A 57,671-nucleotide genomic window follows, 5' to 3' on the forward strand; every position below is an offset into this window, starting at 1 on the left:
GAAACAAATATATGAACTATCTGCAAGTGACTCTGACATTTATATTCGATTAGTAAGAGTGATGAATTTAATTCGTAGTCCATTTCACCTATTTCATCCGAAAGTGCTACTCGCTGTGTTACTGAAGCGAAAGAAATAGCAGGAAAATAGTTGATTAAAAAAGAATATATAACAGTTAGTAGATATAGAAGGGGTAAACGAAATGAAAATATACATAGAACAATTAAAGAAAAACGATGCGAAGGATTTATTTACGTTTGAACTTACGAATAAATCTTTTTTTGAAACAATGGTACCAAATCGCGGCTCGCAATATTTCGATTTTGAATATTTTCAAAAACTACTAGACGATTTATTAATAGAACAGGCGGATGGAGATTCTTATTTTTATTTAATTCGTAATGAAGAAAAAGAAATTGTAGGACGAATAAATTTAGTAGATATAGATACGGAAAACCGAAGCAGTTCGCTAGGGTATCGAGTCGGAGAAAAGTTTACTAAAAAAGGAGTTGCAACAGCAGCTGTAAAATTAGTTTTAGACGTGGCGAAAAATAACGAAATTAATGAGGTTCATGCTAAAACAACTACTAATAATCTCGCATCACAAGTTGTACTAGAAAAAAGCGGATTTTCTTCTTGTCAAAACGAAGTAGATACAAATTCTGTAGAATTAAACGGGGAGCATGTGAAGTTTGTACATTATATATGGAGAAATACTTCGCGCTTATAATAAGGGGGACTTATACATGAATGATTTACGTTATCCAATTGGCCAATTTACATACAAACGTCCTATAACGGAAGAAATGATTGATACATGGATTCAAGAAATTGAAGAATTACCTAATGAACTAACAAAGGCAATCAAAGATTTAGATCAGAAGCAGTTAGACACACCGTATCGAGTTGGTGGATGGACAGTTCGTCAAGTTGTACATCACGTTGTTGATAGCCATATGAATAGCTACATACGCTTTAAATTAGCACTAACAGAAAAGAACCCAACTATTAAACCATATAAAGAAGAGAAGTGGGCAGAACTACCCGATTCTAAATTACCAGTAGATGTTTCACTAGTAATGTTAGATTCATTACATAAAAGATGGGTTAACCTTTTATATTCTCTAGAACTTAAAGATTTAGAAAAAACATTTAACCATCCTGAAACCGGTGAAACAAAACTCGCTGTTGCAATTGGGTTATATGCATGGCACGGACGTCATCATACAGCTCATATCACTTCATTAAGAAAAAGACTAAATTGGTAACATGGAGATTATTTTAGAGAAGGCGATAGAAAATGATGCAGCAGTTTTATTTCAAATGCAAATAGACTCGTTTAACCCTTTATTAAATAAATATAAAGACTATGAAACAAATCCAGCAAATGAATCTATTGAAAAAACGATTTTAAGGATAAATAATCCCAGCAGTAACTATTATAAAATGATAATAGATTCTAACCTTGTTGGAGCGATATGCATTTCCAAAAAAGAAATACCATATAAATTTTGGATTAGTCCAATGTTCATTCATCCAAACTATCAAGGGAAAGGAATCGCTCAGAAGGTACTTAAATTAATTGAAGAGATGTTTTTAGAAGCACGGAGCTTTGAACTTGCTACAATTTTAGAAGAAGAAAGAAATTGTTTTCTATACGAAAAGATGGGGTATAAAAGAACAGAAGTAATAAAGAAATTAAATGAAAAAACTACACTTATTTATTACAAAAAAGAAAGGTAAAGCATTTGAAATACGCTTTACCTTTTTATGCTATTTGAGATTAAATATACAAAAAAGATGCATACTCTTCCAAAATACTCGGGTTTTTAATTTTTAAAATGAATAAACATACAAAAATACGTTATTTCGTCGTATATGTTACTAACGCTTTTTGAATGCTTAAAACACTATCGTCACCTTTAAATTCTTTCGTAATTGGCGTACTCAAACTAGATACCCAAATTTTAAGCTCAGCATCTAAATCAAAATGCCCAGCTGTTTCAACGCTAAATTGTGTAATGCTTTTGTAAGGAATAGAATGATACTCTGTTTTTTTACCTGATATCCCTTGTTTATCTACTAGAATAAGACGACGATTTGTAAATACGATTAAATCACGAATTAATTTATAAGCATGCTCAACTTTCTCGTCCTCTAACATAATCTTCTCTAAATCACGTTCTACACTTTCTGTACTCGCATTTGATGCATTTCCTAAAATACCGCTAAATAAACCCATAGGAAATTCCTCCTCCGTTATTTGTGGAATGTGTTACTTATATTGTACCATGCTATTTACTAAGAAATTATGACATTACTTTAGTAGTTTCTGGTTATTGTTGCAATTCATTTATATAACCTCATCTTAAAATCTTGTGCTAACATGTAAGTAAGAAAAAAGAAGCAGAGGGATATAGCATGAAAAATATCGGTTTAGTATTAGAAGGCGGAGGAATGAAAGGGTTATATACTGCAGGAGTACTCGAATATTTTATGGAAAAGAACTTATACTTTCCTTATGTAGTTGGCGTATCCGCTGGAGCATGTATGGGCGCAACTTATTTATCACGTCAAAAAGGAAGGAATAAAAAAGTAAATACAGAGCTCGTATCAGATCACCGTTATATATCTTATCGAAATTTGATTCGAAAACGTGAATTATTTGGAATGGATTTTCTATTTGATGAAGTCCCGAATAAAATTGTACCATTTGATTTTCAAACTTTTTTAAACTCAAATGAACAGTTTGTTATAGGCACGACGGATTGTAATTCAGGAAAAGCAGTTTATTACAATAAAATAGAACACGGTAATGATATTTTAAAAATCATTCGTGCATCAAGCTCGGTCCCCTTTATAGCACCTGTTGTAGAATATGATAATCGAAAATTGCTAGATGGAGGGATTATAGATCCTATACCGGTTTTAAAAGCGCAAACTGATGGTTATCAAAAGAACGTCGTAATTATGACAAAGCCAGTAGGATATGAGAAGCAGCCAAATAAGTTTTCTGGACTAGCTAAAATTTTATATAGAAAATATCCGAATATCGCAGAGTCTTTAGTAGAACATTATCGTTTTTATAATGAGACGATATCCTATATGAATCGAATAGAACAAAAAGACAAATTTTATGTAATTCAGCCTAGCGTACAGCTTCCTATAAGTGGAATAGAAAGAAATAAAGAGAAACTTGTTAATCTATATAATCTTGGTTATACAGATGCTCAATATCATTATGAAAAATTATTAAGGTGGATAGAAAAATAAAGGGGTGGAAAGTTGCTATTAGGAAAAAAGGTTATTTTTAATGAATTGCAGAAAATGCATAGTTCACTGCATAAACCGTTTCCGTATCGTGCTACAGCAAAATTGCAGCGAGATTTAAAAAGTATATTTACCGAAAAAGACTGTATAAACGCTGATTTTAATTATTATTGGATGCATACAGCAGGTACTTTAAGTTCTGTAATAAATGGAAATGAACAGAACATTACGTATCAGCAAATACAATGGCTAAGCAAATCGTTTTTTGAATGGTTTCCGCAATATCGTTTTCTAGAAACAAAAATTGTGAAGTATCCCGTTTTGTATAGAGATTTCATGAATTATGAGAAGATCCGAAAACTATTACTATATTATCTTACTGAATAAAAATAAAAACGTACAAGTTATGCTGCTTGTGCGTTTTTTGTTCATAAAAAAGACAATATTTATACCTTGTTTAAATAGGAATTTTAAAGTGCAGAAAGAAGTACTTATAGAATCATGCAAGGGAGGAGAGAGGGATTTAGCGATTGTTTTCCTTTAATGCATTGTCCAACTCAAATAAAGTTTGTTATTTATGTTAAAATATTTCGAGTAAAATTAAGTGCTTATTTTATCAATAACAAAACAAGAAGGGACAACAGTAAAATGGAAAACGTATCAAATCTAGATAAATCGGAATCAATAAAATCTTTACAATCAACAATTCGTAAACTTGAAAACGCCCTATTACAGATGACTCAAAAAGGTGTAAATACTACATTAGTGAAAAAACGACTTAAAGCTGTTAGCGTAGGATTAGCAGTGCTAGAAAACGTTTGGAATCAAGAAAGTCACCAGTATAACCAAGAAGAGTTAATAAAAGCTCGTAATGTCCTTGCTGGTTTACTTCCATCAATTGAGAAGGCTTATGATAAATCTAAAGCTGGAAGTCCGCAAAAAACGCTTTTAACAAGACGGATAAAAGCATTAGAACTTTCTATTCAGGCAATTGATAAACTTTCTAATAAATAACTCATTTAAATACATAACATCCTAATCCTAAATTTTATAAAAGCAATCTAGTGAAAAGAAATACAAAGGAGGAAGATGGGTGACTTCAATAATTAGTCCTAAGTTAAAGGAGCTTACTAATCAATTAAAGAATGGCAACGAGCAAGCTTTTAATACTTTTTTGCATGAAATAAAGTCGAATAGTACGCCACTAATTGAACAATGTCCTGTAGATAGTCAATATAGGCTTATAACGTATATTTGGTTAGGGGACCGAAAAACTGAAAACGTTTATGTATTCGGTAGTTTTCCAGGTTGGGATCTGTCTGTAAATCAACTACAACGGTTGTTACAGACAGATATTTGGTATGTAACGTTTCGGACAAATGAACATTTTATTTCAACTTACTATTTTTCAGTAAACGATTTTTTCGAAAACGATTGGATAAAGCGTAGTGAACAGTATCGATTAGACCAATTTAATGAAAATACATTTGGAGAAGGTACCAATAAAGCGTCTTTGTTAAATATAGAAATGGAAGTGCAGTATAGCAGTCGTTTTCCTTCAAAGTATTATCCATCCGGAAAAATTGAAACATATTCTTTTCATAGTTCAATTTTAAATAACACACGTAAAATTCATATTTATACGCCTCATGATTATTCTCACACTTCACATCTTCAAGAACTTCTCATTGTATTTGATGGGAATTCATTCATTAATGACCTTTCAATCGCAAAAACACTCAATTATTTAATTTACGAAAAAGAAATCCCATCTTGTATTGCTGTTGCTATAGAACCAGTTAATCGGCTAGAAGAGCTAACTTATAACGATAAAATGAATGCATTTTTAACAGAGGAATTACTTCCGTGGATTCAGGCGAAGTATCGTGTGCATCAAGAAGCGAACCATACAACAATTGCCGGTTTCAGTCTTGGTAGCCTAGCAGCTTGTTATGCAGCGCTTCAAAATCCACACATTTTCGGGAACGTGTTATCAATGTCTGGATCCGTACATTGGAAAAAAGATGCTTATGAAAATAAAATTCCTTGGATTGAAAATCAAATTTCAACTATAAATTCAAATGCAACTAAACCTCATTTTTATATAGCAGCAGGAGAACTTGAAAACAAACCTCTTTTAACGGCTAATAGACGCCTGTATAAAGCTTTAAAAGAAAAAGGGTACCAAATTACTTATGAAGAGTTTCAAGGCGGACATGACGGTGTTTGGTGGCGAGAAAAGTTATTTGACGGGTTGAAAGCTTTAAAACTTACAAAAAACACACTATAAAATAAAAAGGAGAGAGAATCTATGAATCAAGAAGAACTAGATAAAAAACTAAAAAAGCAAGAGATTTTAGTAAAAGATGAGAAAGTTTGGTCCTATACGTATGAGGATCATATTAGTTCTATCGTTAAAGAAGCAGAAAAGAAAGGGTCTTTTGATAATATGCCTGGTAAAGGGAAACCCCTAAATCTAGATAAAGACCTTTCATACAATCCTGAAAAGCAACTGTATAGAACGTTAAAAAATAATCATGTTTTACCAAGGTGGATTGAGCTTTCAAAAGAAATTGATGATTTAAAAGAAAGACTAAAAGAAAATACAAATACTGCAGAAGCAGCGGATTTAATTCGAACTATTAATAAAAAGGTTTTAGAACATAACTTACTTTGTCCACCAAGTGCGCAAAAAACAAGGGTGAAAACGGACTTTTAACAATTTTCAATGAAGCTATCTTTTGCTATATAATTAAGTAAGGCGTTTTTAATTCATTATTAAAGGGAGGCAAATGCAATGAAGAATACGTATCAACTTCAAATTCCGAAAGAACTAGAGCGGTATCGTAGTATTTTAGAAGAAAGTGTGAAACCGTATATTAAAGTGTCTGGAACATTAGCAGAGACAACGCTTTTTGAGAGTAAGTTTGGTGGCTATCCGTATTTACCTATAGATCAAGAGCACCCTAAAGATTCAAACGGACAACCTATGATGTTACTTGCGCAGCTAAACTTTGAAGAAATGCCGCATGTTGAATATATGCCTCAAAAGGGATTGTTACAGTTTTTCGTAAGTGCTGATGATGAACTGTACGGAGCAGATTTTGATCATCCAACAACCCAAAAAGACTTTCGAATTATTTATCATTCTACAATTATAGAAGATTTAAATAAGGTTATTACTGATTTTAGTTATTTAAACGCTTTAGAATTAGAGGACTTTATCATACCTGAAGCAGCAAAATTGAAGTTTGAATTAGGTTATCAACCAGTAACATCAAGGGATTATCGATTTGAAAAGATGTTTAGTGAGGAGATTGATTGGGAAGAAATTGTTGATGGAGAAAATAATACAGAATTAGGCGAACTGTATGATGATTTATGTAAAGATCAAGGGCATAAAATTGGTGGTTATCCATTTTTCACACAGACAGATCCAAGGGAATGGGAAGAAAAATACGAGCAACATGACATGTTATTGTTACAAATTGATACAGATGATTCATTAAATATTATGTGGGGAGATTCTGGAGTTGCTAATTTCTTTATAAAAAAAGACGATTTATTAAATCTAGATTTTTCCAATGTTATTTACAATTGGGATTGTTATTAAAATCTTATAAATGAAATACTAGCAAGCTAAAAAATCTTCCTGAAGGTGAGGGAGATTTTTTTATGTTAAAAACAAACGTTATGTTAACTAGAATAAAAAGCGATGAGTGTAATGAAAGTCAAGCGTAAATAACAGCAAATCATACAAAGTTATAAAACGCGTGCAAATAGCAATAAATTCATTAAGTAAAACATAAAATAAAATTACTAATTTATATTTTGTATAGAAATAATTTTTCTGTATAAAAATTTCTTGCCGATCAAAAATATTTTTGATTCGTTAAATCTTAAGCGATTATTGATTAGGATTTGCTGCGATGGATTTATAACAAAAAAACGATAAAAACTGTAGAAATTCGTTTACATACGATTTTATATAAATCTCATTAAAAATCTCCGTTTCGTCTCATTAAGTATAGTTTACTTGGTTTTTGATACCTGATATTGCTTTGTTTCTATAACTGCCTATAATATATATTATGTTAACTAATTAAAAATAATAAACTTATTATATATTAGCTATTAGTTGTTTCGCTCCCCTTTTCACAGGATTCATTCTGTGTGATCGATTGTGTGCTTATTTGTTGTTTTATGAGTTGATGATGATTATGTCTCCAGATATAAATTATATTTAAGACAATAAAAAATGCAGTTCGTTTTAAATCAATCACATTAAACGAATTGCATGGATATGATTAAATTAGTTTGCTACAGCAATTTCTTCGATTTCAATTAATAAGTTATCGTTAATTAACTTTCTAACTTCTACAGCCGAACTTGCTGGTGGATTTTTAGTATCAATGTATTGATCTCGAATCTCTCTGACAATGGCCATTTGAGAAATATCTGTTAAGAAAAATGTTAATTTTACTACATCATTAAATTCTAATTCCGAAGTATCTAATGTACTTTTAATATTTTCGAATACTTGTCGCGTTTGTGTAGCTAAATCACCAACGCCAATTATTTGACCATCAGTATTGATTGCTACTTGCCCAGATATGTAAATTGTTCGTTTTGCGTTACTAACTTCGACTACATGCGAGTATCCAAAAGTTGGTGGCATCGTTTCTGGATTGATAAATTTCTTTTGCAAGGTGTCTCTCTCCTTTTTAAGTAAATTAATTGTAAAATCTATGTATTTACTATGTTCTATAAATAAAAATAAGAATCCTTTAATAATTTCAACTAAAAAACCTTAGTATGGCTATGTTAATACCTATACTAAGGTCATCTAGAATTTTAAATTTAGTTATTGGTAGTTGGATTTATCAAAATTAATTCGTTCGTACTTTCTTTTAAATTGATTATCATTTTTTAGCCAACGTTTAAAAGTCGATTCGCTTATTTCTAAATTTGAACAAGCTGTAGCATTACATTTATTTTTCGCATATTCTTTAAGAAAATTTTGTTTTCTTTGTTTAACGGCAGTTTGAGTTTGTTTTAGTTTTCGATCTTGTAATTGGTCTAAACTTTGACTTTCTTTCTGAAATTCTTCATATTTTCTATACAAATAAATATCTTTGTCTGTATAAATCCAATTTGAAAATAATTGTATTGATTTTCTCCCGGTTAAAATGACGCGATAATGTTTATTTTGATTTAGTAAATCGGCTGATAAATTGTGATTTTGTAGTATTTGATGTAAAGAATTCATAAAAGTATATGATCCTCCTACAAAACTGACTGTATACGTTTCATACTTGACGTAACCATCCCCATCAAAATACCCACGCACAAAATGATGTAAATATTCTTCTGGTACAAATGGAATTTCAATGTTAAATGATTTACATGGCTTAATTCCGTGAATGTTCATTAAATCGTCTTTTATTGTTTTGCTATTTATGTTTAGCATATATACGCCTGTTTTTTTGTTTTGATATAGTGGCTGGTTGGTGTTTAGTTCTTGTTTTATATCTTCTAAAATGTAATTTTCTTTTTGAGATATACTGACACATTGATTTTCTTTCTGTATGACACCATCTGCTGCTATAAACCCTAAAATATAAGCCATATTGTTTGACCACGTTTTAAAATAATCTTCTGTTATGTCATACTTTCTCTTCCAACTCCCTATAGCGCGCCTTGGAACGTTATTGTCTGTTAAAACCATACGAATATACCTAGCAGACACATTGGCAAGCGTAGCTATTTCTGAGGTACTCTTTCCTTCTGCATATAGCTGCGTTATTTCAGATTTTGATAGTTTACATTTTGATTTCTTTTTTCTTTCTATTTGCACTTACATCCTCTCCTTCTTACACTTAAATAGAGACTTACTTTCTTCTATAACATACAACAAAACATATGTTCTTTGTTGCATATAAAAATGAATTTACTAAATTAAAACAATTTACATTTACTTCATATTAGTTTCATCTGCTGCTATATAATTTTCATTTTATATATAAAAATAATGAATTTGATAAATTTATGAAATGTAATGCGTTTAAGATGAAAGGTAAGATAATTTCGTTTACACTACAATTAGCTACAATAACAACATACGTATATTGTTAAACGTAAAAAGGAGAACGAATGAAAAAGAAATACATAAATCAAATTCATACTGATGTAAGTTTTAAACCGAAGGATATTATCGGTTTAATGACTGATTACTTTAAAATGAAATCAAAGCTGCGTCCTATAAAGAATTTACCTATTGTTTTATCGGATAAAAATAATGAGTTTTTAGAGAGGGTGACATGGTTTGGGCACTCTGCTTCACTATTGAAAATAGAAGGGAAAACATTGTTATTAGACCCGATGTTTGGAGATGCCTCTTCCCCATTTCCTCTGTTTACTAGTAAACGTTATAGTGGTGCTTTTTCTTTAAAACGTGAAGACCTTCAAGAAATTGATGCGATTATCATTTCTCATAATCACTATGACCATTTGAATTACAAGAGTATTATGCTGTTAAAAGATCGCGCAAAGCACTTTTACGTTCCAATTGGAGTTGCACAATATTTAATTAAATGGGGTGTTTCACCTAGCAAAATTAGTGAACATAATTGGTGGGACGAAATTACATTTGATAATATAAAGTTAGTTTGTGCACCTGCAAGGCATTTCTCTGGACGGAGTATGACAGATAGAGATTGTTCGTTATGGTGTTCATGGCTTATTCTTGGCCAAGAGACTAGAGTTTTCTTTAGTGGTGATAGCGGGTATGCTCCTCACTTTAAGGAAATTGGTGATAAGTACGGTCCATTCGATCTTACATTGATGGAATGCGGACAATATGATCCGAGGTGGTCTGCTATTCATATGTTACCTGAAGAGACGGTTCAAGCTCATATTGACGTGAAAGGAGATCTACTTCTTCCAATTCATTGGGGTGCTTTTACATTAGCATTACATGAATGGAGTGATCCAATTGAACGAGTTACGAAAGAGGCTAACCGTTTAGGAGTTAAAATTACAACGCCTCAAATTGGCGAATCTATTGCGTTAAAATCTAAAGACTATCCTTCATCAGCATGGTGGAGAGAAATTTAATTATAAATAAAAAAGAGCGAACCTTCTTATAAGTGATTCGCTCTTTTTCTGTATTTAAGTTTATTTCACTTAGTTTGCATTTACGCTATCTGAAACTCTACTTGTTCGAACAGAGGTGCATTCCTGCTTTTTACAATTGAATTATTTTATCTATTGAACTGTCCTGTTTAGCCAATTCATCATTTCTATAATCTATTAATTTCTGATTAGATAATACAAAGTTGTGCTCTAATATTAATTCATTGTGAAGTAATTCCGGTGAAAAATTAGGTATCATCTCTCCTGCGCCGTAATTATAGTCACTTAGAATCCAAGAAATTTCTTTCCAATCAAGAATTCCTTCTGAGACTTTTTTTGGAGTGTGATATGTAAATTCATTCAGTAGCTCTATTAGATAAACATACATGCCACCAGAATATGAAGAGTCCTCCCATTTAATAATACCTTTAAACCGAATTTGGTCCTGCGTAATTTCTATATTAGTCTCTTCTTTTATTTCACGAATTGCATTTTCTAAAGGTGTTTCTCCCTTTTCGATCTTTCCTCCTACCCCATTCCACAATCCTTTTACAGGATCATATTCTCTATTTAACATAAGTATCTCTTCATTTCTTTTTATAAAACATAAAGTATGCTTGTACATAATGTATGTAATTCCTTCCTATGTTTTTAATAAGCTCTTACTGGTGATATAAGATGTATTGCTGCAGATTGTGACCCTGCTTCAATTAATATTGGTCTCATAGAACCGCTGAAACTTAAAGTAACCGTTTCTTCTTTTATCGCCTTTAAAGCATCCAACATAAATCGTCCATCGAAAGATATATTTAATTGTTTTTCACCTTGAATCGTATCTACCTGTTGTGTCTCGGATATTTTTCCAATCTGAGAAGCGTTAGAAGAAATCTTAATTGCGGATTCGTTTATGATTTCTAAGTTGACATTGTTATTTGCCCAATCACTTGCTAATAAGTTTGATCGATCTACACCTTGTAAAATCTTTTTTCTATCTATGTTAATGACTGTCTGAAAATCATTTGGAATTAAACTAGAAATATTAGGATATTTTCCTTCAATTAGTCGTGAATATAATGTAGTTGTGCCGAATGTAAAAATAATGTGACTTTCTGAAAGATAGATATATACGAATTCGGAATTACTAGTCATTAATTTTAGAAGTTCACTAATAGTTGCACTTGGTACGATACAACTTGCTTTCACATCTGTAGATATCATTGTTTCGCGTATAGCAAGTCTATGTGAATCAGTTGCTACGCAAATTAATTTATTATGATCTAACTCGAAATGAACGCCAGTAAGAACCGGTCTTGATTCATTTTTAGCTACTGCAAAGACAGTTTGTTTAAATACTTCAATTAATCGTTCTGTTTCCACTTGTATTTTTGTATGACCGTCTATAAGTGGTACATTCGGAAACTCATATGCTGGAAGTCCGTTTAAGTTTAATGTAATTTCTTCTGATTGTATCGTAATGATTTGCTCATTCGTACTTTTTATTGATACATCACTTGGCATTTTCTTTATAATTTCAATGAAATATTTTGCAGGTACTACAATAGTTCCTGCTTTTACTATAGTTGGAATTTGGTCGTCTTCGTTGGAACTAGGGATGAATTTTTCAATGAAAATATTTGAATTACTTGCGATTAAAGTAATTCCAGATTGATCTGCAGTTATTTTTATACCAGATAATATAGGTATTATAGCTTTAGTAGATACAGCTTTACTTACTTCTGAAAGTGCTTGAGTGAAATGTTTATGATTAACGATAAACTCCATTTTTTCCCCGCCTTACATGAAATGATAATGTTATGAAGATTGATGAATGATTGTTCCGTTAAAAAAGTAAGGTGCTGTTTCTTTCCTTTGTAATATAATTAATAAGTGTTCTGGTATACGTAAATGTGGTGCTGCTCTATGTAATTCCATCCAAGTAATCTCTTCAATTTCTTTTGGCCTTGTTATATTTGTCTCCCCGTCAATTATTTCACCTAAAAAATTAAAGAAAATTGCATGATGTCCTCTCTCTTCGAAAAAAGCTTCGCTAATGTAACAAATACCGTTTACAGTTATATGTAGACCGGTTTCTTCTTTCACTTCCCGAATTACTGCCTCTTCTAACGTTTCTCCTAATTTAACTGCACCACCTGGTAATGTGTAATAAGAACCATTCTTCCCTTTGTTTTTTACCATTAAGATCTTTTCATTTGTTTTATCGTATAAAAGTGCATATGTGACATTTACTTTTTTCATACGTACCTCCTCTGTTTTTAATAAAAGGAATTTTCTGTCTGTTTATCATTCTATCATTAACTCGGTTTAATAGTAAGTTCCCTAAGTATTAGAATAAAAAATTGATTAAATTAATACTAAATAAAAATCCCAGAGTAGCTCCAAAATTAATAAAAACCCCGCTCTCATTTTGAGACGAGGTTAAACTTATATAACAAACGGATTCCAAATTAGCCTTTCTTTAGATCAATTTTAAAAGTATACATATGAGACCCGTATTTTTTGTTAATAGCCAAAGATTTTTTACTTCCCAATTTCACAAAGTAGTTTTATCTCTTTGATTTGTTCTATATGACGCTGTTCATGCAAATAGATCAGTTCTATCCACTGATCAAGAAGTAATTCTCCAAGAGCTGGATGCATCACTGATTTTTTCGTTAGTATAGATTCATCTTCTATTGTACTTAGGAAACGCATTAATTCTTTTCTCGATTCGTTTAACAAATTGACCATTTGCTGCACTTCAAATAGTTCTAAACTGGGTTCAATCATTTCTGGAGCTGCAAATTTTATCGCTCTATCTTGTAATATAGAGTGAATTTCTCGACGTTCTTTTAGGGTACTATCAATCTTTTTTAAGCCAGATGAAATAACCTTTATAACCACTTTATCCAATAAAACTAAGTGATGACATACTTGTGCTATACTCCATTTATTCTTATCTGGCTTATTGTTGAATTGCGCATCGTTCAACATCGTAATTTCCTCGAATAGATTTTTTCTTATTTCATAAAACTTGTCATTCACAAATGAATTCATAAGAATTTCCCCCTTTATTTGAATGTCCACTCTTAGATTCCTATTTTAAATATATTCGCTATAAAAAATAGTTTCCCATCACTACTATTCTAATCCTATCTTTTTTGCTTTAGAAGTGCCTCTAAATATGAATTGCCTCAAAATTTTCTTTTAAATGCATAATCCAAAAGGATAAATTTGTATTCCAAATACTAACGTTAATTCTATATACACTTTATAAACGTTTTTCTAAATAGTAATGATTATGTCCTTTCGGATGATCTTCACTTACTCCAATCACTTTATATCCATGCTTTTTATAGAAATCAGGTGCTTGAAAGCTAAAAGTATCTAAATTGATTAGCCTACTCTCATTTTCAATTGCAAATTCTTCAATTAGTTTTAATAACTTACTTCCGTATCCTTCGTTTCTATACTCTTCAGAAACCCAAAGGAAATCGACATGTACGTGGTGCCAAAATGTAATCGCAGTTATTCCACCTACAATTTCTTCCTTTTCATTTCTCACTATAAAACTAATTTTTTCTGAAAGCTTTTTCTCTTCATCCGAAATATGTTTTTGGTTATACTCAATTACTTTTTCTCTTATGTAATCACTATCTTCTTGGACCCATTGTTTTACTATTTTCATTTTAATTATCACGCTCCTTTTCAAGTATCTATTCAATTTAATAATCGTAATATCCTGTCTAACTTAATAGTCGTAGAGCACTGTTTCATTTCACCAAAATAAAGAAAAGCCGTACTACATTTTATCTGTCGTACGGTTTTATACAGCGTTTGATTCTTTTTAATTAAAACTTCTGTTAGTTTTAACATATTAGTACAATAATTCAATTGTATTACTGCGAAAAAGAATGAACATTCCTAAGCCAATTAGAACTATTGGAACGATAATATGACAATTTCTCTCAAGTACTTTAGCTAAACTAGGAGCTCTTAACAATGTGTAGCTAATAAAGCACCATATTGCTATCATGCAAAAAAAGATAACTAATGTAACAATATTTGTTTTAAGATTTTGACTAGCGAACATTGGTATATAAATTGAAATATTATCAGCTCCATTAGCTAATGTAATCGAAGCTACTTTAAATATTGAACCTGAAACGTTATCAATAAATTCATTTCTTTTATAAGAACGAAGTGACAATAGTCCTTTCATTCCCATATAAATTGGCACGAATCCTAATAACCCAATCCACGATATAGGAATGAAAAAAGAGCCTAAAGAACCAATGATGCTCAAAAAAATAATTACACTAAACCCCAAATATTGTCCAATAACAATATAAAGTTCTTTCATCTTAGTTTTTTCTCGGACAGCTCTAGCTTCCTTCTTAATTATTCCTGTCTTTACTTGTGAAAATAAAACAAGGAGTATAAAAATGTCATCAATATTTGTTGAAATGAATGCTATAAAAGAAGAAATTATGGTTGTAACCAATATAAGCCAACTACCTTCATTATAAATTTATAAGAAAATAATGGTCTATTAATGAATTGCATTTCTAATAACAAAATTGGTTAACTGTAGTTTTTAAGAACATTTTGGTTCCTTTATAAAACAATATGATTATTTAACTAATCTGCTACTTGGTTCGTTAAGAAATAAACTACTTTATTCCTTTCTAAATCATTTCACTTTGAATTATGTAACTCTTTTCTCCCTGCACAATTAGTAAAAAGGAAAATTAAATATTTTGTAATATAAAAAGAGCCCTTTTTGAGGACTCTTTTTATAATTAAGCTACTTTCCGATATAAATGTTGTGTTTCTTTTTTCTTTTCTGCTTTTGGTGGGCGAATTAAAATCGAAATAATGAAGGAAATAACGCTTAAAACACCGATTATAATAAAGGTCGGTTGAAACCCACCAAGTAATGCTCCGATGAACGCTCCTGCAAGTGCGCCAAATCCGAAACCTTGATATACAATCCCGTAATTTGTACTATGGTTTTTTAATCCGAAGAAATCTCCAACAATGGCTGGGAAGATTGTGATATTACCACCAAAGCAAAAAGCAACACTTGCTACACAAGCGAAATAAATTCCATAATTTAGAGGAATGAAACTTAAAGTAAAGACTGACAATCCAATTATTATAAATGTTGCAGAAACAATTTTCATTCGACCAATTTTATCTGATAACGTTCCAAGTACGATTCTACCTACCGTATTAAAAATCGCAATCATTGCGACGGCGTTAGCTGCAGTTGCTGCGCTAAGTCCAACGAGTTGTACACCGATATCTTTTACCATACCGATTAAATATAGACCGCCCATACACGATGTGAATAGCATAAAAAACAAGAGATATACTTGTTTCGTTCGCATCATTTCACGAGGTGTATAGTCATTGTGTAATGATTCAATTACAGTGTTACTTACGATTGCTTCACGTAAGAAGAACGATCCGGTTAAAACTAAAAGCAAGACGATGATACCCCAATATAAAAATGCTTTCGATACACCAAGACTATCGATAAGACTTCCGTTTATATATCTAAAGATTAAACTACCCATTCCATATGCCGAAACAGATATGCCAGAAATAAGTCCTTTCCGATTTGGAAACCATTTAATTAAATTAGATAGTGATGTAATATAAGCAGTTCCATCTGCATAACCAACAACAACACCAGCTAATAAATATAGTAATGGTAAGGAAGAAACTTGTGAACTAAGTATTAACCCAAGTCCCAGAACAATCCCTGCCGTAGCGATGAGTTTACGAAGGCCTAACTTTTGCTGCAATTTCCCTGCAAATAAGGTTGAAAATGATAAAGAAAAGCTTGTTATGGAGAAAGTTATCGCAACGGCATTGAGATTCCATCCAAACTTACTGACAAGGGGTTGATTAAATAAACTCCATGTATAAATTGTCCCAAGGCCAATTTGAACAATGATTGTACCTAGAACAATTAGTAACGGATTTATAGAAGTTTGTTTCATACTAACTGTCCCCTTCTTTAGTCATGACATGAATTTTCACAATTAGTATATCCATCATAAATTACAAAATACTGTACGGAAAATGGTAATTCAGCTCATGTACACAAAAAGACACTCCATAATGAAGTGTCTTTTTGCAGGTTATATTAGATTTACTTAAAGAAAGCTTTGTTAAGATAAGACATTTTCAAATGCTTATGTATATAGCATACCAAAAGATTTTTTTCATGTGATGGGACTTAAGATGTATTTTTCCATCATCATATAGTCGGATGGATAAAAATTAATATTCGATTTCATCAAAATCCTTCGGCTGCGGTACCGTCTGCATATTAGCTGCGTCTTTTGGATCGCTATAAATTGCATTTTGTTCTGTATTTACATCTTTAATGTTTTGCTTTTTGTTTTTATTCATTTTATCTTTCAATTTTCTCACTCCTTTTCATTATAGGAGTCATTATGCCCTATTACTGTTACGAAATGTATCAGCGACTAAATTGCTAAATTCACGTAAATAATATAAATAATTATCACCGCCGTAGTTATATCTTTTATTATACATTTTCGCAACAACTACATTATATTCAGGTATTACTAATATAGTCGGTCCGGTAATTCCTAATATTTGATACGATCCTTTTGGAACTCTTTCACCAAGTTCACTTAAAAGCGCAGGTTCATTTTGAACGAACCAAAACAACCCGTTTTGTGGTAGTTCTTTGTTTACAAATGTTGGGCTCTGCAAACTCGTAGCAATTTTTATAACTTCTTTTGGAACAATTTGTTTTCCGTTTATCACACCTTGATTTAAATGGAGATTGCCCCACTGCGCAAATTCTCTAGCTGAGACAAATAGATTTTTTTCAGTACCATCATCTACTGTACCAATTTCACTGATTGCGTCTTTATTTGGGTCATTAACAACTTCAACTAAATTTTCATCTTGCTTAATTCTCCAACCTGTTTCTTGAAAATTAGCAGGTGTCAACACACGCTCTTTTAATAATTCAGGAAAACTTTTACTATATAGCTGATAAATAAGACGTGTTATCATTCTTACATTAACATCTCTATACGCCCATGATTGTCCAGGTTCAAATTCACGAAAAATCGTCCCGTCATTCGTTTCTCCTAAACCATGCGAATGAGTTACTAAATGTCTTATCGTTGTTTTACCAAGTAATTCAGGATCAAAATCTTTAAAATACTTTATCGCTTCATCATCAATAGAGGTTATTTTCCCCTCGTAAAGTGCAAATGCTACCATTAAACCTAAATAACTTTTTCTAGCAGAAGCAACATTGAACTGTGAAGATGCGTTCACTTTTTTATTAGTCGATGTATTTGAGTGATATCCACTATAATGTTCTAGTACAATTTTGTTATCTTTTATAATACAAAGTGCAGTTGCAGAACTATGATTTTTTTCTTTTATATATTCTACCAAAGAAATTAACCTATCGTATGTATACAAATAAATCCCCCTTAACACGTATAACAATTACAGTTGAAAGAAAAGTGCAAAATAATTTTCACACCTTTCTTTCAAGTAAAATAGTTTTCTTACTATAATTAAATGATCCACCAGTTCCAGCAGTTAAAACAACCGAAACATCCAGCGCAACCTACACAACGTCCACCGCAACCTCCGCATCTTCCGCCGCCACATCCACCACAGCGACCACCACAACCTCCGCATCCGCCACAACGACGTGCATCGTCTTGAATGTAATAGTATGGATATTGATTTTGTTGCAGTTGATCCCAATACACAACATTACCAGATTGATAATCATTAAGATTTAATAATTGTAGTTCTTGTTGAAACTGATTCATTACGAAACCCTCCATTTATAAAAATAAATTCCGTCCAAATAGTAGAAAAAGGCTATAGACTAAATGCGTACATCAACAAAATATGAAATTAAACTAGGTGATGTACCTTGTTTTTTAGCCTATTTTCTTAATCTGCTTTCGGTGGACGTATTTACTATTAATAGAGGTGCTTAAAAATTACTAATCCAACAGTTTAGTAGTTCATCGCTTAATTTTCTTTCTAGTAACTCTTTAACTGAAGGCGCTGGCATAATTTTATACGTATGTAAAGCTTCTTGAGTATAATCTATCCAATGAAACGCTAAATGAGATTCTTTAGATTTTGGTATGAAATCAATATGTAACTCTTGCGAATCTACTTCAAAAATATGATTGATTTCATGATGAAGAACTTCACGGTCTTGCCATTGGTTTTCTATGACGCCTAAAAATTGTTTTATACTACAATTTACTCCGAGTTCTTCTCTTAGTTCTCTTATTAATGCATTCTCAGCTGATTCGCCAACTTCAACATGACCACCTGGTAAAAAATAATGATGGCCAATATATTCAGCCAATAATAATTTATTATCCTTTAACATAACAGCTCGTACAATATGATGAAATTTATTTTTCAATTGCTATTCCTCCCAGTCATTTATTTTAAACGAATAAACGATATACTTGCTCACCATCATAATCATGTCCCAATGGCTGAAAACCGTAACGTTCGTACAGTTTCTTTGCAAAAATATTATCTTTATGTACGGTTAATCTAATTTCTTTACACGCCTTACATGTATTTTTTATTAAATAAATACTTTCTTGTAATGCCGCTTTTCCATAACCGTTACCTTGCTGCTTTTGATCAACAATAAATCCATTTATCCAATGCATATCAGTTGTTTCTCTTACAACAGCATGCATAATAAAACCAACTATTAGATCGCCATCGTATATCGCAAATGGTATGTACTCTACATTGTCACCATCTGGTTTTATATACACTTTAGCAAGTGAAACTGCTACGGATGGAACAAATTTCGTCTGATTTTCTTTAACTTGTAACTTTAAGGCATCTTCCCAATTCTCTCTCGTAACAATCTTTAACTGGACATTCAATATTGTAAGCTCCTTTATAAAGAGAATGTATTTATATATTCAACGTATTGAAATAAATCCCTGTTTCGACAGCGATTTATAGCATAGTTTTAATAAAATCTTGTATAAATTTTTCTTCATCTATTTCTAAAGCAATACAAGCTCCTTCTGATATAGAACTAGGTCGAAAATCAGCAAATGTTTGTCCTTTCGTATCTCCATATGTATCAACATTCACTGTACGATGTACAAATTCAAAAAAACTTGGATTTACTAATCCACTTATAGCAACCACATCATGAAGCAAAGGCCCTTCGATAGATGGATTAAGTTTTTGGTATGCAGAAAAATAGTAATCATACATTGGTTTCATTATCGTATGGAATGGATTCTTTGAATTAGCTTGAATATAGTCAAATACATTTGGTGTTAACACAGCTCTGTTTGTTACATTTAAAGGAAATATCAATAAATTCTTTGCTTGCTGAAAAACAATTTTACTTGCAATAGGATCTCCATACACATTTGCCTCTGCTAATGGCGTAACGTTTCCTACTTCTAAAAAGACACCGCCCATGAAATATATTCCTTTTACATTTAGCATTAAATCATTCCATAAATTAAAAGCAATTGCTAATGAGGTAGATCTTCCTACATCGACAATTGTTAGATCCTTTCCGTACTTTACAAGAATCGAAGCAATACTACCAAAATTGTATATTGGGATAGACAATACACTTTCTGGCACGTGAATAGAACCTAATCCTTCTGGTCCATGAATTTCAGGATAATATGTTGTAATTTCTTCTGTAAGTGGTTTTGTTGCACCGCTAATAACAGGAATGTCTTGTCTATTTGCTAGCTGTAAAATATACGCTGCATTATGTGCAGCATGTATATGTTCCACATTTCCATATCCAGTTACAATACCGACAATTTCAATTTCAGGATGCAGTAAACCAAACATAATGGCAAACGAGTCATCAATACCTGGGTCTCCGAAAAATAATACTTTTTCCAAAGGATGTCTCCTTTCATATAGAAAATAGCAGATGATAATTATGTATATGTAAAAAAATAATTAAACTATACAATTTTATATGAATATTACTAATAAGAATTGTATAAATAAAAAGGATTAACATTATGTTAATCCTTCCTCTAATAAGAAATCTAATTAACAGTTCAATTAAGTCTCTTGCAAATTCTAACCAAACTACTTTGCTATATTGCCGTATTCTGCACTTTGCATTTCTTTCTTTAATGATACATGTGCAATTAAAACCCCAAGTATAGTAATTCCCCCGCCAATTATCGAAACAAATGTCGGCACTTCACCTAACCATAACCACGCAATAAAACATGCAGTTACTGGTGTTAAATATAGAGAACTTGTTGCCTCAGCAGCACCAGAATGAGAGATGATATAAGCCAATGCGATATATGGAAGTACTGTTGGAAATAAACCTAAATATAAAACACTCATATTCACTTCAAGAGGAGCTGCTAATATTTCTGTATACATTCCCGGTAAGAAAATAAGCATACATACAGTACTAGATAAAATTGTATATATGGTAAATGGCAAGAAGCCGTATTTTTTCAAGTAAGAAGTTTGAAAAACGAAAAATAGGCTTTCTGCAATCGCTGCTAATAATATAAATAATCCTCCACTATTCAATTGAATAGTATCTCCTTGACTAAATGATATGAAAGCTATTCCTATAAAACTAATTACACCACCAATCCAACCATTTAATTTCATTTTTTCGTTCAAAAAAACAGAAGCAAAAATTGCCGTTACTATAGGTGTGACCGAAACAATTAAACTTGCAGATCCAGCATTTACTGTTTTTTCACCGTAGTTTAGTGCAATGTGATAAATAGTAAACCCTAAAGCACCAAATATAAAAATTGCTGGGATATCCTTTAAATCTGGTAGCCGCAACTTATATATAAAAGAAAACAAAAGTAGTATAAATGAAGCAATTAATAAACGTAGTAAAGTAAGATGCTCTGGTGTATAAGATTCGAGTCCCATACGAATTGCCGGAAAAGCGGTCCCCCATATTAAAATCGTAAAAGCGTGAGCACATATGATGCGTAAATCCCTTTTTTTATTATGCATGTTATCTTTCCCTCCCTAATAAACCAACCACTTTCAAATTACCAATTATTTCTTTTCATCATATTTAATAGTTGATACAATGTCTTCAACCAGTTATTTATCGTAAAAACCAACCACTTGGCATTTTTAAAGTGAACGAGGGAGTTTTTTTATGACAACTAATAAAAAACTGCCTAAATATCGGCAGATAGTAGATTATATGAAAGAAAAAATCGAAAACGGAGAATGGCCTATTGGAAGTAAGATCCCTAGTCAACGGCAGTTAGCAAAATTATTTCATGTAAATCGAAGTACTGTAATAACTGCACTAGATGAACTTATGGCAGATGGATTGATTCAAGGGAAAATTGGAGCAGGAACAATTGTAACAAATAATACATGGTCATTATTAGCGACGAATCCCCCGCCTGATTGGAGTGAATATGTAAAGGCTGGTATTCATAAACCTAGCAAGTTAATGGTACGAGAAATCAATGAAGCAGAAACAAATAAAAAACTTATCCATCTTAGTAAAGGTGAACTTGCACCTCAACTTTTTCCACTAGAAACCATGCAGTCGATTATGAAAAGCGTATGTGAGGAATTAGAGTATTTTGGATACGAAGAACAAAAAGGTTTTTTACCGTTACGTGAAGCAATAAGTAAATACGTAAAATCATTTGGAATACATGCATCAGCCGGTTCTATATTAATCGTTTCTGGTGCGTTACAAGCATTGCAATTAATATCAATTGGTCTATTGCATAGAGAATCAACCGTTTTACTTGAGCAGCCTTCTTACTTATATTCACTTCATGTGTTTCAATCAGCAAATATAAATCTAGCTGGTATATGTATGGATCATCACGGTATTTTACCTAACGAGTTATTAAAACGAATCAAATATAGTCAAAAGAAAAATATTTTATATTCTATCCCTTGTTTTCAAAATCCAACAGGGATATTAATGTCTCAAGAGCGAAGAAAAGAAATATTGAAAATATGTGAAAAGGAACAGTTACCTATTATTGAAGATGATATTTACCGCGAATTATGGATTGATGAACCACCTCCAGCTCCTTTAAAGTCAATAGATAAACATGGACATGTATTATATGTTGGTAGTTTCTCTAAAACACTTACTCCTGGTCTTAGAATTGGCTGGATTATTGGACCAGAACCTGTAATTGATAGATTGTCAGATATAAAAATGCAAACAGACTATGGATCGAGTTCATTATCCCAAAGAGTTGCTGCTGAATGGATACATAAAGGTTTTTATGATGAACATGTTGCAAACATAAGAATTCAATTAAAAGAACGAAGACAAATCATGATACGGGCTTTAAATAAGTATTGTGCAGATATTGCCACCTGGGATATTCCTAGTGGTGGATTTTTTATATGGCTAAAGGTTGTACCTAGCATTCCGATGAAGAAATTATTTTCAGAGGCACTGTCAAAAGGAATTCTTTTAAACCCAGGACGTATATACGAAGAAAAATCAGATCAGTACATTCGTTTATCATATGGATATGCTTCTCCAGAGCAAATGACTAACGGGATTAAATTGTTAGGCGAATTAATCTGTAAGTTAATGACATAACAAAAACTCCTCTTTTATGTATAGAGGAGTTTTTGTTATGCTTTTTTTCCATAATCCCATGTCCTATTCTAATAAAATAAGTTCGTCATAAAAAAATCTCTGTCAATCCTAAAATCCACTTTACAAAAGTATAAATCACAACATGAGCAACTTTTCTTTCTCTAAATTCTAAATGCGTATTACTTCATTAGTAAATCCCCAAATTTATTAGAGTCTAAATTTGCCTATCTCCTGGTACTGGCTTCCACCAATTACCTGAAACAAACAGCATCGTTAATAAATTATAACTATCACTATAATAGCTCTCTTTCTTATTTTTCATCCAATCCCAGCCACAGTTTACCCAATCTTGATTAATGCTATTCGTAATACTTGCAGCGATAAACGGGGAAACAAATACAGCAGTTGCATAACTACCAATAACAGATCCATTTAGATGATACCCATCTACAATATTTGATGGATTATCATTTGTTTGATTTCTAATCCAAGTTGAAATTTGATCTGAAATGATTTTGCTTCTCTTTTCACTGTACATTGCATAGTCCATCACAATTCTTAAAGGGACACGGCTAGCATTATAATAATGTGCCCCCGTATACTCTGATTCGTTTAAAAAATTTTCAGGTGCTGGCTGCGGAGGGCTGTCTACTACAAAATCTGAAACAAGTCCTGTATTCGGAGAATATTTAGCACTAAACTCTTTATAAATGTTGTACAAATTATTAATGATATTAAGCCAAATTTGATCATTTGTGAACTCATAAAATGCTCTAAAATGTGACATCATCCAATCTGATGATCTGGTATTTAAAGTGGTATTCTTATCCCAATCCCCTAAATTTAAACGATTGTTTATAGTAACAATACTTTTTTTTATTCCTTCTGTAATCATCTGTTGAGCTTCTTTCAAATAATTTATAGCCCCTGTAGATCCCCATTGAGTATGTGCAAGGAGTAATGAATATGCGATATCTAAATCTCCATCTGTAGCTGAAGGGAAATATCCAAAAGCTTTTTTATCATCAGTAACAATCCATCCCATTAAATTTGGATTTCTAGAACTTTTAAAAGTTTTTGCAGTCTTAAACAAGCCGTTATAAATGCTCTGTGCAGCAGAATCATAACCCGCCATTAAAACAGTTATAACCATCCCATATCCTTGTCCTTCTGAGGTTCCAAGTGGAGTAAAACCCTCTGGATTCCCAGTAATTTCACCTTTTACATAGTAGCCACCTGGTAATGAGGATAGGTCGTTTTTTAAATAATTCATTTTCCAATGATTATAATAACTTTTTACTGATTCATTTAGCTCTTCTTGGCTAATATGATTAGGTTTCACAACTCCTGGATGAGTAACTTGTTGTGGAAATGGTTTATGGATAGTATGAATTGATTGGCCCTTTTCCAGCCGCTCTTTACCTGAAGCGTTAAAATCATGATTTCTTCTCATATTCTCACCTTCTTTAAACCTTTTAATGCAATGCAATATATTAGAAATATGATAGATTTATCTAAAATAAAATTTCTATTGTTCGATATTCATACAGTATTTTTTAACTTCATCCCATTCATAAAAAAGACGGAATATATCTTCCTCAATCAGTTTCGAACCCATTTGAACTTCAATAAACTCTAAATTGGTAGTTGCTTTTATACTATGCAAAGTGCCAACAGGAATTTTGATCACATCACCAGGTTTGACGGACCAAATTTCTTTTTCTACCACTACTAATCCTGTTCCACACACAATTGTCCATACTTCATCTCTGTGAAAATGTTTTTGATAGCTAATGTTTTTTCCTGACTTTACAAAAACTTTTTTTGTTAATACTTCCTGTTTATTTTGAGAAGTAAAATAATCAAATACTCTATACGATCCCCACCGTCGCTCATCATACATTGGACGTGAATCGAACTGAAAAAATCCTCCTTTTATTTTCTCGCTGTCTTCTTTATTTGCTATAAGAATACCATCAGAACACACTGCTATAACTATGTTAGATACCCCTACAACCGAAATTGGAAACTCTAATTCATTTATTATATTTACATTTTCAGAGTTAGAGCTTATATGTCCCTTTCCAAGTACTTGGCTATTTACTTCTTCCGTTAAACTTTTCCATGTCCCTAGATCTTTCCACTCACCATCGTAAGGTATAACAATAGTATTATGATTTTTTTCAACAAACTCATAATCAAAACTGTCATAGGGTAATTTATTATAAAACTGCACCATTTCATCAAAATCAATAGGATAATTTTTTTGTTTTATATGTTCTAAAATACATCCGAGTTTAAATGCAAATATACCAGAATTCCAAAAGGCACCTTTATCAATTAAATCATTAGCTTGTTTTGAATTTGGTTTTTCTATAAAAGAATCAACTAGTTGATATTCATTTTTAATTAATGCTGAGTGTTTCGGAATTATATAACCGTATCTATCAGCATTTGAAGTCGGCTTAATTCCAATTAAAGCAATTTCTGCTTTTGAATCTTTAAGGTGAGCTGAAATAGATTTAATATGTTCAAAAAAATCATCTTTTACATAAAAATCAACAGGCATTATAACGACAATTTCGTCATGGCTAATTTTTTTTATAGAGTTTAAATATAAGGAGGCTAATACAATGGCGGGATAAGTATCTCGTCGCTCTGGTTCAATTACAAGTGGTATATTACTACCTAATTGATTTTGAATAATCTCCACTTGTAATTTATTTGTTGCTATTATGGAGTTTTCGGAAAGGTTTGCATTACATAGTTGCTGCCATATTCGCTGAATCATCGAAATTTGCTTGTCAGCTTTATGGCTTGATGGTAATAGTTTTAAAAATTGTTTTGAACGAACATTATTTGACAACGGCCATAACCGTTTTCCAGCTCCTCCTGACAACAAAATAATATGCATATATATTCCTCCAATTGTTTTGTTAATAACGTTCTGCTTTTATTTATTACCGAATAGTAATAATATGGCGCAATCAAAATCAATTTTAAGTAAATTTATTTTTTCCGAATGCAGGAGGGATTATTTTGTCAAAAATTCTAATTACATGTTTAGGCGAAAATAATGAAATGTTTCATTTTAGAATTTTAACTTTATTTAAGACATTAAAAGCATTTGGTGGTCAATTAGCAGATGCAAAATTATTAGCAATCTTTGTTGATAATGTTGATGAACCAATTTACAGGGAATTAAATGAGATGGGTGTACAGGTAAGAATAGTAAAACCGTATGATAGTAAATTACAACGTCATTGTAATAAAATTAGAATGTTAGAAATAGAAGCTGATTATGATGTTTTAATAGCCTTAGATTGTGATACTGTTATTACACGTGATTTTTCATCTGAAATATCTACTTCTCGTATTCGACGTTGTGACTCTTTATTAGATCCCCTTACTATTGATGAATGGAAATATTTATATAACTATTTCAACTTGACTATACCTAAAGTTGAAAATGAGATACATGCTAATAGTGCTGTACTATTTATACCTAAAAGTCATGTGAAACCACTTAGAGATGCATGGTTACAATACGCTAATGTAATTACCGATTTGTTTTTCACTAATGAAAAGTGGAATGTTATTGGTCAAAATAAATATTATACAGATCAATTTGCACTTTCTTTAGCACTTGCTGATCAAAAATTAAATGTAGAGTTATTACCAGCTGAATTTAATATTCATATCAACGGTTCATATCAAGCATGGGCGGAATCCTTGCACCCATATATTATTAGTTACCATCATAATGTTACTCCAGACGGAAAATTAGTAACTACTGGCATGACTGTTCCTGATCAATATATACAAAAAGTTAATAACGAATTAGCTTAATACCTTTTGTGGTTTTTTAAGTTTTGTTTTTATTATCATTAATTATTACCCATTAATATTTTTAAGTACTCCATCAATTCTTCTTTTAATTTAGGCCGTTGTAGTGCGTACTCTAAATTCGCTTTAATAAATCCAAATTTATCTCCAATATCATACCTTTCTCCTTCGAAATAATATGCATAAACATTTTGTTGTTCAGCCATAATACGGATCGCATCTGTTAGTTGAATTTCCATGCCATTAATCTGCGGTAGTCTAGGAATTATCTCTAAAATGTCAGGAGTTAATATATACCGTCCCATAATTGCTAAATTAGAGATACATTTATGGGACGGTGGCTTTTCTATTAATGTATCTACTTGAACAAGATTTTCGGTAATTGTATTTCCTGGTACTACTATTCCATATTTTGAAACATCGTTTAATGGAACCTTTTGAACAGCGACTATGGGAGACTTTAATTTCAAATAAATATTCATTAATTGTTTTAGACAAGGAGTTTTAGACTGAATAATATCATCCCCTAATAATACAGCAAATGGTTCATTTGCAATAAAGCTACGTGCACAATAAACTGCATCGCCCAGCCCTTTTGGTTCTTTTTGGCGAATATAATAAATGTTTGCAAGCCTAGAAATTTTTTTTACATCTTCTAGAATTTCATCTCTCCTACTCTTTAACAATATTTCTTCAAGTTCATATGATTTATCAAAATGATCTTCAATTGCACGTTTTCCTCTTCCGCTTATAATCAATATATCTTCAATACCAGATGCTACAGCTTCTTCAACGATATATTGAATTGTTGGCTTATCAACAATTGGAAGCATTTCCTTTGGTAAAGCTTTAGTCGCGGGTAAAAATCTAGTTCCTAGTCCTGCGGCTGGAATTACAGCTTTACGAATTTTCATTATTAACTTCTCCTAACTATTTTAACTTTTCACACTAATATATTATGCCTATATGGGGGGTTCTTTGAAATAATTGAACACCATTTTAGAATTGTTTCATCTTGCTCTTTCCATGTATGATTGTCTTTATTACTTCTCCTTAAATAGGCAAGGTTATATTTATCTGCCGAAAAAATTTTAAACCCTTTTTCCATACTATCTTGACAAAAATAAACATCTTCTAATAAAGATACATCGCGAAAATTTACCGAATCAAAAACCTTTTTCTTAACTATCTTCTTCCCACCATCTAAAAACGAGGTTTTATCTAAAAATTTATATTCTTGAAAGGGGTTACGCAGTGCCAGAATATCCTTTTCTTCAAAATATATAAAATATGTTAATTTCCCCACTATATCAGCATCCGTATACTGAAAAGCACACATCAAATCAGCTAAATAATTTGGTGCATAGTAATCATCATCATCAAATGTAGCAATAAAATCATAATTCACTTTATCTACTGCAAAATTGTAACAATTCCCTAAAGATGTCCCTTCAGGAATTTGGTATATGTGAATATTTTCAAAGCGGTTTGCTTTTTTTCGATAATAATTAAAATCTAAATCATCTTTATTTAATATGAGTATAAGTTCTTTATTTTCCCACGTTTGATTTGCATAGTTCAACAATATATTTTCTATAAATTGGGGTTTATTTGTGCAGGTTACAATGGAGACTTTTTCTTTGAAGTTGTTAATAAATTTTTTTCTTAATCCAAGTAAAAAGTTTTTGTTATACTCAGCTATTTTTAATAGTTCGGATATAGGCTTATATTGTTCTTCTTTTCGAATTTGAACAATGCTGTTGAATAGGTCTTGGATATTTTCAGGGATACTATTCATACTGTAATCACCTCTTGAAAAATTCAGTTATTTGCAGTTTATGTAGCTCCCAAAATAATGGACACTAAAAAATTGATGAATATCCTCTCTTAATGCATTTCATGTAACAAAACTAATCTTTTGAAATACCATATATTATGCGTCTCCTTTAATATCTATATAGTTAAACTGCCAGAGGTGTATAAAAATGAAACTATTAGTTTTGAATCACTTCCCGACTATTCTTCCTCCAAATACTGGTGGAGTACTTCGATACTTTCACATATATAATCAACTAAGTAAATTTTATGACGTAACTTTATTGTCACAAAAATATATGCCTGAAGTAGAAGAAATTGAATACTCACCTACATTTCGAGAAGTAAAAATTCCTACCAATGACGAACAACATAAAATTGATAAACAATTAATTTTAGAAAAGATGGAGCCTAGATTTTCTACTCATGCCGCTTTAAGTTGTGCATTAATAAAAAAAACACCACCTATATTTCTTAATTATTACAATAAATTTTACAAAAGCACTGATATTATTATCCATGAATCACCCTTTACACTTAAGTATGATATAAATTTCGATTTAGGGGATAAACCTAGGATATACAACAGCCATAATCACGAAGCGATATTCGCTAAAGAAGTTTGGCACGGAAAAAATGCACGTAAGTATATACAATATGTTACACGAATGGAACAATACCTCGTTGAAAATGCAAATTTAGTTTTTGCGACTTCCGAAGAAGACAAAAATAGTTTTATTAATTCATTTAATGTTAGTCCAAAAAATATTAAACTAGTACCGAATGGCATAAATCCTAATGTTTGGTATAAAAGAAAAAAAGCTAATAGTATCAGTTCAAGGAAAACAGCACTTTTTATCGGGAGTATGCATGAACCTAATATTGATATCGTTAATTTTATAATCTCATATTTAGCTCTAAGATGTGAAACAATTGATTTTATTATAGCCGGGCAATGTGGAAAACAATTCTCTAATTGTACATTACCAAATGTAAAAATTATGGGCGAAATAAATGAAGAGCAGAAACTAAAATTGTTTTCGGAATCTGATATAGCTATTAATCCAGCATTTTTTGGAACTGGAACAAAAATTAAAACATTAGAGTTTTTATCAGCCGGGATTCCATTAGTATCGACTGCTGTTGGTGTTAAAGGAATGTATCTTCAAAGTGGAAAACATTATATTCACGCAACTCATGAGGATTTCTCATCTACACTAAATAAAGAAATAGTAAAAATAGATCAATTAGAAGCCATTTCACTACAAGGACAAGAACATGTAAATAATTTTTTTTCATGGGAAAATATTGCAAAGGAAATTAAAGTCCATCTTGACCTTTTAGGTTCTACTAAATAAAAATTAATTTTAATATAGGGAGTTAAGTATTTATGGGCCTAAAAAAAATGAAGGGTTCTTATGATTCTGTAATTAGTTTAGGGGCTTATTGTCAAACTGCATTTCAATTAAAAAGAAAAAAATTAAGGGAAATCTCAACACCTTTAGATTGGATGATTTCTCCCAGTTTAAAAGATGTAAATTGTTTATTAAGAAATCAATTTAGGGATTTTATGGAGTATAAAAATTTAAGGATTAGTAATGCAGCCAATCAATATTCCCACCTAATAATTGATGAATTATATCACATTGAATCTCATCATGATTTTCCTATTGTAGAACAAAGTCAAAATCCGTTATCTATTTATCCAAAATTCAAGAAAAAATTAGATAGTAAAATAGACAACTTTAATAAACTATTATTGAGTAGCAAAAAAATTCTATTTGTTAGAATGGTTGCTACTTATCATGAAATAGTTGAATTAAATACCGTTTTACAGCAATTAACTAACAACGATTTCTTTATTCTAGTTATTAATTTTTCAAAAGATAATAGTTTTGTAGAACGTTTTTGGAATATTGATAATGTATGTTCTATAGAAATAAGAAATACTTTTCCAGGCCGCTGGGAAGGTTGTGATTTGTCATGGGATAAAATTTTAAACGGAGTATCAATTAGTTAATAATAAAGGAAGTGAAATTACTACATGCTGAATGGAAAAAGTATCTATGAATTATTATCCATCGTAGATAATATTGAAGGATGGTTATCTAACTACGAACAGTTTATTTTATTGCATTTACCTGGACTAGTTGATCATTTATCGGGTAGTATTGTTGAAATTGGTTCTTATAAAGGAAAAAGTACAATTGCATTAGCTCTTGGAAGTTTACAAATAAGTAGTAAAAAGCGCCCGATTTATGCAATTGATCCATTTGTCGTACCGCCTTTTCAATACTTTAAAGAAAATATTGAAAATCATGGACTAGAGAATATGATTATCCCTATAAAAAAGCATAGCGAAGAAGCATATAATGATTGTCCTGAAAGCATTTCTGCAATATTTATTGATGGAAATCATAATTATAATCACGTGAAACAGGATATTATTAATTATTCACCTAAAGTAGTCAAAGGTGGTCTTTTAGCCTTTCATGATTATTCTAATTATTTTCCGGGTGTATGCAAAGCTGTAGAAGAGCTTTGTAATAATGAGAACTTTGAATATATATCTCTATACGATTCATTATTAATAGTCCGAAAAAATTAAATAATAGTTTAAAATATTTTTATTAAACAGGAGTGCTGTGAAGTGTTGGATAAATTAATGATTGTAGCACACCCAGATGATGAATCGATTTTTGGAGGCGCTACATTAATAAAAGAGCCTGGATGGAAAGTAATTTGTTTAACAAATGGAGATTATCCTATTAGAGCAAATGAATTTTATACTGCTATGAAACTCATTGGTGTTTCTTGTGAAATATGGGATTATCCTGATCGATATGATGGGAATTTCGATAAATTGCAATTATTGAAAGATTTATCAAAGCTTTTTCAAAAAAATAGTTTTAATTGTATTGTGACACATAATCTTCAAGGTGAATATGGACATAGTCAACATAAATCACTGTCAAAAATTTTACATGAACAAAATTATGATAATTTATATATTTTTAATAAATCTAGCGCAATCCTTCCATATAAATTACTTAGAAAAAAATTAAATTTACTTTCAATATATAAAAGTCAAATTAAGGGTAATATTGAACAATTGATGGATTATATTGTTTATGAAAGTGTTGTCTTATCTGTTAATCATAGTATTGAGTTATAAAAAATTTAATTAACTCCATATTTATTGTTGGAATTTGCAAAAGAGATTACTAGTTATAATTTACATTCTTAAGATAGAAAATCTTTAAAGCGAAAAAATGTAGCAGAATCAGCTTGTTCTAACCTTATTGTTTTAGGTGTAAATATACTGCCAACAATAAAGTGAATTTCAAGCAATCCACAAATTGCGAACCAATTTGTGGGATATATCATAAAAACTTCTTGGACTGATGTATTTTTTTGAATAAAAATCATCGTCATCAAATTTAGCTATAAGTTTATGTTTAACTTTTTGAATACCATAATTTAAACACTCACCTAAGGTGATTTTTTCTAAAAATATATATACATTTTTAGACATAGATGTTCTCAGTTCCCAAACCTCTTTCTTTATGTCATATTTATTTAATATTATAATTAACTTTTTATCCCCTATAATCTTGTTTATCGTAATTTCCGAAAATATTCTTCCTCAACTCTTCTCAAATTGTACAACATATAATGGATATCAAAGTACCTACCACCTTTCTTGTTTAAGACTGATTTTTGAATTTTTATCACAGCTTATTTGTATAGTTAATATATTTATATTTAAATAAATTTCACACATTTTAATAATTTTTCCTGTCGTTTATACAATTATGTAAAGTTGTACAAACGTTATTTATTATAAATTCATATACTATACAGTATGGACAAGCTAAATAGAAAGGAAATGAACATATGGCTGGTAACTATAAAGACAATAAATATTGTTATGAAAGTTTGAAAAAGGTAGCACCTCAAAGTTCCCGACAAGAGTGTTTTATATCTACACATTACACTGCTGGACCTGGTGATAATACACCAATAGATTATTTGTTAAATCCAGGTGAAGGGAATGTAACCTTATACCAAAGTTTTACAAGTAATCAATCTAACTCTCTAATACAAATTTCTGTACCACTTAGTACTACTCCAAACGGTCCACTATTTATTACAATAGAAAGTAAAACTAGTAACCAATCAATTAATGATGTCATTAATGCAGGGCAAACAAAATTATATGAAATAGCAGATCTTAATACTATAATTGCTACAAACGGGAATGCTGACGCTACCACTTTCTTTACTTTATCTATTCAAAACACTTTTTGTTTATGTTGTAATAGTTCTAATTGTGACTAAAATAAATAAAGGAGCTCCTCATTTAATGAGGAGCTCCTTTATCTTCACCACAATCTCATTTCCTGCCCCAACATAATAAGCTCTTCATAAGGATCTCCGTCAATATTTAATACTTGAGCAAAAGCAGGTTCTGTTTTTAAACCGTTCTCTTTTAAGCGAAGAATGTCTTCCCTTATATGGGGATGCTGCATTAATAACATGTGCTCTACTATCATATGTCTATATGCATTTTGGTTACGTACTGGCTTAGGCTGAGCAAATAATTCAAATTCAAAACCTTCAAATTCAAAGTTTATTTTTATCGATTCTGTAGTTTTAATTTTTTTCTTTTTTATTTTGAATCCTTTATAAGAACCGTATAAAGATCTCATTTCCTGTTCAAAAACATCAAAGTTATATACTTCCATTACTATGTCTAAGTCGGATTGAATTGTATCAATTCTTATAGGGATTGTCCCGCAAAGAACGGGACTATACAAAGTTAAATCCTCCATTATATTTAATTTATTCAAAACATCATACACTTTTTGTTGCTTCTCATTCCCAGATTGTAAATATGTAATAGATGTAAACATGGAAGTCTCTCCTTCATTTCACGTAATACGTGACTCACTAAATTCAAGAAAAATTGTCCGTTTAAACTTTTTCTAGGAGTACCTTTATTTCAATATATTAAGGTCAATAAACAATATGTTTCAACTTTTCTCCTATACAGCAATACTATAAAAATAAAAAAGGAGGAATTATTATGAGCATTTTTAACATTCTTTTAACCATCCACATATTATTTGGAACAATATGTTTAATAACCGGTATTATAGCGATGGTTGCTCAAAAGAAGAAAGGAAAACATACGGAATGGGGTGAAATATATCATGCATCCTATGTTGTTATCACCGTTACTGCAATTATATTATCCATTATAAACTGGGATAAAATCGCATATTTATTTTATGTAGCAATTTTCTCTTATTCATTTGCGATTTATGGCTACCTGGCACGAAAAAAACGTTGGAAAAATTGGCTGCATCACCATATTAGAGGTATGTTAGGTTCTTATATAGGTGCAGTAACTGCACTTTTAGTAAACGTCGGTATTCATATTCCCATAATAAATTTACTGCCACCTATATGTTTTTGGTTTTTACCTACATTAATCGGTATTCCTCTCGTAGCCAGTGTATCAAAAAAATATAAAAAGCGTAGTTAAAATTCATTACAATTTCGTTACTTTCTGATGATTAATATAAAAATCATACTCAATGTAATATTTTATTAACAAATTCAAATTCATAATGCTTTAAGTTAATCACTTAGAGATAAATAAAAAGAATCCAATAAAAATATTGGATTCTTTTTCAGATTTCATTTCAATATCAGCTCTATGTATTCAATGATGTTACTATTTGGACCGCAAACTATCTTTGTATACTTGTTTTATTGCCACAGTGATAATTGCACCATTATAATTTAAGATTGTAGCAACGAATGTAAACGATCCGGGTAATTCGTAAACATCCCGTCAACTCCTCATAAAATTAACTTTTTCATGTCTGTTTCATTATCTACAGTAAATGGATGAACTTCTAATCCATGTTTCTTTATTCTCTTTACATAAGCTGAATCAATATATTTATAGTTCATCCCAAGACCGATACAGTATGTTTTATATTTTTTTATCTCTAATTCAGTTAATTGAATTGCCTTTTTGTAAGGTAGTAATTGTACTAGAGGTATATTAACATCTAAACTATGAATTTTTTGCAAACTTTCTTCACTAAATGATTGAATAATAACTTTATCACTTATTTCGTAGTGTTTTATAATTGCTAATAACTTCTCTTCCATACCAGCATATTCATCTGGTGATTTTGTTTCAATATAATAGTTTGCATCATTCCCGAACGTTTCAATAATTTCTTCTAGTGTTGGGACTGTAGCATCTTCAAATTCTTTCTTTGCTAAATTGGGATGCTTTTTATTGAAAAAAGAACCTGCATTTAGTTGCTTTATTTCTTCTAATGTTTGTTCTTTAACTAATCCCATACCGTTTGTAGTACGGTTTACTGTTTCATCATGCATAGCTACTAAATGTCCGTCTTTTGTCATTTGAAGATCAATTTCTATATAATCTCCTTTCAATTGTTGTCCTAATGTATATGCTGCCATTGTATGTTCCGGCGCATACGCAGACGCACCTCTATGTGCAATATTTTTTATGTGATTTGATTGGTTAATAGCTTTCGTATACTTAAGTTCATTTACTTTATGAAAAACAAAAGTACCTATTAATATAATGGTGCAAATGATTGTAACGATATATATTCTTTTCATAAAGATGTATTAACTCCTAAATGAAAGCAATTTGATTCGGATAATTTATTCAATTAAATGTCGATTTTCAAATACTGTCATTTGTCCAACAGATTGAAAGCCAGCCTTTTTATAAATATTAATTCCATCAGGTGAAGCTTGTAATACGCATTGAGCAACCTTCAATTCTTTTGCTTCTTGCAGCAAGTAATTAAACATAGTGGAGCCAAATCCTTGCCCTCTCATTTCTTCTTTAGTTGCTATATCATAAATACCAATACTATCTTTTGTACATACTAATGAACCAACCGATACGACTTCATCTTTATAAAGGCCTATGTACAGTTTCATATTCTCATTATTCCATAAATCGAAAGAAGCGATTTGGTTGTAAAACGCTTGTACATGTATACCTTCCTCTGATGTACCAAATAGATTAGCTAATGTTTCCCCAAACTTTTTAATTTGTCCTAACGAAGATGCTCTTTGTATCGTAAAACCTTCTGGCATGTTTATTGTTGGATGAATTGTTTTTAAGTCTGCTACCATCGCGATATTTTGTTCTGCTTCTTTTAAGCCATTTTTTATTAATTCGCTTTTTATAATCTGCTCATGCCTATCATTCCAAAACCAAACACTCATTGGAAATTTCTTTTGATTATAGTTGTTTACCACTTTATATAATTTCTCAATACCTTCCGTTACATCATTGTTTAGTAAAGTAATGATATTAAATGTATCTGCAGGTAAACCACAGTCGACAGCAATATAATCCTTCGTTTCTTTTACATTCATTCCATGTACCTGTCGCGCAATATATGACGTTTTATATGTGAAGTTATCTATTAATAACTGTTTATAATTCATTCGTTTTTCTCCTTTCATAAAAATTCGTATTCGAATCATTCAGTATTAAATATAACATATATGAAAAGTGCCTATTTCTATAAAAATAGCTCTATACATCACTCTTTTTCCTCTAAAAGAATTAAAAATGATATAACGTTGTCGGAATGAAAAAAGTGGTATATAATAAATATTAACATTACTAGTAATTATTTTAGGTATTCCTAGAATAAAGGAGCGATACATATGAAAATTACTATTTATTTCGGAAGTCATGAAGATCAAGATGTTCGTACTATGGACTGTCATTTAGATGTAGAGGATACAGAAGAGATTGTTTCTGTATCATAATATAAATTGTAGGAATGAACCCTCTTCCCTACAGCGTTTAAGGCACCTTTTACAGGTGTCTTTTTTGTTGCTTTTTTCGTCAAAAACCCTTTACTTTAGAGCGTTTTAATAGTAAAATATAAATATACGAACAAACGTTCTTTTAATTTTAATTGTACATGAAGGGATGATTTTTACAATGGCTCAAGCAAAGCGCAGAGGAAGAAAAAAGCAAACACCTATCATTTCAAATACAGGCTTTATCGGCTCTGTCTTTATTGATACATTGGAGTTACAAAAGAAATCCTATTATTTCGCTCGTAAAAAACTTCAAATTGTTCATCACGTACTTGATGGCCTCTCTGGGGCAACAAGTTCTCTATTTAAAGAACATAACATTTCAGCATACATGTCATGTGTGTATTTACATAAACAAAAGAAAATCGGCTTTGTTCTTTCAACGAAACCATTTGAACAAAGTGACGGTGTTGCTTACTTTATAAATTATTTAATCGAAAAGAATTTTTACGGTAATGACGAAGATGTAGAATATCAAGAAGTATTTAATACAGGTTTTATCGGTGTAGTATTCGCTGATTTATGTAGCATAGATCGCTTTAATTTCGAGTTTGAAATGGGTATGTTAACGAAATTAATGAAAGATATGATTATTCCGGTTAAAGAACTCTTTTTACGCCACAATGTACCGGCCTACATCTCCACTTCTCATTTAGAGGAACAAAACAAATTAGGTTTCGTTCTATCTGTAAAACCGTATGATGAACGTGCAGAAGCAGACTTATATTTTGACGCGTATTTAAAAGAACGCGGGTTATTTATTGGTGATGAAGAAGATGATATAGATAAGATCGTTATTAGAAAAACAGCTGAATTACGATAAAAAAGCGCAGGATGTGGATCCTGCGCTTTTTTATAATTTATGAAGTTGATTTACCAAATAAACGGTATTAGTTTTTTTGTTTTCTGTTTATACACTGCAAATTGTTCCCCATACTTGTTTTGTAAGTAATCATCAGATTTTGGAATATAGTCAAAAACAAATACTAAGAATAGGCCTAGCGGGATAAATAAACTAAAAATATTGCTCGAGATTAATGCTAAACCAAGCACCCAAATGCAATCCCCAAAATAATTAATATGAATCGCATATTTAAATAAACCACCTGTATATAGCTTACCTTGATTTACAGGATTGTCTTTAAAAGGTTTTCTAAGTAACTCTGAAACTGTGTTTAATATACTTCCCCCTAAAAACAATATCCAGCCTATAATAAGAAATGTTAAGTTTGGATCCTGATTACTAGTAATCATTAAGATTGGAAAACCTAAATAATATATTCCAAAAGCAATACTGTTCATAATGGCTTCTTGCCATGTAATCCCTCTAGGCAACCATATAAACATCATAGCTGTTAATCGGAAAGCGGTAATAATTAAAGCTATAAAAAGTCCTATTGAAATACCTGGCTTGAAATAAGTAATGAAAAGTAAGTAATATGCAATGATTAAATAGATAATCTCAGCAACTAAAATCAAGTTTTTTTCCTTTATTGTTGGCCGGTTTATACCATACATTGTGATACGCACCTTCCTTTAATCATTTTATAGGAAAATATACTTCTATAATATTATTCTCCTCCAGTGTGCTATAAGGATTCGTTTTATAAACTTCAAACGGATCGCCATTCAATTTATAGTTCTTTTCTTTAATCCATACATGTAATTTTGTGTGAACAGAAGGTAATTCTTCGTAAGAGCCAATAAGTGTAGCCATTGCGCAAAGGCCGGGATGAAACAATTTTGTTTTATTTGTGGCCTTGGTAAGAGGAATCGCAATTTCTACATCATAATTTTCAGGTGTATATTCTGAACTATGGAATATAGCAAGTGGTTTTGCAATAGGCGATAAATTTTCAAATGAAATTTTACTGAACAACCCATTAAAGTGCATTAGGAAATCAGAGATATTTATTCGCTTTCGCTGAGATACTATATGAAAGGTTAAGTGATTTACAAGATTAATCTCAATATAATTTAAGTAATCCATGATACTTTCCTCTTCATCTAATTGTTGAATATCAAACTTTAATTTTTTTAATAAAGAAGAATAAAATGTAATCTGTTGTGTTAGACTTTCTTGTTTGGTTTTCATTTTAGAGTTAAGCAACTCTGTATTCTCCCAATTTGCTAAAATATCCTTAATTTCTTCCAGAGAAAATAAATAAGTTTTTAATCGTGTAATCAATAAAGCAATTTCTAATTGGGAAATATTATAGTAGCGATAGCCATTCTTAGCGTCTATGAAATCAGGTTTTAAAAGCCCAATTTCATCATAGTAGCGCAGCGTCTTCATTGTAAGATGCGATATTTTTGAGAACTCCCCAATTGAAAGCATACCACTCACCTCCTGTTATTAATTATTTTAAATATACTGCTTCCTGTAAGGGGAAGGTCAATCCATAAAGCTAAATTTTCTTTTTGTATTTATCCCCCTAAAATGAATATGTACTTTCTTCAACATTGTCCATAGGAATTCAATCCATTTTTTCGTTTTATAGTATTTGCTTTTCTTACCTTGAAAGATATAGCAATATACATTCTATAAATAACCTAAGATTCTATGAAGCACTATAATCTTTCGAATGAACTTCTAACGTGAAACGATTTGATGAAGCTTTAATTACTATTAAATATAAGATTCCACCTACAATTGGAATGATGTAGGCTGGAATATAATTTAATAATAGACCTGATATTGCGAGTGCTATTGGCTGCATCATTTTACCTAAGCTTAATCCAATACTAAGCACTCTGCCCCTATATTCATCAGGAATCTCTTTTTGCATGAAATAAATTAAAGGAATATCAATTAGCGCTATAATAATCCCTAAAAAGATCATAACAACACAATACGTAATAACGAATACAAAATCATTCACTTCAAAGTTTTTGAATAAAACTGGAATCCCCGAAAAAATCATAATAACTGACAACATAGAACTTAGCTTTTTCAAAAGATAAGAGTAAGAAAAACGATCAGTTATCTTTTTTACTACAATTGCACCAATTATCATCCCTACTGGAAAAGTCCCTTGAATGATACCAAATTCCTTAGAAGTCAGATTGAGTACTGTGTTAATAATGTATGGCAATGGAACAGTTACAGCAAAGCCTAAGAAGAAATTAAACGAAATTAAAATATGAAACGTATTCTTTAAGCTTTCCTTTTCAAGTAAGTAAGAAAACCCCTCTATTATATCTTTAATAAAATTAACTCTTCTTTTTGAACTTTCCTCATTTATATTACACTCGAACAATTTAAAGTGAATAAATAGTAATGCTATCCCTGAAAGAATGAATGAAATACCGTTTATAATTATAAAAGTTTTAATATCAAATACTGAAAAAACGATGCCACCTAACATAGGGCCAAGAATTAAAGATACAGAATCGATAATTTTACTTATAGAATTAATACTCATAAGCCTCTCTTTAGAGACGATATTTGGTTTTGCAGCTTCTAACCCTATTCCAAAAAAGGTTGTAAATACCGTCATAAGAAAGGTTGTAGTATAAATAATGAATAAATTTAATCCATAATAGCTGCTTAATATATAAACAGTTATTAATAAGCACCCACTTAGTAAATCCATACAAACGACGAGTTTCTTTTTATTAACTTTATCAGCAATTACACCAGCAAATGGATTCATAACAATCATTGGAATCGTTCCTAATATGAGCGTAATCGCGAAATTTAACGCAGAGCCAGTTATTTGTAAAACATATAATCCTAGCGCGAAACTATACATAGAGCTACCGAATATTGATACTGTTTTTGCAATTGAATATAAACAAATATTTCTTAGTTCTTGGTTTCTATTTTTATTTTCTATATGTAATCGTAAACTTCTCATAACAATCCCCCCACTTTTCTTTGTATTACATTAAGTGTAAGTTCTTGGGTTAACCCAATAGCAATATGTACTATTTGAAAAGTTTTAAGGGAGAATAAATAAAAGATGGGGTTAACCCCATCTTTTTCCGAAAAATGAATATGTATAAATTTCTTCTCCTTGTACAAAGAAACCCTCGTACTTACCTCCCCGTTTCAAATAGTTTGAAGTACTTTCATCAATGAATTGAAACTGTAGATTTTGGATTTCTTTCGTTACTTTTGAAAGTGTAAAATTTGTTCGGAATTTATTTGTAATTTGGCTATTTGAGCTGAAATTTTTAAATAAAATAAATAAACTTAATAAATAGCAATCCGTTTTAAATAGCGGATTTAATTCGTGAAGTAAAAATTTCTCATGCTCAAAACTATAATTGCTCGTACCAGAATGATCAATTACAATATCAACTGACTTATTCTGAATAGGGATATTCAAGAAATCAGCACAGATAAAGAGAATGTTTCTTTTTGGATTTCTTCTTGCTAATACATCTTTTAAAAATAAAAGTTTATTTAAATCTCGATCTACTGCAATATATAGGCAATCTTCGGGTAGTTCTTCATAAATATTTCTCAAAAAGAATCCAAGTCCCGATCCTATATCCAGTATTAATTTGTTATTTAAATCTAAATGTATTAGTTTTTTTTTCGCCCATTCCCCTTCTCTATGCATATTTTCCAAATACGCATTATCAGTTTCATGAATATAATCCGAAATAGTATCTTCAAGTGACGTTTGCTCATTTACTTTAAATGATTTACCAGCAGTTATAATTCCTGAAGTAATAATATATTCTTCACCACAATTACAAATTAGCTTCCCCTCGGTAATTTGATTGTTATTAATAATTCCCTCTTGAAGAATTAGTTTTTTACTACATTTAGAACATGTAAGTAAATGTAGTACACTTAAATCTATCCCTATAATTGAATTAGAAGTTTCGCTTGTTGATATTAAATCATGTAACACTTTCTTTAATTTATCCCGTTTCTTCTCCAAGAGTTCTATTTCCTGTTCCAACTTGTCATATTTCAGTTTAAATAAAGATTGGTAAAAAGTAGCTTTTTCGTAATTCATAGCTTTCGCTAAATTTTTATAAAAAAATAGTTCTTTAATTTCATTCAAACTAAATCCTAGCTCTTTGTAATGTAATATAAGCTCTAAATCTATTTGACAATACTCATCAAAAAAATAGTGCCCTCCCTTTTTTTCAGGAATTATGAGGCTGAGATCCATATAATGTCTAATTGTATCAATACTTATGTTATTTAATTTTCCAAACTTACCGATTTTCATAGCATCACTACCATTTGTATATTTTTTTATATAGATTTCTATTTTTACATTTAAAAACCCTTTAAACTTTTGAAACAACATTATTTACGTTATGTATGGGATATTTGAATGCCACATATTTTATAGGTGTATAATCCTTTTATTTAATTAAATTTCCATGTAAATGGACATCATCACATCTATTTTATTAAACCATTGGAGCAGGATTACTGTAGAATGTTACTTATAATATGTCATAAACAAAATCTACACGACGTGCTAAAATGGCAAGGTTAAATTTATTAAAAGGGATAGGACAAAATACTGTTCATAGTTATTTTAGCTTTATAGATTAATAAGAAGGCGGATTTATTTCTTTAATATAAAAAGGCACTTACTGAAAAAGTAAACCCTCGAGAATTTTAAAGATTTTCATCTCCAAATACCTTACGAGTTATTGCTACAGATCATAGTTGTGTACAACAAATTGATAGAAAATAAGAAAAAATTTTTATTACTTTTTATGTTTAGAGAAGTTAAAAAACCGCTAACATCTCTTTCATACGCATGGAATATACAGGAATTTATAACTTAATATAGAACATAAAAAGGAGAAGTTTATATTCTAAATAAGGGGATATGCATATGGAATTTGGGATTAGAAAATGAAAATTGCAATAGTCTGTTTTGATAACTTTACTGATATAGATGTATTTCTACCATGGGATTTATTAAATCGTGTACGTTTAGTTGGCGGTATTTCTGATTGGAACGTTCAACTATTAGGAACGGAAAAAACTCATATATCCATGTCTGGCTTACGTATTCCCATGACAGGAAGCATATCTGATATTCCTACTGCTGACGCAGTAATATTCGCAAGCGGTAAGGGTGTACAAGATTTATATAAAAACCAAGAATATATTAATAGCATTCATATAGATCCTCAAAGACAATTAATAGGATCTATGTGTTCCGGTTCATTACTACTAGGAGCTAAAAAATTGCTAACAGGTAAAAAAGCCACTACATATCCATCCGCAGTAGAACAGCTTAAAGAATTCGATGTAGATGTTATTGAACAAAGTTTCGTAAACGAAGGAAATATCTCCACTGCTGCAGGTTGTTTCGCTGCTCAAGATCTCTCAGCTTGGATTATAAGAACCCTAATCAATGAAACAATGGTCGATACTGTACTAGAAACTGTTCAGCCAGTAGGCAAAGGTTTATATTTTTAATTTGAAATCAAGTTGAGGGATTGGTTGCTCCTAAAAACGATAAAATGAGACTTTTTGCTTGATGGCGACGTAATATGCTTCCAATTTCAATTTAATTAAATAAAAAACCCGCGAATCATTCACGGGTTTTCCTCTTAATAACTAATTGCTATTGTACCTTCACCTGCATGAACCGCAAATGAAATTGGTAATGGATATAGTTTAAAGTCCATTTCAGGGAATGCTTGTCTAATATCCGAAATCCATTCTTCAGCTCCATCTTTATCGTTAGCATGGAACATATGTAGTACTTTTGGTAATTCTTTTTCAAGCTCATTTTTAATGTATTCTCGACATTTTTGGATTTTGCGAACTTTCTTTTCAAGTAAAAGCTCTCCACCTTTTACTTCTAATATTAAGTTGACACTTAATAAACTTCCAAGTAAAAATTGAACTCCCTTTACACGTCCACTTGCGTAAAGGCCTTTTAAACTTTTCGGGAATACGTGGAAAGGTCTTCTTTTTTCATCTACTAATGTTTTGTGTATATCTTGTAACGTCATACCATCATTGTATAACGATTTCGCTTTTCTAATTAGTTCATCCATTGGATAACTTGTTGTTTCACTATCCAATACCGTTAATGGGAAACCTGCCATGTCTGCAGCTAACTTCATGTTTTGATAAGTTCCACTTACTTTTCCGCTAATAGCAACTGCAAATCCCTCTTCATATTCTTCTTTGCATTTCGAAAATAACTCTACCATTTCCCCTATGCTAGGTTGTGATGTAGTGACAGTTTTACCTTCGTTCAACGCATTATAGACGCGCTCACGCACACCTTCTTCACAATCTTTGTACGACACACCATCAATAATAACTTCAATTGGGATAACAAAGTTATCTCCTTCTGTTGTAAAACTCGCAGTTGTACTATCAGTAATCCAAGCAACACGCTTCATGTTGTTCCTCCCTTAATTCAATTCCTCTTTTCTGACTTTTCTATATATTTATGTTACGAAAAGAGAATATCCCTGTAATAGTAACAGGACTTTATTGTTTTGGCTATAGTAGATGCATATTAAATGTGAAATTTTTTTGTCATTTTCACGAAAAAAAGAAGAAAATCGAAGTATTTGCCCAATTTTCTTCTTATCATGCGTTATTTAAACGTTTCATTATCTAAAATTACAACATAATCATTCGTCAATCGGCCGGCTTCCTTCGTATAACTAACCAGTCTTTGTACGTTATCACAGCTAAGTTTTGCTCCCCATACGAGTAACGGTACACCGATAAAATCGATGTGGAATCTTCTAGAAAAAAGCCCCCCAAAAGTCATAGGTAAAGGAACTGTTGGTGATGTATTAGAAAAAATTATCTTCTCATGACTTTGATAATGTTTTTGCAGAATCTCTCCTAAATGCTTCATCGCAGGTACAACGATTTTTGATGCGCCGCATCCAATTGTATAAACTGGATTACCATTTTCGTCTATTCCATGAAAAATGATTTTCCCCATATCTTCTGTTTTCAATTTATTAAAGTAATCTACATTTAATATTTCTTCTTTCGTTAACTTACGATCAGTAGGTAATTTATTTAAATGATAAGCTGCAGCAAGTGCAGTTGAATGTGTTCCACCGAAATCTGTGTAAATGAATATCATATTATCATCCCTTGTTGTAAAAGTTCAATGTTATTTAGTATTACCGTTCACAGCATTGATAAACAAAGGATGAATGTATTTACAATTTTTTTGTTAATTCATTATATATTTTTGGGTTATACTCTCGTCTATTTATTACGGTACATAATGTAATAATCGTAAGCATTATTAATAAAAATAAACATATCTATTAACCCGTATGAACTGTCAATTATCAATAGATTCTACACCTTTAGAATTAGTCTTATTTAATACTTGAATATTAAATTTACTAGCTAGCATTAAAGTGATTTTATAAATAAAATATCCAACAATAGAACCTATAACGTTACAGATTACATCATCAATATCAGTAATGCGTATCCAACTACTAAATAAAGACTCTATTAGCTGTAATAATTCAATACTAAAAGATATAGCCAAACCTAATAAAATAGTGTTTTTAAACTTTTTAAATATATCCCATATAATTGGTGCTAAAAATCCTAAAGGCATAAATAATAAAATATTTCCGCCTACATTTCTTACGATTAGACCAATCATAAATAGGACATCACCATCGTAAGCACTCCCTATTTTACCAATATCTTCAATAATGGAAGCAAAGGGGATAATATTAATTGAAAGTCTAATATGTTCAATATTAGTTGAAAAACCAATTGGTATGGGGAATAAAGTTACCGCAACAACCATACCAATATAAGTTGCGAACAGAAAACTAATTAGTTCTTTCCACCAATTCACACCTTTTTTACTTTTCATTCCAATAAAAATACTTCGTACAATCAAATAACAGATAACTCCTACTATGATAAACACACTACCATTGATCATATACAAACTGTTAACACATCCCTTCATAGTGATATTTTGTAAATCTTAAAATATAAATACAATGATTAAGAATTCACTTGTATAGAATTATATTTCATTCTAGAAAACCTTTATTTATAAAATAAAGGTTTTCTAGTTAGTTAAAATACTTTTCAAAACAAAAACAATCGTGAACTCGTTTGAATTGTTTTCTTATCTCTTCTTTATTTTCACCCGTATAATGAGCAAATGTTTGAACTGGATATAATTTATCTATATTACTTTTCATTACACCTTTTATCTCGTCTGTATGATCGGAGTATATGTGTAAATATGAATCTACGTTTACAAATCCGTTCTTTTCATACCATCCATGTACCCATAGGTTGTCCCTAGTCCATGCTTCCAATCGATTTAGGTTAAGTTCTTTCGCTAACTTCTCTGCCTCATTTAATAGTTGATTACCAATTTTCATTCTACGGAAATCCGGATGAACAGCAATATGCCAAATCATGCCGCCAAGACCAATCCCTTTTGAACAAACTGTACGTTCTTCTAATTCGTATTCAATATCTATTAAACCCACAATTTTATTTTCAAATACAGCTACTAATTCAATAGCAGGATTTTCATATTTTTCTTTCTCTCTAAAAACGTTATCGTAATATGCTGTATCTAAAAAAGATAATACACGGCAACGTACCCATCCTGTTTCATCAGATTTTTTATACGCTCTAATTTCTATTTCCATATAATTAAAAAGCCCCTTCTATTTCTGTCATTAATTTTTCGGGTCCTGCCTCTTTATTTGATGGGATAACTAATGTAATTCCTAAGTCTGGATATACGGCCGAGCGAAAACTGACTCCTGGATCATATCCCATTACATGATATTTGAATATCTTCTTTTCTCTTGTTTCAATCCATATTCCATAGCCGTAAGACTGATTATTATTTACTTGTATATGCGGGGTTAAAAGTATCTTTGTATATTCTCGGCTTACGATTTCATAGTTAAACAATGCTTCCCAGAACTTCAGCATGTCTGGCGCAGTAATAAAAGCTCCACCATCAGATCCTCCTATTATTGGTATAGAGTAGATGTTTGTTCTCCAATTTTGGTTAGTTTTATCTTTTATATATCCGAGAGCTGTCTGCCTTGGTAATGTATCTAAAGAAAAATAGCCAGAATCGTTCATACCAATGGGCTTAAATATGTTTTTTTCTATATACTCCGTAAATTTAAGTCCTGTCTGTTCTTCGATTATTAATCCGAGTATGATAAAACCTGCATTATTGTAGTGAAACTTGCTTCCAGGTGCAAACATCATATTTCTGTTTTGGAATAATGGTAAGAAGTCTTTTAAACTTTTTAAAAGATACATAGGTGTTTGTTTCCATAGATCTTCGAAGTTATCCATAATACTTTCATCAAAATAATCTGGAACACCCGAACTATGCGTCAAAAGGTGATGTATTGTAATATCTTCATTAAAGTTTGGAAATTTAATCCTTAAACACTCTTTTAGCTTTGTTTGAAACGTAATTACACCTCTTTCAACAAGTTGACAGATACCGATAGCAGTGAATATTTTACAACCGGAGGCAATTCCGAACTTTGTTTGTAGCGTATTGTTTATACATTCATTTCGATTTGCGTAACCAAACGCCTCTTCATAGGCTATGCCTTTTTCTTCTTTCACTAAAATTACCCCAGAGAAATCTATATGCCGATGCATTTCTTTTACAATGCTGTCTATTTGATCTTTTGTTTTCATTACAAAAACCACCCTCGTTTATCAATATTGTTCACCCTTCTTATATTTCCATATATAGGAGGGTGAACCCTCCTATTGAATACAGTAAATCAAAACCAAGAGAACTATTTTGAATTGATTGACTCAGAGGAATGCACTTTAGACTGTGATGGCAATAAAGTAAACACACACAATACGATAGTAATAAGTAGCATTACCAATGAGCCTACAATAACCACAAGTTGTATAGAAATAAATTGAGTTGCAACTCCGAACAAAATCGTAATTAAAATGGTGATGCCCGCAATCACAAGCCCATATATACTCCCAATCCGTCCCATGATATGGACAGGGACATTATTTTGATAAAAGGTATAAAATCCTGTGTTTGCATACGCCATAGAGAAAGATAAAATAAAGAATCCAATAGCAGCTATTAAAAATTCATTTGAAAAAGCATAAATTAAATAACCGATTGCTATGAATAATGATCCTATTCCAATTAAAAATGAAGGCACTATTTTTTTGGATAAAATTGTATTTATTATTGCTCCTAAAATAAACCCGGCTCCAGCGATACTAACTAAAAAGCCATATTCACTATCTGTTAACAATAAAACTTCTTTCGCAAATGACAATTCAAGTGAATCATTTGCGGCAGTTAAAACCATCATTCCTTGAAATAAGAAGTACACAAAAACGATATATAAAGATTTTTTACTGAAATTTAAAACAATGTTCCAATCTTTTTTTAGTACAGCTAAAGATAACTTGTCATTTGATGTAGTAATATCGGATTTTTTATCAAGATTAGGTAACAGTAATGTAATTACTCCTGATAGGAGAAATGCTATAGCATTTATATATATAGCAAACTCTGGTGTACTTGCTATTAACAATAGTCCCGCTATTGCTGGACCAATTAAAGATGCACCAGATCCTATTAAACTACGTAATGCGTTGAAACGTTGTCTTTGCTCAACTGGAATTAATTTCGTCATATACGTCATAGCAGTTGGCTCATAAATCGCACTGGCCATACTTATAAAGAATACGAATACATAAACAATCCAAAGTGATGGAAGTAAAGGTAAAATAGCGATAAATACCGCACGATATATATCGAGGTGAATCATTAACTTCCGCTTATTTAAACGATCAATCATACTTCCTGACCAAGCGTTTGTAAATAAGGCGGCTAATGGTTTAATTACATATAAAGTAGCTACAGCTAAGGCTGATCCTCCCATATTATAGACAAGTACATTCAGTGCTATTAAGTAAATCCAAGCTCCTAAATTCGCAATACCAACTCCGGACAGTAGTAATAAAGGATATTTCCAATCTTTAAGTAAGTTTTTCATTTTAGGCCCCCGCTTTCCAAATTGTTTTGAAACAATAAAAAAATCCCACCCCCAAGACTTTTTGTCTTAGGGACGAGATTTATCATCGCGGTGCCACCCTAGTTTGTTAATATGTCGCCACATTAACCTTATCAGGTACTGCATTGTAATTCATGCTTATACCATAGCTCTATAACGGGAGCTCCCGTCACACCATCCCCTAATAATAAGTTCCGATGCGCTGCTCAGAGGCTTGGTTCAATAAAGAATTTTTACTCCTTTTCAGCTAAATGGAGCTCTCTGTGAAAAATTCATTTTATTTACTCTTCTCTTCACTGCATTTGATTTTTCCATATTATCACAATTATTTTTAACTGTAAATAAAAAATAATCAGATATTTAACGACCTGTTTCTGTTGATTTTCTTATTTATTATTTTTTCTAAAAATTACGGTGCGTGAAATTACTTATAACTCTAAAAAGAACCTATTGGATCTAGGCTCTTCAAAGTGTTGAAATTAATTTGTATTCGCCTCTGCTAACGGTTGTAACGGTGGTTCTAAGTCTAGTTGTAATGAATCTCCTTCTTGTATAGCTTGTCCTTTTTCAATGCTTTGATTTGTTACATAGCCCGTACCCGTAGTTTTTAAATCTAATTTTAATAATTTAGAGAAATACATAACATCACGCATGGACCAACCTTTTAAGTTTGGCATTTTTGCGTTGCTTCCTAATAAAAATATACGATCACCTTCACTCATTACTTCACCAGACTGCGGATATTGTTTTATTATTTTTCCTTCACCTAAAATTATCGGTTGGAACTTCTCTTTTTTTACATTATTCTCTACTGTATCCATTGATTGATTGACATGATTTTGTACTTTTAATTGGGATTTTTTCGTTGCATCAGCCATTTGTTTTTCTGTGTATGGTTTCACCTTTAAATATTCAAGGCTATTTTTCACAACTGGTTTAAATATTTCAGCGAGCGGCTGAGCTCCATACTCGTCTCCCTTTAACTTTGGCTGCTTAATAGCTAAGTATACAATTAACTCTGGGTCATCAATCGGAGCCATTCCTAAGAATGAAAAAATATAATTTTCTTTTCCTTCCATATATCGTCCATTTTCAGGATTCGGAATTTGTGCTGTTCCTGTCTTACCTCCTATTGGATAACCATCCACTTTATACATTGTACCGGTACCTTTTGAAGATGTAATAACACGCTCCATTAAGTCTCTTACCTTGTCCGCTGTCTCTTTTTTTATCGGATTCCCAGTTTCTTTCGGTTGATTTTCCATAATAACTTGTTTATTTATTGGATTTACAACTTTGTCAACGATATATGGTTGCATCATTTTCCCGTCATTTGCTATAGCGGTAGCAGCTTGGATTAATTGAATAGGCGTTACTGTAGAGCCTTGTCCAAAAGAAGTTGTGACTTGTTGAATTTGTGTATCTAATAATAAAGTATTTTTACTTTCACCAGGTAAATCTATCCCGGTCTTTTGATTGAATCCAAATTTATTCATATATTGCTTAAACTTATTTGGTTTCAATAGCTGATCTTCTAAAATAGAAAATGCTACGTTTGATGATCTTTCAAAGCCTTCATCAAATGTAATAGATCCCCATCCAAATCCACCATTATGATCTTTAATATCAGATGAACCAACGGAATATTTTCCTGATTGGAAATATTCTTTCCCGTTATATACCCCTTCATTAATTGCAGCAGCTAACGTAAATATTTTCATTGTTGAACCTGGTTCATATGCATTTGCTATTGGATCATTTAAAAAATATTCGATATCACCTTTATTAGGATTAAAACTAGGTTTACTAGACATTGCTAAAACTTTCCCTGTCTTTGGATCCGCTATAATTCCTACTAACATAGAAGGATCATAGTGCTCTTGCGCCTTATTCATCGCTTCTTCTAAAAAACTATTAATTTGTTTATCGATCGTAAGATATACGTTATTCCCATTTTTAGCTGGTTCTATTTTCCCTATATCATTTGTAAGCGGAATCCCTCTTGGTGCTCCCACATATTCTATATTCCCGTTTGTCGAGCGCAAATATTTATCCAGACTCTTTTCAAGTCCGAATTTTCCTTCTGTATTTCCTTTATCGTCTGGTCTCGCAAAACCAAGTATATAGGATGCAAAATCTTCATTTGGATACACTCTTGCTTTTTCTGACATAAAAGATACCCCTGGAATTTTTAATTTTCCAATTCTTTCTTTTACTTCTCTAGATAAATTCCGCCCGACTTTTCCAATCTCAACTTGCGTGCGTCCCTCATGAAAATTTTTTAATACGTCCTCTTTATCAATTTCAAGCGCATCAGCTAATCGGTCTGCGGTTTCATCTTTATTTTTCACTTTATTTGTTCCTTTTAAATTCACAACAACACGATACGTTGTGGAATCTTGGACTAACACTTTTCCAGCTTGATCATATATTGTGCCACGATTCGCTTCCAAAACACCATTTTTATTATGTTGTTCATTTGCTAGATCCTTTACATTGACATTATGCAAGACTCCTACTGCCTGAATATAGAAAAAACGCAAAAGCATAATGAGAAACAAAACAATAAAAGCAACCATAAAATACCGCGCGCCTTTATTCGTTTGAAGTTTATGCATATTTATCCCCTTTCTTTCACAATTCATTACTGCGATAGTGTGCTATAAATTATGTAGTTTTTGCTTTCAATACTATATGTTTCGAACTTTTCCTTTTAATTCCTTTAAATCGTCCTGAATGTAGCTATTGTTTTTGCTTTTATTTTATTTACAGTACGGTGCGTGAAATTTAAGAATATTCCGTCATGTAATAGTTAACTTATAATAGACTACAAATTTAATAGGTGCTAACTCAGTTGTTCTTTCACCAATCTTTTAATGCATATGTCCTTTTCTTGTGCACAAGAAAAAAGTTCGCCTCTGGATTTCCAAAGGCGAACTTTTAAACAAACTTACAAATAGTTACTTATAAAAATCAAGCTATATGATTATATTTCGCTAAAAAAGGAATTCGTTTTGCTACCAATGCGTACATTTTGAATACAAATCTCGCGATCGGTTCACACATACGTGTACTTTGCATTACTAAGCTGCTCGTAATAAATGTTAAGAAAGCAGCGCCAAGTATATCTAGAGGATAATGAACACCTACGTACATACGTGATACACCAACTAATACTGCCCACATAAGAGCGACATATTTTAGTTTTTCTCCTCTAAGTAAAAATACAAATGCAATGGAAAATACAAGTACAGAATGATCACTAACAAATGATGAGTCTGCTGCATGTGGCACTAATTGATGTACATCATGTGATACAAACGGACGTGGATGGTAATATACCGCATGTATCACAACATTTACTAGTAATGCGATAATGACTGAAAGTGTCGTATATAACACTGTGTATTGTTTTTTTATGGCATTGACTTTCTTTCCATTATTAAACCATAAGATAAACATAAACAAAATTGCTACATATACAGCACTATTTGTAATAGCAATCATTAGCGTATCTAATAGTTTAGACAATCCAGCAAAATTATTAAACCATTGAAATACTGTGTAATTCATAATACTCTCTCCTTACATAAAAGCGTTCTTGATTTACACAGTATACAACATCAATATGAAAATGGGCTTAAACTTTTCTCATCTAATTCTCATTTTACTAGTACTCATTTGACAATAGTAAGACTAATTATAACGGCTAATTATGTATAAAGCTGAAAAACCTTTCAAACAATACGAATCATATGCTTTTTATGTGTAGAATATATAACATAGTTATTTAAATATACTAGTTGCGAAATCATATTTTTATTACATACGAAGTGCGATATTACCAAATTGTTCTCCCTGTTCCATACGACTTAACGCCTGAATGGCTTCTTCTAACGAATATACTTTATCAACAATTGGTTTAATTTTATGTCTCTCTATAAACTTAACCATTTCATGAAATTCCTCACGGCTACCCATAGATGTTCCCATTATATCGATTTGATTATAAAATAATGCTCGTAATGGTAATTCAATTTTATCTCCTGAGCTTGCACCAAAATTAACAATTCTCCCATTTGGTTTTAATACATCAAAGTATTTTAAGAATGTTGCTGGACCTATACTATCAATTATTAAATCTACTTTCTCCCCGCGTAAACTCTCTTCCCAATTTCCAAAACTATTAAAAGAAAAGTCTGCGCCATATGTTTCGGCAAACTTTCTTTTACTCTCTACCCTTGAAGTAACACTTACTTTTGCACCAATTGCTTTTGCAAATATCATGGCAAATGTCGCTACACCACCGCCTATCCCCGGAATTAAAACATGTTCATCGCACTTTAATCTACCCTTTGTAAAAAGTGCCCTATATGCAGTTAGTGCCGATAAAGATAGAACCCCAGACTCTTCCCAAGAAAGATATGACGGTTTTGCCACTACATTTTCAGCTGGCACAATAACATATTCAGCAAACGTTCCATCTTTTGGTCCACCTAACACTTCTGGTAACTCAGGTACTTTGGCAATATTATCCCATCCAATGCTAGGATTTATAATAACCTCGCTATTTAATAAATGATTTGAAACGCCTTCTCCGATTTCTGTAACAATTCCTGAACCATCTGAACCTATTACTAACGGCAGATCCATTTCTTTTCTATTGTTTATAATGAATAAATCCCTATGATTTAATCCTGCAGCTTTTAACTTTACCTTTACTTCACCAGCATTAGGATTTATTTCAGATGACAATCTATATTCTAATCCTTCTACCCCTTTTTTATATTGATGTACAATAGCTTTCATTGCTTCATTCCCCCTTAATATTTTCAATGTACTAGATATATCAAAATAAATAAAAGAATTTGCCTCCAATAATTAGAAATAATGTATATCGTTGTGACAAAATAAAAAATCCCTCCCTATAAATAATGCAGGAAAGGCAGGAGATTTTTAAGTTTTGGCCAGCTCTAATATATTTAGAATAAATGGCGCTTTTGCACTTGTATATGAAGCACGATCAAACGGATATGTAGCTGCAAGTTTCTCTTTTATTTCTGTATATTCAATCTGTGCCCATTTATGTTCCATAAGAAAATCACGAAATAAAATGTTATTCTTCCACTCTTCACTATTATATATATAAACATGTAAATGATGGGTACCAGCTCTCCATTTTCCCTTTCTAAAAAAACGCCAATTAGGTGTTTCTTTTGGAACATATTCATAGCCGATTTTTAATAGCGCTTCAATCCACTTTTCGGTAATTTGCAAATCAGTTACGCCAATCATCATATCTATTAGAGGTTTCGCTCCTAATCCCTCTATGGATGTACTTCCTATATGTTCAATAGCGATACAATCTCCTCCGAATAAAGAAATAAATTTCTCTTTTTCTATTACATACTCTTCATGCCAGTCTTTTTGATATGGTTTAATAACGATTTATTGTTCCATTTTATCCCTCTTCTTATAATTATTTATTATTATATTTATAAAATTCCATGTGATTAACATAGGATTTTCACAAAATATGTCGAATACTGAAATATACAACTTAATTATAATAAATGCGAGGTATATTATGAAAGATAATCCAGTTGAAATTCAGTTGAATCAAGTTACATTCCAGTTAAAAGAACATCATAATTTTGATTGGCTATTGAAATTAGGAAACGTATTTGCTGTTTTTGACCAGCAAGATTCAGGCAATCTATCTTTTGGTGTAGAAAAAGATGGGCGTAAGAAATTTATTAAATATGCAGGGGCACAAACACTTGCATATGAAGGAACAATGAAAGACGCTATTGAAAAATTAAAAAATTCAGTTCCACTATATGAGGAATTACAGCACGATTCGCTTATAAAACTAATTGAACATTTTCCAGTTCACTCTGGGTATGTATTAATTTTTGATTGGTTTGATGGTGAATGTCTTCATTCACACTGGAGTTTTCCGCCTCCTGAAAAATATACTAATCCAAGCTCTCCATTTTACAAATTTAAACATTTATCAATTATGGAACGAATTCAATCCTTAAATTCTATTTTTTCTTTCCATACATTTGTCGAAAAGAAAAACTATGTAGCAATAGATTTTTATGACGGTAGTATCTTATATAATTTTCATACAAATGAGACGAAGATTTGTGATATAGACTTATACAATGAGAAACCATATATAAATACTATGGGAAGACTATGGGGATCTTCGCGTTTTATGTCGCCAGAGGAATTTGAGTTAAACGCTATAATTGACGAGAGAACAAATGTGTTTAATATGGGGGCAATGGCTTTTGCGCTCTTAGGCGGTGGAAAAGATCGCTCCTTTACAAAATGGGAAGCAAGTAAAGAGTTATATGAAATAGCGTTTCGTGCTGTAAATGACAACCGACTTGAACGATATGCTTCGGTTGAAACATTTTATAAAGAGTGGCTAAACGTGGCTAATGCTAAAAAGATATAAACTTATATTATTAAACGCAAAAAGTTTCTACTATAATCATGTATAATAGATTTGAAATGGAAATTCAAAATAACGAGGCACATACTATGAACTTTGTATATATTAATCAAAACGTATTAAATAATCTTCTTTACATTCTAATTAGTATATTTATTTTTTATTTTATATATGATAGCGGGCGCTATTTAAAGAAATATAAAAAACTACTTATTATACTTTGTACGAGTATCCCTCTTATTTTATGTATGCGCTATCCGATCTATATGGATGAAAATTGTATTCATGATTTAAGACAAATACCAGTTATAATAGGTACGCTTTATGGTGGCTTCCCTGTCGGTATAATATTGTTTGCTATTTTATTAATTACAAGATTTTTATTTTATGGATTTAGTATGTTAACAATACTAGTTTATGGCACAATGTTTATCATTACAGCGTTCGCATCCGCAAAATTTAATAAATATAATAGAAAAGTTAAAGTAGCTTATGGAATGTTTTTAACATTTTTTCTAGCAATATTTACAACTGTAATTGTATTAACTTTATCGGATTTTGAAGTGAATAATTTATACATTATTTATTTCATACTATTACCAACTTTTTTGATGTTGTTTGTCATTTACTTTAATGAAGTTTTAAAAGATGCAGTAGGTATGCGATCGAAGTTAATTAAAATGGAAAAAATGGAGATAGTTAGCCAGCTCGCTGCTAGTATATCGCACGAGGTAAGAAACCCCTTAACCGTCGTAAAAGGATTTACTCAACTTTTAAAAACACCAAATTTAACTCCAGAATCAAGAGACGAGTATATTGAACATATACTTGAAGAGTTACATCACGCCCAAGGAATTATTGATGATTATTTAACGTTTGCCAAACCGGCTTCAGAAAAATTAGATCATATTTCAGTAGAACAAGAATTAAATCGAGTTATTAATATGATCTTACCATTATGTAATATGAATACAATACATATTACAAAAGATTTCTCTACGGCGACTATTGTTGGTAATAAACAGCATTTTCAACAATGCTTTTTAAACTTAATAAAAAATGGTATTGAAGCAATGCCTAATGGTGGTACTTTAAATATCTCTTCATCTATTAGTAATAATAAAGTTATCATACGAATTGAGGACAGCGGCAGTGGTATGTCACAAGAGCAAATAAATCGATTTGGCGAACCATATTTTAGTACAAAAACGAAAGGTACAGGTTTAGGTACCATGGTTGCTGTTAAGATCATTGAAACGATGCAAGGTAGTTTAAAAATCCGAAGCGTTATTAATAAAGGTACATCTTTGACAATTACATTGCCGAAATGTAATTTGAATTCATCTGAAAACAAATAAAAAAGGAGCATTTATGCTCCTTTTTTATTTGTTTCGATACATAAGTATCTTCTATGTTTTTTTAGTTTACATTTGTGGAGACTAATTAGAAATTAGTACCCTCCGCCCCAGCAGCTGCATCCAACGATAATTAATAAAATAAATAACACAACTAATAAAGCGAAACCTCCACCAAAACCACAAGAACCACCGTAACTCATAATTTCTCCTCCTTTTGGTTTGAAAACTAATAGGTAGTTGATCATTTTAACTGGTTCGTATTATACATTATGTGAATATCCCTTTTTTGAGCATGTCTACAAAAAAATAAGTAAAAGCACTCATTTGAGAGTGCTTTAAAATGGATACCAAAAGTTTTGAAATACATGTAACTTTAAATATACTGCTACAATCAAAATAAAAACACCTACAAATAAAGCAATGAAATCCCCACTTTTTGCTTTATTTGTATAAAACCACGTACGTTTATCCTTCTTTCCAAATCCTCTTAAATCCATTGCATTTGAAACTGTATCGATTCTCTCTAGTGAATGAATAATTAAAGGCCAGAAAATTAAGACACGGTTTTTCATACGAGTCCATAAACTTGCTTCTCCTTTTTCAAAAGCTACTCCTCTCGCCTCTTGAGCATGTTTAATTACTTTATATTCGGACTGAATATCAGGTATATAACGTAACGCAATTTTTATTGCATAGGTTATCTTATAATGAATTCGAAATTTACTTAAGCTACTCACAAATTCACTTGGATCAGTCGTATAAATAAAAATAAGTGTAAATGGTAATAACGTAAAATATTTTAATGAAAGTGTAGCCGCATAAAATAACGTTTCATAAGTAATTGTCGCATATCCGATATGTAAAAACGAAGTATATGATTCAGTTAATTCAGACCCATGGGTTGGTGTAATAAATAAAATCATGACAGAATTTAATAAACTAAATGTAAATATAACACTAAAAACAATTAAAATTTTACGAAATGGAATTTTTGCAATTAGAAGTCCGATACAGCCAATCATAAATACAATAAATAATATACGAAAATCAAAAAACAAAAAAGTAAGCGTCATACAAAAAATAAATAACAATAATTTCACTGCTCCATCCATACGATGAAAGTATGTACTATACATGTTCCTCCCTCCTAGTAACCTCAAAATAAAGTTCTATAAACCTTTCAGGATAGGGAATTCCACTAAAATTAACTAGCTTGAATAAAGAA

At 31.2% G+C, this 57,671-nt stretch carries 63 protein-coding genes, 1 pseudogene and 1 other annotated feature (2 of these 65 only partly in view); of the genes and pseudogenes, 23 read left to right on the plus strand and 41 right to left on the minus strand.

All coding sequences use genetic code 11. The annotated features are described in order from the left end of the window. The 4 genes from AABL52_RS13840 to AABL52_RS13855 form a co-directional block, all read left to right on the plus strand. Positions 1-139: the 3' end of an FAD-dependent oxidoreductase gene (locus AABL52_RS13840; protein ID WP_341517685.1), read on the plus strand. Its footprint begins 1,184 nt before the window's first position; the window shows 139 of its 1,323 coding nt (coding positions 1,185-1,323); its start codon lies off the left edge, out of view; it ends in the stop codon at positions 137-139. 63 nt (positions 140-202) lie between these two features. After that, positions 203-730 carry a GNAT family N-acetyltransferase gene (locus AABL52_RS13845; protein ID WP_341517686.1) on the plus strand — a complete coding sequence of 176 codons (528 nt, stop codon included), beginning with the start codon at positions 203-205 and terminating at the stop codon, positions 728-730. Positions 731-746: 16 nt separating this feature from the next. After that, a complete protein-coding gene (locus AABL52_RS13850; protein ID WP_097844855.1) occupies positions 747-1,268 on the plus strand; it encodes a YfiT family bacillithiol transferase in 522 nt (173 codons plus the stop codon). A gap of 1 nt (position 1,269) precedes the next feature. Continuing rightward, on the plus strand, positions 1,270-1,743 hold the full coding sequence (locus AABL52_RS13855) for a GNAT family N-acetyltransferase (protein WP_341517687.1): 474 nt from the start codon (positions 1,270-1,272) through the stop codon (positions 1,741-1,743). A 121-nt stretch (positions 1,744-1,864) separates the two neighbouring features. Here the strand turns inward: AABL52_RS13855 and AABL52_RS13860 are convergent, their stop codons facing one another. Then, positions 1,865-2,242 carry a PH domain-containing protein gene (locus tag AABL52_RS13860; protein ID WP_097844857.1) on the minus strand — a complete coding sequence of 126 codons (378 nt, stop codon included), beginning with the start codon at positions 2,240-2,242 and terminating at the stop codon, positions 1,865-1,867. Positions 2,243-2,421: 179 nt separating this feature from the next. On the opposite strand from AABL52_RS13860, the gene AABL52_RS13865 reads away from it, so the two are divergent. From AABL52_RS13865 to AABL52_RS13890, 6 genes are all read left to right on the plus strand, one after another. Next, positions 2,422-3,273 (plus strand): patatin-like phospholipase family protein, encoded by an 852-nt coding sequence (locus AABL52_RS13865; protein WP_097844858.1) that lies wholly within the window; start codon positions 2,422-2,424, stop codon positions 3,271-3,273. 12 nt (positions 3,274-3,285) lie between these two features. Then, positions 3,286-3,657, plus strand: coding sequence for a YxiJ-like family protein (locus AABL52_RS13870; RefSeq protein WP_341517688.1), 372 nt, complete (start codon positions 3,286-3,288; stop codon positions 3,655-3,657). A 261-nt stretch (positions 3,658-3,918) separates the two neighbouring features. Then, a complete protein-coding gene (locus tag AABL52_RS13875; RefSeq protein WP_341517689.1) occupies positions 3,919-4,284 on the plus strand; it encodes a hypothetical protein in 366 nt (121 codons plus the stop codon). A 79-nt stretch (positions 4,285-4,363) separates the two neighbouring features. Next, positions 4,364-5,560, plus strand: coding sequence for an alpha/beta hydrolase (locus tag AABL52_RS13880; protein WP_341517690.1), 1,197 nt, complete (start codon positions 4,364-4,366; stop codon positions 5,558-5,560). A 21-nt stretch (positions 5,561-5,581) separates the two neighbouring features. Further along, positions 5,582-5,989, plus strand: coding sequence for a DUF1992 domain-containing protein (locus AABL52_RS13885; RefSeq protein WP_166703855.1), 408 nt, complete (start codon positions 5,582-5,584; stop codon positions 5,987-5,989). Positions 5,990-6,067: 78 nt separating this feature from the next. After that, entirely contained in the window at positions 6,068-6,883 is an 816-nt protein-coding gene (locus AABL52_RS13890; protein ID WP_341517691.1) for a YwqG family protein, read from the plus strand. 699 nt (positions 6,884-7,582) lie between these two features. Here AABL52_RS13890 and AABL52_RS13895 read toward each other — a convergent pair. Both AABL52_RS13895 and AABL52_RS13900 read right to left on the minus strand, forming a co-directional pair. Further along, entirely contained in the window at positions 7,583-7,978 is a 396-nt protein-coding gene (locus AABL52_RS13895; protein ID WP_341517692.1) for a RidA family protein, read from the minus strand. Positions 7,979-8,134: 156 nt separating this feature from the next. After that, positions 8,135-9,127, minus strand: a complete 993-nt coding sequence (locus AABL52_RS13900) for an LAGLIDADG family homing endonuclease (protein WP_341517693.1) — start codon at positions 9,125-9,127, stop codon at positions 8,135-8,137. A gap of 296 nt (positions 9,128-9,423) precedes the next feature. On the opposite strand from AABL52_RS13900, the gene AABL52_RS13905 reads away from it, so the two are divergent. After that, the gene (locus AABL52_RS13905; protein ID WP_341517694.1) at positions 9,424-10,386 is read left to right on the plus strand and encodes an MBL fold metallo-hydrolase; all 963 of its coding nucleotides are present in this window, start codon (positions 9,424-9,426) and stop codon (positions 10,384-10,386) included. A gap of 130 nt (positions 10,387-10,516) precedes the next feature. Here AABL52_RS13905 and AABL52_RS13910 read toward each other — a convergent pair whose 3' ends face one another. The 14 genes from AABL52_RS13910 to AABL52_RS13975 all read right to left on the minus strand — a co-directional run bounded on the left by AABL52_RS13910 (position 10,517) and on the right by AABL52_RS13975 (position 21,456). Then, complete coding sequence (locus AABL52_RS13910) at positions 10,517-11,029, minus strand: NUDIX hydrolase (protein ID WP_341517695.1); 513 nt, start codon at positions 11,027-11,029, stop codon at positions 10,517-10,519. Between the two features lie 26 nt (positions 11,030-11,055). Further along, positions 11,056-12,186 carry a DNA polymerase III subunit beta gene (gene dnaN / locus AABL52_RS13915; protein WP_341517696.1) on the minus strand — a complete coding sequence of 377 codons (1,131 nt, stop codon included), beginning with the start codon at positions 12,184-12,186 and terminating at the stop codon, positions 11,056-11,058. A gap of 30 nt (positions 12,187-12,216) precedes the next feature. Beyond that, on the minus strand, positions 12,217-12,660 hold the full coding sequence (locus tag AABL52_RS13920) for an NUDIX hydrolase (protein ID WP_341517697.1): 444 nt from the start codon (positions 12,658-12,660) through the stop codon (positions 12,217-12,219). Between the two features lie 282 nt (positions 12,661-12,942). Further along, a complete protein-coding gene (locus AABL52_RS13925; RefSeq protein WP_098259242.1) occupies positions 12,943-13,458 on the minus strand; it encodes a DinB family protein in 516 nt (171 codons plus the stop codon). A gap of 214 nt (positions 13,459-13,672) precedes the next feature. Continuing rightward, on the minus strand, positions 13,673-14,089 hold the full coding sequence (locus AABL52_RS13930; RefSeq protein ID WP_341517698.1) for a GNAT family N-acetyltransferase: 417 nt from the start codon (positions 14,087-14,089) through the stop codon (positions 13,673-13,675). Positions 14,090-14,278: 189 nt separating this feature from the next. Further along, positions 14,279-14,905 (minus strand): cadmium resistance transporter, encoded by a 627-nt coding sequence (locus tag AABL52_RS13935; RefSeq protein ID WP_341517699.1) that lies wholly within the window; start codon positions 14,903-14,905, stop codon positions 14,279-14,281. Between the two features lie 298 nt (positions 14,906-15,203). Continuing rightward, the gene (locus tag AABL52_RS13940; protein ID WP_341517700.1) at positions 15,204-16,412 is read right to left on the minus strand and encodes an L-lactate MFS transporter; all 1,209 of its coding nucleotides are present in this window, start codon (positions 16,410-16,412) and stop codon (positions 15,204-15,206) included. A gap of 283 nt (positions 16,413-16,695) precedes the next feature. Then, entirely contained in the window at positions 16,696-16,839 is a 144-nt protein-coding gene (locus AABL52_RS13945; protein ID WP_000653369.1) for a hypothetical protein, read from the minus strand. 30 nt (positions 16,840-16,869) lie between these two features. Next, positions 16,870-17,886, minus strand: a complete 1,017-nt coding sequence (locus AABL52_RS13950) for a serine hydrolase domain-containing protein (protein WP_341517701.1) — start codon at positions 17,884-17,886, stop codon at positions 16,870-16,872. A gap of 98 nt (positions 17,887-17,984) precedes the next feature. Next, complete coding sequence (locus tag AABL52_RS13955) at positions 17,985-18,248, minus strand: heterocycloanthracin/sonorensin family bacteriocin (protein ID WP_340420103.1); 264 nt, start codon at positions 18,246-18,248, stop codon at positions 17,985-17,987. A 170-nt stretch (positions 18,249-18,418) separates the two neighbouring features. Next, the gene (locus AABL52_RS13960; RefSeq protein WP_098259245.1) at positions 18,419-18,865 is read right to left on the minus strand and encodes an NUDIX domain-containing protein; all 447 of its coding nucleotides are present in this window, start codon (positions 18,863-18,865) and stop codon (positions 18,419-18,421) included. 25 nt (positions 18,866-18,890) lie between these two features. Then, positions 18,891-19,349, minus strand: a complete 459-nt coding sequence (locus AABL52_RS13965) for a GNAT family N-acetyltransferase (RefSeq protein WP_341517702.1) — start codon at positions 19,347-19,349, stop codon at positions 18,891-18,893. Positions 19,350-19,425: 76 nt separating this feature from the next. Beyond that, positions 19,426-20,349, minus strand: a complete 924-nt coding sequence (locus tag AABL52_RS13970) for a nucleoside hydrolase (protein ID WP_098238927.1) — start codon at positions 20,347-20,349, stop codon at positions 19,426-19,428. A 195-nt stretch (positions 20,350-20,544) separates the two neighbouring features. Further along, the gene (locus tag AABL52_RS13975) at positions 20,545-21,456 is read right to left on the minus strand and encodes a DMT family transporter (RefSeq protein WP_340420100.1); all 912 of its coding nucleotides are present in this window, start codon (positions 21,454-21,456) and stop codon (positions 20,545-20,547) included. A 151-nt stretch (positions 21,457-21,607) separates the two neighbouring features. On the opposite strand from AABL52_RS13975, the gene AABL52_RS13980 reads away from it, so the two are divergent. After that, the gene (locus AABL52_RS13980; protein ID WP_341517703.1) at positions 21,608-23,041 is read left to right on the plus strand and encodes a PLP-dependent aminotransferase family protein; all 1,434 of its coding nucleotides are present in this window, start codon (positions 21,608-21,610) and stop codon (positions 23,039-23,041) included. A gap of 214 nt (positions 23,042-23,255) precedes the next feature. Here the strand turns inward: AABL52_RS13980 and AABL52_RS13985 are convergent. Further along, positions 23,256-24,419, minus strand: a pseudogene (locus AABL52_RS13985) (glycosyl hydrolase family 8); the annotation flags it as partial. 150 nt (positions 24,420-24,569) lie between these two features. Continuing rightward, the gene (locus tag AABL52_RS13990) at positions 24,570-25,955 is read right to left on the minus strand and encodes a sugar phosphate nucleotidyltransferase (RefSeq protein WP_341517704.1); all 1,386 of its coding nucleotides are present in this window, start codon (positions 25,953-25,955) and stop codon (positions 24,570-24,572) included. 125 nt (positions 25,956-26,080) lie between these two features. Between AABL52_RS13990 and AABL52_RS13995 the strand changes: the two genes are divergently transcribed. Next, positions 26,081-26,890, plus strand: coding sequence for a hypothetical protein (locus AABL52_RS13995; protein WP_341517705.1), 810 nt, complete (start codon positions 26,081-26,083; stop codon positions 26,888-26,890). A 38-nt stretch (positions 26,891-26,928) separates the two neighbouring features. Here the strand turns inward: AABL52_RS13995 and galU are convergent, their stop codons facing one another. Together galU and AABL52_RS14005 are read right to left on the minus strand one after the other, a co-directional pair. Continuing rightward, entirely contained in the window at positions 26,929-27,801 is an 873-nt protein-coding gene (gene galU, locus AABL52_RS14000; protein ID WP_341517706.1) for a UTP--glucose-1-phosphate uridylyltransferase GalU, read from the minus strand. Positions 27,802-27,830: 29 nt separating this feature from the next. Further along, positions 27,831-28,685, minus strand: a complete 855-nt coding sequence (locus tag AABL52_RS14005; RefSeq protein WP_340420094.1) for a glycosyltransferase — start codon at positions 28,683-28,685, stop codon at positions 27,831-27,833. A 187-nt stretch (positions 28,686-28,872) separates the two neighbouring features. Between AABL52_RS14005 and AABL52_RS14010 the strand changes: the two genes are divergently transcribed. From AABL52_RS14010 to AABL52_RS14030, 5 genes are all read left to right on the plus strand, one after another. Next, positions 28,873-30,060 carry a glycosyltransferase family 4 protein gene (locus AABL52_RS14010; protein ID WP_341517707.1) on the plus strand — a complete coding sequence of 396 codons (1,188 nt, stop codon included), beginning with the start codon at positions 28,873-28,875 and terminating at the stop codon, positions 30,058-30,060. Positions 30,061-30,092: 32 nt separating this feature from the next. Further along, positions 30,093-30,722, plus strand: coding sequence for a DUF1796 family putative cysteine peptidase (locus AABL52_RS14015; protein WP_341517708.1), 630 nt, complete (start codon positions 30,093-30,095; stop codon positions 30,720-30,722). A gap of 24 nt (positions 30,723-30,746) precedes the next feature. Next, a complete protein-coding gene (locus tag AABL52_RS14020) occupies positions 30,747-31,310 on the plus strand; it encodes a class I SAM-dependent methyltransferase (protein ID WP_341517709.1) in 564 nt (187 codons plus the stop codon). Between the two features lie 42 nt (positions 31,311-31,352). Continuing rightward, positions 31,353-31,877: a PIG-L family deacetylase gene (locus AABL52_RS14025; protein ID WP_341517710.1), complete on the plus strand. Its 525-nt coding sequence runs from the start codon at positions 31,353-31,355 to the stop codon at positions 31,875-31,877. Between the two features lie 722 nt (positions 31,878-32,599). Continuing rightward, on the plus strand, positions 32,600-33,043 hold the full coding sequence (locus AABL52_RS14030) for a hypothetical protein (RefSeq protein WP_341517711.1): 444 nt from the start codon (positions 32,600-32,602) through the stop codon (positions 33,041-33,043). A gap of 44 nt (positions 33,044-33,087) precedes the next feature. On the opposite strand, the gene AABL52_RS14035 is transcribed toward AABL52_RS14030, so the two are convergent. Beyond that, positions 33,088-33,618 (minus strand): DUF4269 domain-containing protein, encoded by a 531-nt coding sequence (locus tag AABL52_RS14035; RefSeq protein ID WP_341517712.1) that lies wholly within the window; start codon positions 33,616-33,618, stop codon positions 33,088-33,090. Positions 33,619-33,791: 173 nt separating this feature from the next. On the opposite strand from AABL52_RS14035, the gene AABL52_RS14040 reads away from it, so the two are divergent. Continuing rightward, positions 33,792-34,253, plus strand: a complete 462-nt coding sequence (locus AABL52_RS14040; RefSeq protein ID WP_341517713.1) for a DUF2306 domain-containing protein — start codon at positions 33,792-33,794, stop codon at positions 34,251-34,253. 320 nt (positions 34,254-34,573) lie between these two features. Here the strand turns inward: AABL52_RS14040 and AABL52_RS14045 are convergent, their stop codons facing one another. Both AABL52_RS14045 and AABL52_RS14050 read right to left on the minus strand, forming a co-directional pair. Next, positions 34,574-35,377 (minus strand): glycerophosphodiester phosphodiesterase, encoded by an 804-nt coding sequence (locus AABL52_RS14045; protein WP_341517714.1) that lies wholly within the window; start codon positions 35,375-35,377, stop codon positions 34,574-34,576. A 45-nt stretch (positions 35,378-35,422) separates the two neighbouring features. Next, positions 35,423-36,223 carry a GNAT family N-acetyltransferase gene (locus AABL52_RS14050; RefSeq protein WP_341517715.1) on the minus strand — a complete coding sequence of 267 codons (801 nt, stop codon included), beginning with the start codon at positions 36,221-36,223 and terminating at the stop codon, positions 35,423-35,425. Between the two features lie 496 nt (positions 36,224-36,719). Here AABL52_RS14050 and AABL52_RS14055 point away from each other — a divergent pair, with 496 nt between their 5' ends. Next, on the plus strand, positions 36,720-37,433 hold the full coding sequence (locus AABL52_RS14055) for a hypothetical protein (RefSeq protein ID WP_341517716.1): 714 nt from the start codon (positions 36,720-36,722) through the stop codon (positions 37,431-37,433). 50 nt (positions 37,434-37,483) lie between these two features. Here the strand turns inward: AABL52_RS14055 and AABL52_RS14060 are convergent, their stop codons facing one another. From AABL52_RS14060 to AABL52_RS14075, 4 genes are all read right to left on the minus strand, one after another. After that, the gene (locus tag AABL52_RS14060) at positions 37,484-38,128 is read right to left on the minus strand and encodes a methyltransferase family protein (protein WP_341517717.1); all 645 of its coding nucleotides are present in this window, start codon (positions 38,126-38,128) and stop codon (positions 37,484-37,486) included. Positions 38,129-38,150: 22 nt separating this feature from the next. Further along, positions 38,151-38,948 (minus strand): MerR family transcriptional regulator, encoded by a 798-nt coding sequence (locus AABL52_RS14065; RefSeq protein WP_341517718.1) that lies wholly within the window; start codon positions 38,946-38,948, stop codon positions 38,151-38,153. Positions 38,949-39,171: 223 nt separating this feature from the next. After that, positions 39,172-40,470: an MFS transporter gene (locus tag AABL52_RS14070; protein WP_341517719.1), complete on the minus strand. Its 1,299-nt coding sequence runs from the start codon at positions 40,468-40,470 to the stop codon at positions 39,172-39,174. A gap of 111 nt (positions 40,471-40,581) precedes the next feature. After that, complete coding sequence (locus tag AABL52_RS14075) at positions 40,582-41,805, minus strand: methyltransferase domain-containing protein (RefSeq protein WP_341517720.1); 1,224 nt, start codon at positions 41,803-41,805, stop codon at positions 40,582-40,584. Positions 41,806-42,449: 644 nt separating this feature from the next. Between AABL52_RS14075 and AABL52_RS14080 the strand changes: the two genes are divergently transcribed. Then, positions 42,450-43,022: a DJ-1/PfpI family protein gene (locus tag AABL52_RS14080; protein WP_341517721.1), complete on the plus strand. Its 573-nt coding sequence runs from the start codon at positions 42,450-42,452 to the stop codon at positions 43,020-43,022. Positions 43,023-43,156: 134 nt separating this feature from the next. On the opposite strand, the gene AABL52_RS14085 is transcribed toward AABL52_RS14080, so the two are convergent. The 10 genes from AABL52_RS14085 to AABL52_RS14130 all read right to left on the minus strand — a co-directional run bounded on the left by AABL52_RS14085 (position 43,157) and on the right by AABL52_RS14130 (position 54,070). Beyond that, positions 43,157-43,963, minus strand: a complete 807-nt coding sequence (locus AABL52_RS14085) for a DegV family protein (protein WP_000831955.1) — start codon at positions 43,961-43,963, stop codon at positions 43,157-43,159. Positions 43,964-44,163: 200 nt separating this feature from the next. Further along, positions 44,164-44,670 (minus strand): DUF3189 family protein, encoded by a 507-nt coding sequence (locus AABL52_RS14090; RefSeq protein ID WP_097844882.1) that lies wholly within the window; start codon positions 44,668-44,670, stop codon positions 44,164-44,166. A gap of 207 nt (positions 44,671-44,877) precedes the next feature. Next, positions 44,878-45,531, minus strand: a complete 654-nt coding sequence (locus AABL52_RS14095) for a VanZ family protein (RefSeq protein WP_341517722.1) — start codon at positions 45,529-45,531, stop codon at positions 44,878-44,880. Between the two features lie 109 nt (positions 45,532-45,640). Beyond that, positions 45,641-46,234 (minus strand): GNAT family N-acetyltransferase, encoded by a 594-nt coding sequence (locus AABL52_RS14100; protein ID WP_341517723.1) that lies wholly within the window; start codon positions 46,232-46,234, stop codon positions 45,641-45,643. Between the two features lie 4 nt (positions 46,235-46,238). Next, a complete protein-coding gene (locus AABL52_RS14105) occupies positions 46,239-47,261 on the minus strand; it encodes a serine hydrolase domain-containing protein (RefSeq protein WP_341517724.1) in 1,023 nt (340 codons plus the stop codon). 104 nt (positions 47,262-47,365) lie between these two features. After that, on the minus strand, positions 47,366-48,604 hold the full coding sequence (locus AABL52_RS14110) for an MFS transporter (protein WP_341517725.1): 1,239 nt from the start codon (positions 48,602-48,604) through the stop codon (positions 47,366-47,368). Positions 48,605-48,669: 65 nt separating this feature from the next. Further along, positions 48,670-48,928 (minus strand) — a binding site (T-box leader). A gap of 173 nt (positions 48,929-49,101) precedes the next feature. Next, a complete protein-coding gene (locus tag AABL52_RS14115) occupies positions 49,102-51,240 on the minus strand; it encodes a penicillin-binding protein (RefSeq protein WP_341517726.1) in 2,139 nt (712 codons plus the stop codon). Between the two features lie 355 nt (positions 51,241-51,595). Further along, positions 51,596-52,195, minus strand: coding sequence for an undecaprenyl-diphosphatase (locus AABL52_RS14120; protein WP_001110135.1), 600 nt, complete (start codon positions 52,193-52,195; stop codon positions 51,596-51,598). Positions 52,196-52,444: 249 nt separating this feature from the next. Beyond that, on the minus strand, positions 52,445-53,431 hold the full coding sequence (locus AABL52_RS14125) for a zinc-binding dehydrogenase (protein WP_341517727.1): 987 nt from the start codon (positions 53,429-53,431) through the stop codon (positions 52,445-52,447). A 147-nt stretch (positions 53,432-53,578) separates the two neighbouring features. After that, entirely contained in the window at positions 53,579-54,070 is a 492-nt protein-coding gene (locus AABL52_RS14130) for a GrpB family protein (RefSeq protein WP_341519722.1), read from the minus strand. A 139-nt stretch (positions 54,071-54,209) separates the two neighbouring features. On the opposite strand from AABL52_RS14130, the gene AABL52_RS14135 reads away from it, so the two are divergent. Continuing rightward, the gene (locus AABL52_RS14135) at positions 54,210-55,091 is read left to right on the plus strand and encodes a serine/threonine protein kinase (RefSeq protein WP_000654520.1); all 882 of its coding nucleotides are present in this window, start codon (positions 54,210-54,212) and stop codon (positions 55,089-55,091) included. Between the two features lie 86 nt (positions 55,092-55,177). After that, positions 55,178-56,446, plus strand: coding sequence for a HAMP domain-containing sensor histidine kinase (locus AABL52_RS14140; protein WP_340420075.1), 1,269 nt, complete (start codon positions 55,178-55,180; stop codon positions 56,444-56,446). Positions 56,447-56,538: 92 nt separating this feature from the next. On the opposite strand, the gene AABL52_RS14145 is transcribed toward AABL52_RS14140, so the two are convergent. From AABL52_RS14145 to AABL52_RS14155, 3 genes are all read right to left on the minus strand, one after another. After that, positions 56,539-56,646: a YjcZ family sporulation protein gene (locus AABL52_RS14145; protein ID WP_000120182.1), complete on the minus strand. Its 108-nt coding sequence runs from the start codon at positions 56,644-56,646 to the stop codon at positions 56,539-56,541. Between the two features lie 135 nt (positions 56,647-56,781). After that, positions 56,782-57,582, minus strand: a complete 801-nt coding sequence (locus AABL52_RS14150) for an energy-coupling factor transporter transmembrane component T family protein (protein ID WP_340420074.1) — start codon at positions 57,580-57,582, stop codon at positions 56,782-56,784. Beyond that, positions 57,575-57,671, minus strand: the 3' portion of a protein-coding gene (locus AABL52_RS14155) for an ABC transporter ATP-binding protein (RefSeq protein WP_341517728.1). Its footprint extends 1,604 nt past the window's final position; 97 of the gene's 1,701 nt are visible here — the last part of the coding sequence; the start codon falls outside the window, past its right edge — the gene reads right to left on this strand; the stop codon is at positions 57,575-57,577. The genes AABL52_RS14150 and AABL52_RS14155 overlap by 8 nt, the downstream gene beginning before the upstream one ends.

Source organism: Bacillus paramobilis, assembly GCF_038096195.1.
GTDB lineage: Bacteria > Bacillota > Bacilli > Bacillales > Bacillaceae_G > Bacillus_A > Bacillus_A mobilis.

Bases quoted from the DNA above. Each gene is read 5' to 3' on its own strand.
- AABL52_RS14005 (WP_340420094.1), bottom strand. From the start codon at position 28,685: ATGAATAGTATCCCTGAAAATATCCAAGACCTATTCAACAGCATTGTT.
- AABL52_RS13975 (WP_340420100.1), bottom strand. From the start codon at position 21,456: ATGCATAATAAAAAAAGGGATTTACGCATCATATGTGCTCACGCTTTT.
- AABL52_RS13910 (WP_341517695.1), bottom strand. From the start codon at position 11,029: ATGTACAAGCATACTTTATGTTTTATAAAAAGAAATGAAGAGATACTT.
- AABL52_RS14030 (WP_341517711.1), top strand. From the start codon at position 32,600: ATGGCTGGTAACTATAAAGACAATAAATATTGTTATGAAAGTTTGAAA.
- AABL52_RS13955 (WP_340420103.1), bottom strand. From the start codon at position 18,248: ATGAATCAGTTTCAACAAGAACTACAATTATTAAATCTTAATGATTAT.
- AABL52_RS14100 (WP_341517723.1), bottom strand. From the start codon at position 46,234: ATGGAAATAGAAATTAGAGCGTATAAAAAATCTGATGAAACAGGATGG.
- AABL52_RS14105 (WP_341517724.1), bottom strand. From the start codon at position 47,261: ATGAAAACAAAAGATCAAATAGACAGCATTGTAAAAGAAATGCATCGG.
- AABL52_RS13920 (WP_341517697.1), bottom strand. From the start codon at position 12,660: ATGAAAAAAGTAAATGTCACATATGCACTTTTATACGATAAAACAAAT.
- AABL52_RS13905 (WP_341517694.1), top strand. From the start codon at position 9,424: ATGAAAAAGAAATACATAAATCAAATTCATACTGATGTAAGTTTTAAA.
- AABL52_RS14015 (WP_341517708.1), top strand. From the start codon at position 30,093: ATGGGCCTAAAAAAAATGAAGGGTTCTTATGATTCTGTAATTAGTTTA.
- AABL52_RS14075 (WP_341517720.1), bottom strand. From the start codon at position 41,805: ATGAAAATCGGTAAGTTTGGAAAATTAAATAACATAAGTATTGATACA.
- AABL52_RS14080 (WP_341517721.1), top strand. From the start codon at position 42,450: ATGAAAATTGCAATAGTCTGTTTTGATAACTTTACTGATATAGATGTA.
- AABL52_RS14060 (WP_341517717.1), bottom strand. From the start codon at position 38,128: ATGTATGGTATAAACCGGCCAACAATAAAGGAAAAAAACTTGATTTTA.
- AABL52_RS13885 (WP_166703855.1), top strand. From the start codon at position 5,582: ATGAATCAAGAAGAACTAGATAAAAAACTAAAAAAGCAAGAGATTTTA.
- AABL52_RS14010 (WP_341517707.1), top strand. From the start codon at position 28,873: ATGAAACTATTAGTTTTGAATCACTTCCCGACTATTCTTCCTCCAAAT.
- AABL52_RS13940 (WP_341517700.1), bottom strand. From the start codon at position 16,412: ATGAAACAAACTTCTATAAATCCGTTACTAATTGTTCTAGGTACAATC.
- AABL52_RS14120 (WP_001110135.1), bottom strand. From the start codon at position 52,195: ATGAATTACACAGTATTTCAATGGTTTAATAATTTTGCTGGATTGTCT.
- AABL52_RS13860 (WP_097844857.1), bottom strand. From the start codon at position 2,242: ATGGGTTTATTTAGCGGTATTTTAGGAAATGCATCAAATGCGAGTACA.
- AABL52_RS14135 (WP_000654520.1), top strand. From the start codon at position 54,210: ATGAAAGATAATCCAGTTGAAATTCAGTTGAATCAAGTTACATTCCAG.
- AABL52_RS14085 (WP_000831955.1), bottom strand. From the start codon at position 43,963: ATGAAGCGTGTTGCTTGGATTACTGATAGTACAACTGCGAGTTTTACA.
- AABL52_RS13990 (WP_341517704.1), bottom strand. From the start codon at position 25,955: ATGCATATTATTTTGTTGTCAGGAGGAGCTGGAAAACGGTTATGGCCG.
- AABL52_RS14125 (WP_341517727.1), bottom strand. From the start codon at position 53,431: ATGAAAGCTATTGTACATCAATATAAAAAAGGGGTAGAAGGATTAGAA.
- AABL52_RS13845 (WP_341517686.1), top strand. From the start codon at position 203: ATGAAAATATACATAGAACAATTAAAGAAAAACGATGCGAAGGATTTA.
- AABL52_RS14020 (WP_341517709.1), top strand. From the start codon at position 30,747: ATGCTGAATGGAAAAAGTATCTATGAATTATTATCCATCGTAGATAAT.
- AABL52_RS13875 (WP_341517689.1), top strand. From the start codon at position 3,919: ATGGAAAACGTATCAAATCTAGATAAATCGGAATCAATAAAATCTTTA.
- AABL52_RS13930 (WP_341517698.1), bottom strand. From the start codon at position 14,089: ATGAAAATAGTAAAACAATGGGTCCAAGAAGATAGTGATTACATAAGA.
- AABL52_RS14115 (WP_341517726.1), bottom strand. From the start codon at position 51,240: ATGCATAAACTTCAAACGAATAAAGGCGCGCGGTATTTTATGGTTGCT.
- AABL52_RS14150 (WP_340420074.1), bottom strand. From the start codon at position 57,582: ATGTATAGTACATACTTTCATCGTATGGATGGAGCAGTGAAATTATTG.
- AABL52_RS13890 (WP_341517691.1), top strand. From the start codon at position 6,068: ATGAAGAATACGTATCAACTTCAAATTCCGAAAGAACTAGAGCGGTAT.
- AABL52_RS14035 (WP_341517712.1), bottom strand. From the start codon at position 33,618: ATGTTTACATCTATTACATATTTACAATCTGGGAATGAGAAGCAACAA.
- AABL52_RS14140 (WP_340420075.1), top strand. From the start codon at position 55,178: ATGAACTTTGTATATATTAATCAAAACGTATTAAATAATCTTCTTTAC.
- AABL52_RS13850 (WP_097844855.1), top strand. From the start codon at position 747: ATGAATGATTTACGTTATCCAATTGGCCAATTTACATACAAACGTCCT.
- AABL52_RS14040 (WP_341517713.1), top strand. From the start codon at position 33,792: ATGAGCATTTTTAACATTCTTTTAACCATCCACATATTATTTGGAACA.
- AABL52_RS13855 (WP_341517687.1), top strand. From the start codon at position 1,270: ATGGAGATTATTTTAGAGAAGGCGATAGAAAATGATGCAGCAGTTTTA.
- AABL52_RS14065 (WP_341517718.1), bottom strand. From the start codon at position 38,948: ATGCTTTCAATTGGGGAGTTCTCAAAAATATCGCATCTTACAATGAAG.
- AABL52_RS14110 (WP_341517725.1), bottom strand. From the start codon at position 48,604: ATGAAAAACTTACTTAAAGATTGGAAATATCCTTTATTACTACTGTCC.
- AABL52_RS14045 (WP_341517714.1), bottom strand. From the start codon at position 35,377: ATGAAAAGAATATATATCGTTACAATCATTTGCACCATTATATTAATA.
- AABL52_RS14095 (WP_341517722.1), bottom strand. From the start codon at position 45,531: ATGAAGGGATGTGTTAACAGTTTGTATATGATCAATGGTAGTGTGTTT.
- AABL52_RS14055 (WP_341517716.1), top strand. From the start codon at position 36,720: ATGATTTTTACAATGGCTCAAGCAAAGCGCAGAGGAAGAAAAAAGCAA.
- AABL52_RS14145 (WP_000120182.1), bottom strand. From the start codon at position 56,646: ATGAGTTACGGTGGTTCTTGTGGTTTTGGTGGAGGTTTCGCTTTATTA.
- AABL52_RS13980 (WP_341517703.1), top strand. From the start codon at position 21,608: ATGACAACTAATAAAAAACTGCCTAAATATCGGCAGATAGTAGATTAT.
- AABL52_RS14090 (WP_097844882.1), bottom strand. From the start codon at position 44,670: ATGATATTCATTTACACAGATTTCGGTGGAACACATTCAACTGCACTT.
- galU (WP_341517706.1), bottom strand. From the start codon at position 27,801: ATGAAAATTCGTAAAGCTGTAATTCCAGCCGCAGGACTAGGAACTAGA.
- AABL52_RS14070 (WP_341517719.1), bottom strand. From the start codon at position 40,470: ATGAGAAGTTTACGATTACATATAGAAAATAAAAATAGAAACCAAGAA.
- AABL52_RS13865 (WP_097844858.1), top strand. From the start codon at position 2,422: ATGAAAAATATCGGTTTAGTATTAGAAGGCGGAGGAATGAAAGGGTTA.
- dnaN (WP_341517696.1), bottom strand. From the start codon at position 12,186: ATGGAGTTTATCGTTAATCATAAACATTTCACTCAAGCACTTTCAGAA.
- AABL52_RS13925 (WP_098259242.1), bottom strand. From the start codon at position 13,458: ATGAATTCATTTGTGAATGACAAGTTTTATGAAATAAGAAAAAATCTA.
- AABL52_RS14050 (WP_341517715.1), bottom strand. From the start codon at position 36,223: ATGAATTATAAACAGTTATTAATAGATAACTTCACATATAAAACGTCA.